The sequence below is a fragment of the Rhizobium sp. TH135 genome (assembly GCF_002855515.1).
GTDB lineage: Bacteria > Pseudomonadota > Alphaproteobacteria > Rhizobiales > Rhizobiaceae > Allorhizobium.
In genome coordinates this window covers 279817-333827 of sequence record NZ_PKRP01000006.1, presented here as the reverse complement: position 1 = coordinate 333827, position 54011 = coordinate 279817, and the positions used below count along the sequence as shown (strand labels likewise).

Below are 54011 nucleotides of genomic sequence, written 5' to 3'. Positions count from 1 at the left end.
GTCGTCGAAGCCGAAACGGGTCTTTGCACCATCGGCATCCGGCACGTCGCGGGCATATTGCCAGCGGAAGGCAGAGCCTGCCTGGTCGCCCTCGGCCACGCCGTCGATCAGGGTTTCGCGCCCCTCGTAACGGTTCTCCTCGCGCTTGAGGATCGTCCAGGTCAGGGTGTCGGAATGGCCGTCATCGAAGAAATAGTCCTCCGTCAGCGACAGGACATTTGCCTCCGGGTCGAAGCGCCCGCGGGCGTCAATGGTAAAGCGGTTCTGGAAGCCGCCGAGCCGACCGATGGTCACACCCCAGCCGCGCAGCGTGCCGGAAAAGAATTCCTCCAGAATGAACCTGGGCTCTCTCTCTGCAAAATCCTCGAGTTTCACGGCATCTCTCCTGGGTTGGGTGTGACGGCATAAACACGGGGGCTGCGGCTGAGGTTCCCTGAAGCCGGAACACACCGCTTTCCCCCTTACCCTTTTCCTCACGCCGCGCTATCTGGTCGTCAGACAACCAATCTTCGAGGAGGATCACCATGGGCAAGCGGATCGTGTTTACCGGCGGCAGCGGCAAGGCGGGGCGCCATGTCGTGCCCTACCTCCTGGACAAGGGCCACAAGGTGCTGAATGTCGACCGCGCCGTGCTTGACGTGCCGGGCGTGCACACGCTCCTGACCGACGTCACCGATCCGGGCGAAGTCTTCAACGCTCTGTCCTGCCATTTTGGCTATGACGGCTATGAAGAGGCGGGTGGCCCGAAGCCGGTCGATGCGGTCGTGCATTTCGCCGCCGTGCCCCGCATCCTGATGCATCCTGACAACAAGACCTTCGCCGAGAACACCGTCTCGACCTACAATGTCATCGAGGCCGCGGCCAAGCTCGGCATCAAAAAGGTCATCATCGCCTCGTCGGAAACCACCTATGGCGTCTGCTTTGCCGAAGGCGACAAGGATTATCACGAATTCCCGCTGACCGAAGATTACGACACCGACCCGATGGACTCTTATGGCCTCTCCAAGGTGGTCAATGAAAAGACCGCGCGTGCCTTCGCCATGCGCTACGGCATCGACGTCTACGCACTCAGGATCGGCAATGTCATCGCGCCGGAAGACTACGCGGCTTTCCCCGGCTATCTCGCCGATCCGCCATGCCGCAAGCGCAATGCCTGGTCCTATATCGACGCCCGCGATCTTGGCCAGATCGTCGATCTCTGCGTGGCGAAGGACGGCCTCGGCTTCCAGGTCTTCAACGCTGTCAACGACACGATCACGGCGACCGTGCCGACCCGCGAGTTCCTGGCCAAGTGGGCGCCCAACACGCCGATCACGGGCGATCTCGACGGCTTTGCTGCCCCGCTCTCCAACGCCAAGATCCGCGATGTCCTGGGCTTCAAGGAAGAGCACGACTGGCGCAAATATGTGAAGGTCTGAGGCCTGCCGGGGATCAAGTCTCGTTCACCCGAATGTCAACCGCCCGGTTCCGATCGGGCGGAACTCATGCTTGAGCCCTCCCGTTATCCCATTGTTATCGTGATGAATACATGAACAAGGGAGACCGATATGGCCCAGGCACGCCGGATGGAATTGCGACTTCTCGACGAGACCGAGAAGGAACTCGTGGAGGCCTCGCGGCATCCGACCCTCGCCGAAGGCACGGATGAGGACCTTTCCAACCTGCGCAAGACCCTGCGCGACCGGCGGGACCGCGCCCGTGATATCGCGAGCCGCCAGCGCCGCGAAATGCGCGGCAAGGCGGCGCCGTCAGGTGCCAAGCCTGCTGCCGAAAATGCCGGCAGTCGCGAGAAGTTCGCGGCCCTTTCCGCCGCCCTCCAGCGCGTTAATGCCGAAGTCGCCCGCCGCAAGCGCTTCTCGTCCCGCGATGAGTTGAAGCGCAATGCCGAAAAGGCGCTGGAGATGCGCCGTGCCGCAAGCAGGCCGAACCGACCAGCGTCCCGCCGCGCGAAGAAGGGCATGCGATCCGTGCCCAACAAGCGTGGCCCGGATCTCGTCAATCCGATGGAGGTCGGCCGCGTCTCGCAATTCGTCAAAGACAGTCAGGCGCGTCGCGACAGCCGCTGATGGCGTGGAAAGACCAAACGAGCCGCACGCCAGGAAGACGCCGGGCGCCCCAACACCGCCCGGCGTTTGGCCTGCAATTTTTGACTGGAAAAATCCAAAAAGACCCAACCGGCGCGGGTGTTTCTGTATATAAGGACATTCGAAACCCCTGCATAAGCGGGGGCCTTAAGGAGTTTGGGGGGAGCTTTGGCGGAGCGCCGTATGCAGATTGCCAATGTCGCGCAAAGTGAAATGCGCGGCCAGAACTTCGTCACCTTCGACGTGGCGATGAACGGGCATCTGATTGCTACGGTCGATGCGCCGCTCCTCTCCGGCCGCATCCTGTGGTCACATGCCGCCATTCATGGCTTCCGTGATTTCGACAGCCGCGAGAAGGTCCTTCTGGAGGCGGAAGTCGACCGGGTGCTCGCGCCGCGCGCACCACCGTCTGCTGACGCCGAACGCCGTCACTGATCCTGCCAATCCTGGTCTTCAGGCATTCCAGCGCGGCAGCTGGGTGGCAACCGCCACCGCGATGGCAAGCGAACAGATCGTTGCCAGGATAAAGGCCAGGAGAAAAAGCGCGCCCGCTTTCAAAAAGCCGATCCCGAGATCCTGCCGAAACCAGCGAAGCTGCGCCTGACCATACCAGAAGATGGCGATGGCGAGCGCAAGCGCGCCAAGCTCCAGACCCCGACCGCCCGGCATGGCGAGCAGGTCGACCGCCAGTCCGACGAGAAAGACAAAGGGAGCAGCCACATAGCACTGGCTGAAGAAAGGCGGCCGGAGCGTCGATCGCGTCACCGGCACCCGCTTTTGCTTGAGCAGGGTCACCGCCATCGCCATAGGAAAGATCCCGAAGATCACGCCGCGCGCGATCAACAGGTTGGAGGTCGAATGCGTCAGCGCCGCCGCCTCGGCAGAGGCCGCACTCGTCGACGGAAAGGCCGTCGACAGGGCCTGGGAGAGAAGCAGCGTGATCAGCAGAAAAAGCGGCGGGCTCACCGTGTCGTCATACTGATCTTCCAGCCGGTCGCTAAGCTCGATATCCGCATAGCGCATCATGCTGAGCGGCCGCGTCAGCGCCCGCCAGAAGGTGAGGGGATAGAAGACCAGCCAGGAGACGAGCTCATAGAGCAACTCCTCCAGCGACTTCAGCAGCCTCATGAAATCCATGCGTTTTCCTCGAGAGTGACCACCCCGCCGACACATCCGGGCACGGCAAGGTTCAGCCTCAGACGATGCCAGCCGTGGCAGCCCGGCGCAAGCCATCCACCTCCCCCTTGAGGGGGGGGGGAGGTCGACGCGAAGCGGCGGGTGGGGGTGACACACGGGCCAATCCCCCTCAAAGACCACCCACCGCGAAGCCTCACCCCACCCTCACCCCGAAGGCGAGGGCGAACCGCGGCCCTTGAGAATCACCCCACCCCCTGCCAGTGTCGCGCACACGCAATGCCTCCGGAGACCCGATGCTCGTACTCTTCCGCAAGACGCCGATCCTCGGCGCGTTCCTGGCCCAGGTCGTGGCCTTGCCGGTCGTGGCGGCCGTAACAGCGCCGCTGTCGACCTCGGTGGAGCGCCTGCCGCTGATCGCCATTGCCCTTGTGCTGCAGGGCCTGATCGCCGCCGGCATCACCCGGGCTCTCGGTCTTGCCCGGTGGTGGCTCCTGATCGCCTTCCTCTTCCCGCTCGCCATGGGCTCCGCCTTCCTCATCGGCAATCTGCCCGCCTGGCCCTTCGGTCTTGCCTTTCTCGCGCTGGCGCTCGTCTTTTCCAACACCACGCGCGGCCGCGTGCCGCTCTACCTCACCAACCGCGAGACCGCCTCGGTACTGACAGACATGATGCGGGATCGGGGCGCGACCCGCGTGCTCGATCTCGGCTGCGGGCTGGGCGGTGTGGTCCGCGCACTCTATGGCGAGGGCAGGCGGGCGCGCGGGGTGGAAAACGCCCCCGCCGTCTATCTCGCCGCCCGCCTTCTCTCGGTCCTCACCGGCAAGGGCGAGATCCGCCGCGGGGACCTCTGGAAGACGGATGTCTCACAGGAAGACATCGTCTACGCCTTCCTTTCTCCCGCCCCCATGGCGGCGCTGTGGCAAAAGCTCTCGACCGAGATGAAACCCGGCAGCCTCTTCGTCTCCAACAGCTTCGCCGTGCCGGATATCGACCCGGACGAGATCTGGGAACTGTCGGACAGCCGCAAGACACGGTTGTTTCTGTATCCGATCGGCGCGAAAGACTGAGGCTTGCTGCAGGGATCGCGAACGACGCGTTTGCCCTGTTAGGAGAAGGCGTCCTGCGGCAATCGTTTCACCAGAAAGTCCGTGAAACGCCTGACCTTCGACGCGATGTTCTTGTTGGCCGGATAGACGGCATGTATGGGCACCGAGCCGATCTCCCATGAGTCGAGCACACGAACAAGACGACCGTCCCGGATCTCTGGCCCGATCTCGAACATCGGCAGCAGCGTGAGGCCGGCGCCGGCAACGGCCACATCTCTCAACGTAATGCCGTCATTGGCGAGATACCGAGGCACGATGGGGATGCGCAGCGTCAGACCGTCCCTCTTGAGCACCCAAACATTGCCCCAGCGCAGGCCGGAAAAGTGCAGGCATGCGTGGTCCGCAAGTTCGATGGGCTCTGTCGGCGCACCATGCTTTTCGAGGTATTCAGGCGCGGCACAAATGATGAGCGGTGAATCGCCGATATGGCGGGTGATGAGATTGGGCTCGAGGACAATGGTCCCGCGAATGGCCAGATCATAGCCCTCATCGATCAAATTGATCGCCCGGTGGGAGAAGGTGACGTCGATGGAGACGGAAGGATTGCGCTTGAGGAACTCGGCGATGATCGGAGCCATGTGCATCTGCGCGAACTCGGGTGGCACGGTCATTTTCAGCCGGCCGACCACCTCTTCCTGATAGCTCTGTGCCGCACGCTCGGCCTCGCGGACCTGCGGAATGATGCCGATCAGTGATTGGAAATAGGCGGCCCCGGCTTCGGTTAGGACCACAGCGCGTGTTGAGCGCTGCAAAAGTCGAACACCGAGCTTGGCCTCGAGCGCCTGAACCTGAGCGCCCACCGTGGCCCGCGACATGCCCAGTTCCTCCGCCGCTTTGGTGAAGCTCAGATGCTTCGCGACAGTGATGAAGGACGCGAGGCCTTCCAACGGGTCGACGGACCGCATGGTCGTTCTTCCATACAATGATGCTCGATGATCGGTCTTATCATTTCAGGGTTCCTTGATAAACCGGGCGCACCAACATCGGGTCTCGGAGAAGAACATGAAAGCCTTCGTCGTCACGGCGATCTCAAGGGTTCGCCACACGCAGACCTGCCGGGTTCGTGTCGGCGCTCACGCCGATCATGCCTTTGGCAGAGCTGACTTTCGACAGGACATCCCGTCTTCGGGCGAGGAGCCGCGTCGCTGGTTTCACGCCCGCCAAATGCGCGCTTTCAAAAGCTCCAGGACCGAATTGGCCTGACCAACATCATGCAAAACCAATGCTGGAGCGCGTGGCTCAACACGCCCCACCAAAGCAACGAAAGGAATAGAAAAATGACCGCAAATGCCGATAGTCTCTGGTTTATGAACGCCCATCTGCTGATCCATCTGAAGCAGTCAGACAACGCGGAACGCATGTCGATCATCGAACATCGCATGGCCAAGGATTTCGGGCCGCCTCTGCATGTGCACCATCAGGAAAGCGAAACCTTTTTCATCCTGGAAGGCCGGTTCCGCTTTCAGTGCGAGGGCCAGGTGACCGAGGCCGTCAAGGGCGACACCATCCATATGCCAAAGGGCAGCGTCCATACCTTCCGGGTCCTGTCGGACCACGGCCGCTTCCTCACGATCACCAATGGTCCCTTCGAGGACATGGTCCGTGCCGCAGCCCAACCGGCCGAAACCGATGAACTGCCCGAGCAACTGCCGCCGACCCCCGAGCAACAGCAGGCGCTGGCCCAGATCTGTGGCGCGCACGCCATCGATCTCGTTGGACCGCCGATTGCATGAGGAATGCTGACTAGTGCCGTCCATGGATAGCTATGCGGCGGCACTGTCCTAGTCTTCCGGCCTGAATATTACTCACGCCACCACGCGCTCTGCCTCATCCGGCACGCTCACACGCCAGCTGTTGCGGCCGTCGCCCTTTGCGGCGTAGAGCGCCCGGTCGGCGGCGTCCAGCAGGCGTTCGAAATCGCCCTCACGCTGGATCGGCCCGCAGGCGGCACCCACGCTGATCGTGACATGCGCATTGCGGTCGCCGGTATAGGCGTGGGCGACGCCAAGCTGGCGCACGGCCCGGCGCAGGCTTTCGGCAAGGGCTGCTGCGGTATCCGGATCGGCATCCGCCATGATCGCCACGAACTCCTCGCCGCCATGGCGGGCGAGGTGGGCTTCGATCGGTAGCGCCCGGCGCATGGCGCGCGCGACGCGCTTCAGGCAGTCGTCGCCGGCGCCATGGCCATAGGCGTCGTTATAGGCCTTGAAGTGGTCGACATCGGCCACCAGCAGCACCACGCGTCTCGCCGCATCCGGCGTCTCGGCCATCAACCGTGTCAGCTCCATCTCGGTGCCGCGGCGGTTTGACAGGCGGGTCAGCGGATCGGTGACGGACAGCCGGGCCAGATCCTTGTTCTGGCGGGAGAGTTCGCGTTTCAGCGCCTCGTTTTCTTCCATCTGCAGATGGCTGGTCAGCGCCTCCACCTCAAGCTGGTAGGAAACGAGCAGCGTCATGATGACGGTCGGCATGTAGACTGCCAGATGCTGGATCACATAGGAGGGCGTGGCGCCCTCGATGAACCAGATCGCCGAATAGTTCAGGCAGAAGGTGAAGATGCTGGCGCGCAGCGCCGGCCGGAAGGGCGAGGCGGCTGCAATGGTGATCGCCATCTGGAAGCTCGTCGCGGCGTAGAAATAGGTGAGCACGCCGGGGCTCGAACTCGACACCAGGATCACGCACCAGCAGACATTGGCAAAGAGCGCCACCAGGATCGCGGCGATCTCCTTCTTCTCCACCGGATGGTCGGCACCGATATAGGCGAGAAGGCCGATGGCGATCGGCAGCATGACGCCGAAGCGCAGCGTCGCCGACAGCATGGTGACATCGCCCAGCAACCAGAGATCGAAAAGAAAACAGCCGAGATAGAAGACGAGGACACAGAACACGGCAGCACGCAACATTCGGCTGCGCAGTGGGGCCCGGGATTCCAGAAAGGCCGCATATTGCTCCACCGTAAGGCGGGGTCGTGCGGGAAGTCCGAGCCATCTCATCATGGATGTCCAATCACCGATTGAAATATGGGTCATTCGAAAACGAGGCCAAGCTAGGGGCGGCCCCCTTAATTTGGGGTGAAGGCCCTGTGCCAATACGAGAAATCATGGATGAACAAAGAGCCTATGGTGAATGAAACGTAAATCTGCGCGCTGATCTGCGCGGTCGCCGCGCAAAGCTGTTTCAATTCAGGATGGTATTGGGTGTCCGGCGGCTTTGGCGGGCGGTAACGGGCGCAAGGACAGCCGAATCAGACCTGTCGACGTCGCAGATCAGGGGCGGGCTCGTTACCCACCCGTAAACCTGCAATTGTCTTAACGTGTGGTTGCGCCGGTCGTTTGCGGCTCGACGGCCGCCTGGGCGGTGCCGGCGGCGGGTGCGGCAAGCGCCTCCGCTGCCTTCAGCCGTGCAGCCATGTCGCGGATCAGCCGTGTCGATTGCGCCGAAAGCGAGCGCGGGCGCACCATCGGCGGCAGCGCATCCGGATTGGCGGCGTCGGCCACTTCAGGCTTTTCTTCCCGTTCCGGCATGGGCTGGTCGATGCCGAAAATCGGCTTCAGGTCGATGCCCTGATGGGCGTAATCCATCAGCTTCTTGAACGTCATCGCCGGCAGCGAGCCACCGGTCATGTTGTTGGTCGAGGTATAGTCGTCATTACCGAACCAGACGGCGGCCGTGTAGTTGCCGGTATAGCCGACGAACCAGGCGTCGCGGTAAGCCTGCGTCGTACCGGTCTTGCCGGCGGTCAAGACCCCGTCGACAGCGGCGCGCCGCGCCGTGCCGATATAGGGGATCTTGGTCATCATCTGGTTCATGTAGAGCGCGGCTTGCTCGGTCAGGATCTGCTCGGCCACCGGTGCGTCGCGCTCGAATTCATAGAGCACCTCGCCGGCATAATTGCTGATCTGGGCAATGCCGTGCCGGCGCGAGGCCTTGCCGCCGGCCGGCAGCACCGCATAGGCGGTTGCCTGGTCCATGACGGTCACTTCGGCGGTGCCGAGCGGAATGGTCACATCCTTCTTGATCGGCGTCTCCACACCCATGGCCTTGGTGGTCTGGATGATGGCGTCGATGCCGAACTTTTCCTTGGCGAGCCGCACCGGGATCGTGTTGATCGATTTCGCCAGCGCCGTTTCCATGGTCACCCGGCCGGAATAGCTGCGGCCGTAATTCTGCGGGCTCCAGTTGCCCCAGGAGACGGGGCCGTCGGTCACGACAGTCTCGGGCGTATAGCCGTTCTCCATGGCAAGCGCGTAGGTGTACATCTTGAAGGACGAGCCCGGCTGGCGCAGCGCCCGTGTGGCGCGGTTGAACTGGCTTTCGCCATAGTCCCGTCCGCCGACCATGGCCCGGACTGCGCCGCCGCCTTCGATCATCACAAGCGCGCCCTGGCGGACATTGTAGCTCTCGCCATATTCGCGCAGCGACGAGGCAACCGCCTCTTCCGCTGCCTGCTGCAGGCCAAGATCGATCGTGGTGCGCACGACGAGCGTGTGATCCTTGAAGCGGGCGGCAATCCGCTGCACTTCCTCAAACGCCCAGTCGAGGAAGAAATCGGGCGCTTCCTTTTCGTCGCGGTCGATGACGGAGGCCGGGTTGCGCCGCGCCGCGACCACCTGGCCCTCGGTCATCAGCCCGCTCTGCACCATGTTGGTCAGAACGTCATTGGCGCGCGCGCGCGCTGCCGGCAGGTTGACATGCGGCGCATATTTTGCCGGCGCCTTGAAGAGGCCGGCGAGCATGGCCGCTTCCGCCAGCGTCACCTCGGTGATGTTCTTGCCGAAATAGAATTGCGAGGCCGCGGCCGCGCCAAACGTGCCGCCGCCCATATAGGCGCGGTCGAGATAGAGCGACAGGATCTCTTTCTTCGAGAGGTTCGCCTCGAGCCAGAGCGCCAAATAAGCTTCCTTGATCTTGCGCTCGATCGACCGCTCATTGGTGAGGAAGAGGTTCTTCGCCAGCTGCTGCGTCAGCGTCGAACCGCCCTGGACCACTTCGCCGGCCTTGGCATTCTCGCTCATGGCGCGCGCAAGGCCGAAGAAATCGATGCCGAAATGCTCGAAGAAACGGCGGTCTTCGGTCGCCAGCACGGCTTTGACCAGATGGTCCGGCAGCTCGTCGACCGGCACGGAATTCTCGTGAATGATGCCGCGATGCCCGATCGTATTGCCGTAGCGATCAAGGAAAGTGACGGCGAAATTGTCGTGGTTGCGCCAGTCTTTCTTCGTCTCCTCGAAGGCCGGCTGGGCAAGCGCCAGCAAAACGACCATACCGGCGGTACCGAGCGTCATGGCTTCGCCGGCAATCTCGAAGCCAAGCTTCTTCAGCCCCCGCACACGGAAGCGGCGGAAGAAGATGCTGATCTCCTCCCAGGTCTCAGCCAGATCATAGCCGGCGTTCCACAGGGTTGAATCGAGCCAGCTGTCGATCTTGAGGAAGACGTGGCGCTTCAGTTTCTGCGGCTTTTGGGCCTTTGCCTCGGGCCGCGCGGAGGTTAGCCGATCGTCTCCGTCGGCAGCGCCCAGGCGCTCAACCGGGTCCAGATCGTCAGGCTTGTCGCTATCGGCCACCGTGGCTTTTCCCGAAAACTTGTTGTCCGCTCCCTTGACGCGCCCGCCGATTGGGATCAGGACCCAGGGGATCAAGGGGCATGTCGTCTTCCATGAGTGATGGGCGATTTGCCGCCAAAGAACAAGCGGTTTCACGGGCCATGGTGAACCCGGTCGAGGTGAGGGCGCGCTTTTGACGACAAGCGTTGCACCCCTGCCACCGGCCCGAAGCGGGCAACCGCCGGGGCTGTGATCATAAAGCGCCAATGCCCCTGGAAACGACAGTCAGTTGAACGAGCCGATGACCGAACAACCCTTCTGGAAAACCAAGACGCTCGCCGAGATGAGCAATGCCGAATGGGAGAGCCTCTGCGACGGCTGCGGCCTCTGTTGTCTCAACAAGCTGGAGGACTGGGACACCGGCGAGGTCGTCTTCACCTCGGTTGCCTGTCGCCTGCTCGACGGCGACAGCTGTCGTTGCTCCGACTACGAAAACCGCCAGGCCACCGTGCCCGACTGCATCCAACTGACACTGCAGGGCCTGCGCGAAATCCAGTGGCTTCCGCCGACCTGCGGCTACCGCCTGATCGACGAAGGCCTCGACCTCTACTGGTGGCACCCGCTGGTCTCGGGCGACCCCGAAACCGTGCATCAGGCCGGCATCTCCGCCCGCGGCCGCACGATTTCCGAAGAGGGCCTCGATGTCGAAGATCTCGAGAATTACGTGGTGGACTGGCCCATGCATGTGGGTGAGGAGCGGCGGTAGGGATGGTCGATCGCTGAGAGGAAACCTTTTCCGGTTATCCCATTCCCAGAAACACGGCGAGATTTCGCGTCACCGTCTGCATTGTCTCGTCTCGGACCCGACCGATAACCCGCCCTATACGCTCACGTTTCACTGACATGGCCTTATCGATCATAACCCAGGACGGCTGAATGAGGCCATTCTCCGCGTCAGGCTGAACCAGCACGCGGAGGAGGGGCGCTTCAACGTCTGTGCTCGTGACGAGAAGCACTGTGACCGTCCCAGTGTCGGCAAACCTGTCGCTCTGGATAATGAGCGCCGGACGCGGCTTGCCGAAGTCGCCGGACATCGCGACAGTGGCCAGATCTCCGCGTCTCACGCATGCGGCTCTTGTGCAGTTTCACCAAGATCCGCCAGGGCCTCATCGAGGAAGGCGTTCAGATCTCCATCCGCCGCGTCCATCTCAGCTGTCAGCTTCGCCTGTCGCGCACATTCCTCCGCAAATCCGGAACTCCGTGTGTCTGGTAGCCAGATCTGGACGGGACGCAACCCCTGCGCCCGCAGGCTCTCACGCCTCTTCTGCACGCGCCTGCTGACAGATGCAGCCATGATGTATCTCCCTGAGCTTCCGTTACATGTAACGAATTTCGAGCCTGGCGGCAAGGCATGAACGCCTTTGTGTTTGACCTGTGCCTCAGGCACCTGCCCCTATCACCCCCACAACTCCGGCCGCATCCACGCATCCGGCAGCACCATTCGACCGACGAGATCATGCTCACCGCCATCAGCCTCATTTCCCGGCTCATTTCACTCCACCTTCTGCATCGACCACAGTGTCTTCACGTCGCTCCCACCAGGGGCAAGGCCCAGGCCGGTGCCAGAGCCGGGGCCGAAACCGGCTGCAGAGGGCGCGTTCGAAAGCGCGTAGGCCGCCTCGCGGGCAAAGTCGAAGGAGAGCTTGTTGAGCCGGGGCGAGGTGCCGTATTCGGGCGCCTTGGGACCGCTGCTGGCGACCGTGATCGAGCCGTCATCGGTCTTGGTGATCGGCGGGATCTCCTGCAGGGGCTCGCCGGTCTGCAGGTCATAGATGCGAAGCCCCGCAACCAGCTGCGGCCCGTTCGGCCGCCGGACCCCGTCGATCGTGACTTCCGCTCCAGTCAGCTGCTGCAGGCTGAGCCGGCTGCGGAGGAAGACGGAATAGACGACGATTTCGGCGCGTGCCGGGCGCGTGCCTTTGAACAGCGGCGTTAGCTGGTCGCGCACATGCGGGGTAATATGCGCATTAATCGCCTGCTGCATGGCTGCCTGCTTGGCCGCCTGGTTGGTCAGCCCGAGCCGCGTTCCGAGCCCATCGACCGCGGAAGACGAAACCGAGCGGTTGATGTCCCCCTCCAGATCCGACACCAGGAGCGGCTGGTTCAGCCTCGAATAGTCGACCGTGATCTCGGCGAGCGAATACTGGTTGAGAACGCTGTGGATCTGCGGTGCGGGTGGCGCCTGGCAGGCCGCAAGCAGCGACAGCATGGCGGCGGCAAGCGCGCGGCGGCACGGAGCCAACACCAAGAGCGGGGACAACGCGGCACGCAACAAGGACATCGGCAATCTCCGTCTCAATGTCTTCCGCCTGGCGCGAAGACCGCAACTGCAGGGTTTTGAGGATGGAAGGCTATGACGAAAACCGCGCCCTGTCTTGGCAGGGCAGAGGTGAAGTGATCGGTTAACCACAATATCCAGGATTGCTGAAGCATGCGACTGCCCGAGCCCCCACCTCCCCCTTGAGGGGAGGTGAAGCCGCCCTTTGAGGGTGCCCTGCAAGAAATCGTCACCCTCCCCCTTGACCCTCCCATGATGGGAAGGTCCATGTAAGGTGGCGGAGGTGACCGCTATGAATATGCAGTCCAGGCCCGATGGGGCCAAGAATACGAACCAGACGATCCTTTTGCCCGTCGAGGGCATGACCTGCGCATCTTGTGTGCGACGGGTTGAGAAGGCTGCGGCATCCGTGCCGGGCGTCGCCGAAAGTACGGTAAATTTTGCGACCGAGACGCTGAGCGTCACGACGGCTGCCGGGTTTTCGGCAAGCGCCTTGCTGGCCGCGATCGACAAGGCCGGTTACGAGGCCAAGGCCGAAACGCTGGTGCTCGAGGTCGAGGACATGACCTGTGCCTCTTGCGTCTCAAGGGTCGAGAAGGCGCTGAAATCCGTGCCGTCGGTCGAGACGGCGAGCGTTAATCTGGCGACAGGCGAGGCGATGGTGAAGGTGCTGGGCGGCGTTCAGGCGCTGCCGGCCCTCGCCGCTGCCGTCACCAAGGTCGGCTATGTCGTCCGTCTGTCGGGCGATGCGGACACCGCTTCTTCCGAGGGCGGTGCCGCTGCCGCTGACCTCAACCCGCTGCAAGGGGCAACGGACGACGGCGGCAAAAAAGGCGTTGCGGCAGCTGCTGTGCCGAACCATCGGGCGGGTTCGGCAAGGGCGGCCGTCGATGGCCGCGAGGCGCGGCGCGAGAAGGAAATATCAGGGCTCAAGCGTGATTTCCTGATTGCCTTCGTGCTCACCCTGCCGCTCTTTGTCGTCGAAATGGGCGCGCATATCTATCCGCCGCTGCATCATGTCCTGATGGATGTTTTCCCCGGCAACTCGCTGTATCTGCTGCAATTTGCACTGGCGACGGCGGTGCTCGTTGGTCCCGGCCGGCGCTTTTATGTGAAGGGCATTCCGGCGCTCTTGCGGCTCGCACCCGACATGAACGCGCTGGTCGCTATCGGCACCGGGGCCGCCTATCTTTATTCGCTGGTGACGACTTTTGCGCCAGGCCTGCTGCCGGTGGATACGCGGCATGTCTATTATGAAGCCGCAACCGTCATCGTCTCGCTGATCCTGCTCGGGCGGCTGCTCGAGGCCCGGGCCAAGGGCCGCACGGGGGCAGCCATCCGCAAGCTGGCGGGGCTGCAGGCGAAGACAGCCCGGGTCGAGCGCGGCGGCGCGACGCGCGACGTGGCGCTCTCCGACGTGAAACTCGGTGATGTCGTAGTGGTCAGGCCCGGCGAGCGCATTCCGGTCGATGGCCGGGTGATCGATGGCGCAAGCGCCGTCGACGAAGCGATGATCTCGGGCGAGCCGATCCCGGTCGAAAAGGGCGTTGGTGCCACCGTCATCGGCGGTACGGTCAACGGCTCCGGCTCCTTCCGCTTCGAGGCAACGGGCGTTGGCGCCGACATGATGCTGTCGCGCATCATCCGGATGGTGCAGGAAGCGCAAGGGGCAAAGCTGCCGATCCAGAAGCTGGTCGATGAAGTGACGGCCTGGTTCGTGCCTGTCGTGATCGGCATTGCCGTCGTGACCTTCCTGATCTGGCTGCTCCTCGGCCCGGACCCGGCCTATACGCATGGTCTGGTGGCGGCTGTCGCCGTACTCATCATCGCCTGCCCCTGTGCCATGGGGCTCGCGACGCCGACGTCGATCATGGTCGGCACGGGGAGAGCCGCCGAACTCGGCGTGCTCTTCCGCAAAGGCGAGGCGCTGCAGGGCCTTTCTGCCATCGACTGGGTGGTCATGGACAAGACCGGAACGATCACGGCGGGCAAGCCTGAGGTGAGCGAGATCGTGACGGCAGAGGGCTTTGACGAGGCCGAGGTGCTCAGGCTAACCGCAAGCCTCGAGGCGCGCTCGGAACATCCGCTGGCAGATGCGATTGTGCGCGCGGCGGAGACGCGGGGGATTGCGTTGGCTTCCGTGGACAATGTCGAGGCCGTGGCAGGGTTTGGCGTCACCGGAATGGTCGAGGGCCGGCGGGTTGCTGCGGGTGCGGATCGCTTCATGGTGAAGCTAGGGGTGCTGCTGGAATCTCTCCCCAACGAGGGGGGAGGTGCTGTCTCTGCCGCCAGCCTCCAGGCCGCCGTAACCCGTCTCGCCGACGAAGGCGCAAGCCCGCTCTATGTCGCCATCGACGGCAAGCTCGCAGCAGCCATTGCGGTTGCCGACCCGATCAAACCGACGAGTACAGAGGCAATTGCGGCGCTGAAGGCCCGTGGCCTGAAGCTGATGATGGTGACGGGCGATAACCGGCGCACGGCGGAAGCCGTGGCGAAAAAGGCCGGGATTGATGCTGTTGTCGCCGAAGTGCTGCCGGAGGGAAAGGTGAGCGCGATCAAGGCGCTGCAGGCGAAAGGTGAGGCGGTTGCCTTTGTCGGCGACGGCATCAATGACGCGCCGGCGCTCGCTACTGCCGATGTCGGGATTGCGATTGGTACCGGCACGGATGTCGCGATCGAAAGCGCCGATGTGGTGCTGGTCAGCGGCGATCTGATGGGCGCGCTGCATGCGATCGAGCTGTCTGACCGGGTGATGGGCAATATCCGCCAAAACCTCTTCTGGGCCTTTGGCTACAATGTGGCGCTCATCCCGGTCGCGGCCGGGCTGCTCTATCCGCTGTCAGGCGTGACCTTCTCGCCGATGCTGGGCGCGGCGGCCATGGGGCTGTCGAGCGTGTTTGTGTTGACCAATGCGTTGAGGTTGAGGACGGCGAAGGTGACGGAAACCATCTCCCCCCTTGCGGGGGGAAAGCAGAATCGAGGGCTTAGCCCAGTCAGGGCTAAACCTCAGATTTTGCAAGAGAGGGGCCCAGTGAGGCTGGTGCCGGCGGAACCTTGCCCCTCTCCAGGGAAATCTGAAGTTTAGGTGGCTTGCGCTCACCTAAGCCTTCGATTTTCCGTCCTCCCCCGCATGGGGGGAGGTAGGGTCAACCACGGAGAAACGACCATGACGATGAACATCGGCGAAGCCTCGCATGCCTCGGGCGTGTCGGCCAAGATGATCCGTTACTATGAGGAGATAGGGCTGATTGCACCGGCGGGGCGGACGGCCTCGAATTACCGGGTCTATGACGCCGACAGTGTCAATCGGCTGCGTTTCGTGCGGCGGTCCCGAAAGCTCGGCTTTTCGCTTGAGGAGACCGAGCGGCTGCTGAAGCTCTGGGATGACAAGGCGCGGGCCAGTGCCGAGGTGAAGGCGCTCGCGCTTCATCATGTCGAGGAGCTGGAGACGAAGATCGCCGAGATGCAGGCGATGCGCGACACGCTCTACCATCTTGCCGAACGCTGCCAGGGCAATGACCGGCCCAACTGCCCGATCCTCGCCGATCTCGAAGGCAGGCCGCTGCGGCAAAAGACCGCCGACGAGAAGACGGGTGGCGACTGTTGCGGGGATTGACCTTGCCCCTGTGGGAAGGCTGACAATGACAATCACAAGGCCGGAGATGCCGGCCAAGACGAGGAAGGATAACACCATGATCGGACAGACGGTTTTCAAGATCGAGGACATGACCTGCGGCCATTGCGAAAAGACCGTGGTCAAGGCGCTGGCGGATGTGCTGCCGGGCAAGGCCGTGACGATCGATCTCGCCGCCCGCAAGGCCTTTGTCGAGGGTGACGCGGTGCTGGCCGAGCAGGCGATCCGCGAGGCGGGTTATACGCCGGTGCGGGAAGGGTGAGTGGGGTAGGCAGTAGCCAGTAGGGAGCTGGAGTTCGTCCGCCGCGAAGGGCGAAGAATTTGCAGGTGTCCCACGCTGCTGGGGAATCAATCCAATCTCGCTACCTACTGCCTCCCTTGCAATCTCCACGAACCTCAATATATATGAACTATCGTATATATATTTGGAGACACCGCCATGAGCAAGGATTACATCGCCATCACCCGGGACATCTCGAGCGGGATCAAGACCCTGCGCAAGGATATTCCCGATGTGATGTCAGGCTTTTCGGCCATGGCTGGCGCGGCGACGAAGGATGGCGCGCTGTCGAAGAAGGTGAAGGAACTCGTAGCGCTCGGCATTGCCATTTCCACCCGCTGCGACGGCTGCATCGGCTTTCACACGGAGGCGCTGATCAAGCTCGGCACCACCAAGGCGGAATTCGAGGAGACGCTGGGGCTGGCGGTCTATATGGGCGGCGGACCCTCGCTGATGTATGCGGGCGATGCCATGATGGCCTGGGAGCAGTTCGGCGGGCCCGACGCCTGACGAGTCCTTAAAAGGGTGCTCCCGTCACGACTTCGCGGGGGCTTCCGGCCGGCGCGGCCGGCCCTCCAATTTCCCCTGAAATTCTGCGGTATCTGCGCATTTGCGCCACCTAAATTAGCGAAATATTCGTAAGCCTGGCTGATGATTGTTCCCCAGAGCTGCTGTGGGGCAGCCGGACAGGGAAAGACAGGAATTGAGTGACGCGGATGTGGGCGCCGCACCTTCGGGTGCAAGGAGCCGGCTGGACTGGCTGTTGCGGATGCCGCCCGAAGTGGAACGCGCCGAGGAGCGCGATTTCGGCGGCGAGCGGATCAAGCACCTGCGCCACGCGATCATCGTCGGCCTGATCGTCTACAACATCTACAACCTGACCAGCCTTTACCTGATGGCGGACATCCAGCCCTTCACGGTGGCGATGCGGCTTTTCGTTCTGGTCCCGGGATCGCTGGCGATCTTCTATCTCGTGCCGCGCCTGCCGCCGGCCTTTCGCGAACTGTTGCTGCTGCAGGGCATGTTCGTCGCAAGCCTTTTGCCGCTTTACCTGCTCTACATCTCGCAATCGGCCTATGCGAGCTACACGCTGGGCGAACTGCCGCTGGTACTGCTCTTCGGCAACATGCTGCTGGTGCTGCGCTATCGCTGGGCTCTGGTCTTCACCAGCGTCACCTGTCTGGCGGCGCTCTGGGTCATCTATAACAAGCCGGGGCTGGACGAGAACCTTATCTTTCCGCTCACCGTGCAGGTGGTGACCGGGCTCTTCTTCACGCTCTACGGCAACTGGCATGTGGAGCGACAGCGCTGTCTGACCTATCTCGCCCGCTATGACGCGCAAAACCGCGCCGACCGGGCCGAGCGCCGCGGCGCGGCCTTGCGCGACCTGACGCTGACCGACATGCTGACCGGCATTCCGAACCGCCGCCATCTCGACGAGACGCTGGAGACCTGGTTTTCCGAGCGCGAGGAGGTGCTGCTGCTGATGGTCGATGTCGACCACTTCAAGGCCTTCAACGACCGCTTCGGCCATGTCGCCGGCGACGACTGCCTGCGCCGGATCGCCTCTGCCCTCTCCACCTTCGCCGCCCGCCACGACGGCTTTGCCGCGCGCTATGGCGGCGAGGAATTCACGCTGCTGTTCGCCGTCGACGCGAAGACCGGCGGGGCCTTTCTCGCCGACCGCCTGGTGCGCAGCGTGCGCGACCTTGCCATTCCCCATCCCGCCCGCGTCGATGGCCTCAGCCATGTCACTGTTTCTGTCGGCTATGCCGGCACGGGGGAGGGTGATCTGCGCAACCCGCGCGATCTGGTCACACGGGCGGATCTCGCGCTGTATGAGGCGAAGAGTGCGGGGCGGAACCGGTCTAAGGCGGGGTGAGCGGGGTTGTGCTTTGGGCTTAATGCACCTAGGACTTTCGTAGTCTATAGGGGTTTTGTATGCAGCGGATCAGTCTTACGTGGATAATCGAAAGCATCGGACCAATCGAGCGCCTCGGAGAACTTCGGGCAGAAAGTTCGGTTGGATCCGCTCGATACCTGCTGTTTAGCGCAAAAACTGCTCTGAGTAACTTAGTTCAGAATTCGGTTTATTCGCCGTTTGTAAAAATATCTCGTCATAGCGCGGCAGCATTAGAAATCGCTATCGATGAACTTTTTGACAAGACTGTCAAAGAGGAGTCCTACCAATTTCAAGATTTTGAGATTTGGTCGGTCACCGAAGCGGCAAACCGGTTCAAGATGATTCTGTTGTCGGAGTTGGCCACATTCCCCACGTTCCTAGTCTCCGCGAAAGATACGTATGACGTTGATAAACTGATCGAGAACGGTGGGAGTTTGTTCCCGTTGGATACTTGGACAAAAGTTCCGGAAGCCTTTGAAGATGCACAAGAGGCGGGTCGTTGTTTAGCATTTGAGCGTTTCACAGCTTGCGGATTTCACACGTTTCGGGTTGTTGAGGCAGTGGTGCGGCGATACTGGGACTCCGTGGCTGGTGAACAAGTACGCCCATTTCCCGAAACGATCGGGAACATCGCTGCGAAAATGGCTGCATCTCAAGTTGGCGATGAAAAGGTATGGGAAACGTTGAAGCAGATCGCGAAGCTTCACCGAAACCCGATTGCACATCCAGAAGTGCTTCTTGATGCCAATGAAGCCATTTCGATGCTCGGGATCTCTAGGAGCGCAGTCACAGCGATGCTCGCGAGTATACCGGTGCAAGCGCTGACCACCACAAACTCAGTCTCGCTGGCTGAAATAGGAAAATAATCCTTGACACCGTGACGGTCATTCGCTAGGGTTTTGACATGATCGGAAAGCTGTGGCCGCAAGGGTTGAGGCGCTTCCGGTGAAGGTTTGGAGAGGGTCCGCTGTGCGGGCCCTTTTTCGTTTCGGAGGGCGCCATGCTGGACGGGGATCGACGGGGGGATCTGGACGAGGCGCTGCCTGAGGTCATCGAGGTGAAGGCGGCGGGGGCGGGCGAGCTGGATGCGCTGCTCAACGAATTCACCGCCGAGATGCGCGCCCAGTTCGACCTCTTTCGCCGCTTGCGGGCGGGTGCTGAGGCGGTGCTCGACGGGGCCGACGAGGCGCTGTCCAAGCAGGCGCGCGCCGATATCAAGGCAGCGACCGATGCGATTGCGCTGATCGTCCGCACGCTGGAAAAGATCGATGCGCTCTTGCGCCAGCTGGAGCGCGACCGTGTGGATGCCGAGGAGCGGGCGCTGGAGGCGCGCGATCCGGAGGCGCTGCGCGGTGAGGTCGAAGCGCTGATTGCAGCCCGGGTCGAGGCTGGGGTGGCTGAGCGGCTGGATGCGGCGGTGGCGGTGCGGATGGCGGAGGTTGGGGGACTCGCCGATGGGCGGGGGCCGCCGTGAGGGAGGCTTTGGGTTGATCGCTTTTCGCTAGGTCATGTTGATGGATTGCCAACTGAACGGATCCCCTCACCAACAAAATCTGAGGTTTAGCCCTGATCGGGCTAAGCCCTCGATTTTGTAACCTCTCCCACAGAGGGGAGAGGTGTCGACGCGGCTGGTCTCGCGCTCCCTCTTCCCCCCTCTGTGGGGGAGAAAGCGAAATCGAAGGCTTGAGGTCAGCGCAAGCCGCCTAAACTTCAGATTTCGCAAGTCAGGGGATCGGTTCTGTTGCCACACGGCCAGCCGATGCTTCCAGGAGACTGCCGATGACGCCGAAATCCCAGGGCAGGCTGGAGCGGGATCGGACGGCGAAAGCGCAGACATCGGCGCTCGGCATTGTTGGAGATCTGAACCACGGGCTGGGCGGGATCGCGGACGGCATCCGCAGGTCGAAAGCGCTGAAGGGCGCGATCACCGAGGCTACGGCGCCTGAAACCCGGGCACGGGCAGGATTGATGGTCCCGGTCGGAGCGCACGGAGGTGTGCAGCTTGGACAGGAGCGGGGGCGGCTCAATCTCTCGCAACTCACGCTCTCCGAACTTGCCTTTCTCGCCCGCGACTGGAGGCTTCTGGCACGGCGCGAGCAACTTCCGCCTGAAGGAGACTGGCTGAGCTGGCTGATCCTCGGCGGTCGTGGATCGGGCAAGACGCGGGCTGGTGCCGAATGGGTGCAGGCACAGGTGCTGGCGGCGGGACGGCGGACGGATTTGCGGATTGCGCTGGTGGCGGAAACGCTGGGCGATGCGCGTGAGGTGATGATCGACGGGGCCTCGGGGCTTTCGCGGATTGCGCGGCGCATGCGGCCGGAGGTGGAGATTTCGAGGCGCCGGCTGGTCTGGCCGAACGGGGCGATCGCGCAGATCTTCTCCTCGGAAGATCCCGAAAGCCTGCGCGGGCCGCAGTTTCATCTCGCCTGGTGCGACGAGCTCGCCAAATGGAAACATGCCGACGAGACCTATGACATGCTGCAGTTTGCGCTGCGGCTGGGCGATGATCCGCGCCAGGTGGTGACGACGACGCCACGGCCGGTGCCGCTGTTGAAGCGGCTGATGGCGGATGAGGGGACGGTGCTGACGCGCATGGCGACTTCGGCCAATGCGGCGCATCTGGCGCCGGGGTTTTTGGGCGCGCTTCAGGCCCGCTATGGGGGGACAAGGCTCGGGCGGCAGGAACTGGACGGCGAGCTGATCGAGGACCGGGCGGATGGCCTGTGGAAGCGCGCACGGCTCGACGAGATCGTGGTGAAACTGGCGGAACCCTTGCGCCGCATCGTGGTGGCTGTCGATCCGCCGGCGGGTGGCGTTTCGGCTTGCTGCGGCATTGTCGTCGCGGGGCTGAAGGAAAATGGCCAGGCGGTGGTGCTCTCGGATTGTTCGGTTGACGGCGCCGGCCCGGCGGGCTGGGCGCGGGCGGTAGTTTCCGCCTACAGGCGTTTCGAGGCAGACCGGGTGGTGGCCGAGGTGAACCAGGGCGGCGACATGGTGCGCGCGGTGCTGGAAGGCATCGAGGCGCGGCTGCCGGTGACGACGGTCAGGGCGACACGCGGCAAGTTTTTGCGCGCCGAGCCGGTCGCGGCCTTGTACGAGCAGGGCCGGGTTCTGCATGCGGGGCGGTTTGTCGAGCTGGAGGACCAGATGTGTGACTTCGGCCCGGAGGGACTGTCGAACGGGCGCTCGCCGGACCGGCTCGATGCGCTGGTCTGGGCGCTGACAGCGCTGATGCTGGAGGGCGGCGGCGAGCCGAGGATCCGGGGGGTGTGAGGTGGGTCTCAGTTGGACGGATCGGCGGAATGGCGATGACCACTGAACTGATCCTGTCGGGAAGGTGCCCACTGAACCAATCCCCTCACTTGCGAAATCTGAAGTTTAGGCGGCTTGCGCTCGCCTAAGCCTTCGATTTCGCTTTCTCCCCCACAGAGGGGGAGAGGGAGTGCGCGGTTGCGGCATCGTCCCCTCTCCCCTCTGTGGGAGAGGTTACAAAATCAAGGGCTTAGCCCGATGAGGGCTAAACCTCAGATTTTGTTGGTGAGGGGATCGGTTCCGTTGGCACAATCACTCCCCACCGTTTCGCAGTTCCGACAGAATATGCCGGCAGAGGTCGTCGATATGCTCCAGCACCTCATCGTTCCAGAAGCGCAGGATGCGGAAGCCTTCGGCGCGGAAGAGGGCGTCGCGGTGGATGTCCCGAGTATTGTCGCCGTGTTGGCCACCGTCGACTTCGATAATCAACTTTGCTTCGAAGCAGACGAAATCGAGGATGTAGCCACGAAGCGGGACCTGGCGGCGGAATTTTGCGCCGGCGAGTTGGCGATCACGCAGCGCGCGCCAGAGGCGGGCTTCCGGGGTGGTCGGGTCGGCGCGCATCTGGCGTGCCCGGGTTCGGGCGAGGGGTTTGGGTTCGTGGCGCATGGGATTGGCCTGTTGGATTGGGGCAGTATGCGCTTGTGGGTTGTGGTGGCAAGATCTCTTCGTTCGTGGCAACTGAACAGGGTTCCGCCGGGAAGGTGCCCACTGAACGGATCCCCTCTCCTGGAAAATCTGAAGTTTAGGCGGCTTACGCTCGCCTAAGCCTTCGATTTTTCGTTCTCCCCCGCAAGGGGGGAGATATGAACGTCGAATGCCATCATCCCCCCAAACAAAAAAACCGGCGCCCTTTCGGACGCCGGTTGATCATGCAATGCGGTGGATCGGTTTACTTGGCCTGACCGGGCTGCTCGGCCGGCTGGCGGACCTGGCGCCATTCGTTTTCGAGGCGCTGCAGGACATGGGCCGGGATCGTTGCCGGGGCGGCGGTCTTGGTCGAAGTGGTCGTCTGCATGTCTTCCCTCCTCATGTTGGAAGTATCGGCTTCCAAAACGTCTTCATGGGCGGAAAGTTCCACACTGTTAAGGCTTTGTAAATGTGAACGGAACGCGGTCTAAACGATTGAAATTTCTTCAATCGTTTTAGTTCTGAAGTTTTTTTGAGCCCGACCCGGCGCTAGGACGGGCGCAAGGCGGCACCCCCTCCCGAAATCGAGGATCTCACCATGCGGATCGACCGGCGAATCGTCTTCGCGGGGCTGCGCAATGCCGTGTTCGGCGGCCGGCTGACCCAGGGGCAGGTGGAGGGTGTGGAGGCGGTGCTGACGCGCTTTTCGGCGCGCGGCTGGGCCGATCCGCGCTGGCTCGCCTATATGCTGGCAACCGCGCACCACGAGACCGGTGGCACCATGCAGGCGGTGCGCGAGACGTTTGCTGCGACCGATGAGGATGCGGTGGCAAGGTTGGAGCGGGCCTGGCGGGCGGGCAAGCTGCCGACGGTGTCGACGCCCTATTGGCGGCGCGACGAGCAGGGGCACAGCTATTATGGCCGGGGGCTGGTGCAGATCACGCATCGCGAGAACTATGCAAAGATGAGCCGGGTGACCGGGCTCGATCTCGTGGGGCAGCCGGACCTTGCTCTCCGGCTCGATGTCGCGGCAACCATTCTCGTCGTCGGCATGACCGAGGGGCTGTTTTCCGGTGCCAAGCTCTCCGATCATTTCTACGGCGCGAAAGCGGACTGGACGGGGGCGCGCAAAATCGTCAACGGGCGGGACCGGGCGGCGAAGATCGCAGTGACGGCCAGAACCTTCGATGCGGCGATCCGGGCCGGGCTTATGGTGTGAGCGAAGCGTCGATGCGGCCGCATGGCCGATTGAGCGGGGGCCTGCGCGATGCTATCGGCTTTTGCGCTGCAACAGGTTTAAAGGGTGCCCCATGATCCGCCACATCGTCTTCTTCACGGTGAGCCCCGAGAATGTCGAGGCAGTCAGGGCAGGGCTGTCCATCCTCACCGAGATCCCAAGCGCGACGCGGCTGGAGATCGGCACGAATATGAAGACGGATGGCTTTCACCGCAGCATCGACCTCGTCGTCTATGGTGAGTTCGAAGACGAGAGGGCGCTTGCCGCCTACAAGGCGCATCCGCTATATGAAGAGAGTATCCGGCGGGTGAAGCCGCTGCGCGAGGAGCGGTTTGCGGCGGATTATGTGGTGGAAGAGGCGGTGCGGGAGAGGCTGTGAGGACGATCACAGCTGCTGCAAGCGTAGCTCCAGTTCCCACGCAAGCTCTGCAGGATCCACGTCGGTGACGATCAGATCCTCGATCTGCAGTTTCAAGCTTTCCTGGTCGGCAGCCGTCAGGTTCAGCTTATAGCCGTTGATGGCGATGAAATATCGGCCCGCGAGCCAGGCTGTTCGCTTGTTGGCCTGTTCGAAGGCGTGGGCTTTGCCGATCGCTTGAATATGGGCGCTGGCGAGCCAGGATAGCGAGGAGATCTGCAGATAGTCAGCTTGGAAGCGCGGCCTGTTGAGGGCGCCTTCCAAAGCGGCGACATCCCGCACGAAATGATGTTCTGGTGTGTCCTGCAGAAGCCGGCGATTGATCGCGATCACATCATGCAATGTGATCCAGGCCGGCTCGCTCACTTGGCAAGATGGTCCAGGATGATCTTGTCAGTGACGAGCAATTCCGCAACGAAGTCGTCGACTTCAGGAGGATTGGACACCGGCTTGGCCGCTTTTCCGAGTTGTGCGCCGGACATGGCAGCAGGCTCCGCCCCGGCGGCGCCGGGTCTGGCATCGATCTTGTTGGTTTTCGAGCGCGGGGTCATGGCAGAAAGATAGCGTAGCTTCGGGTGTATTGCCAGATGTGCTTAGCCGAGGTGGTATTCGAGCGATCCCGCTGCGGCACGAGACACGCGCCGCAGCGGGACCAATCCTCTCAGGTCTGCTTCTGCTCGACTTTGCCGACTTCAGCGGCATGGCCCTGAAGTGCCGCCATCGCCTCAGGCCAGCTGCGCGCATCGATGTCGAGCGCAGTTCTCAGCCAGGCGAGCGTCAGGCGCTGGGTGACGGCGAGGCGGTCGGGATCTTCGTCGTCGGTTTCCTTGGCGTCGTATCCGGCAATGCCGCCGAGGCCGTGTTTGCCGCCGAAGAGCGTGAGCAAGGCTTCAGCGCCGGGGGCGTGGCGATACGGATCGACATGCCAGTCGGCGCCGCGCGGTGTCAGATGCGGATTGTCGTCGGCGTCGCCGGCGACGACCAGCGTGCGGGTGGTGAGCGTCGAGAAATCCGGGTTGAGCGTGGTGTAATTCTTACGGGCGTGATCGCTGAGGCTGTCGCCGCCGAGGCCGGGGGCGGCGAGAAGCACGCCGGCCTTGATGCGCGGCTCTGGATGGCGGACGCGGGTGATGGCGGGGTCGGCGGTGTCGGTGAGGCCGGCGCCGAGCAGCATGCCGACGGTTTGGCCGCCGAGCGAATGGCCGATCGCCGCGATGCGGTCATGGTCGAGCCGTCCCGCGAGCATGGGGGCTGCCTCTTCGATGGCCGCCAAACTGTCGAGGATCAGCGTCATGTCGTCGAGGCGCGATTGCCAGAAGAAGGGATAGCCGGGCGCATCCGGACCGAGGCCCGCGACCTTGGAATTGGCATGGGTCGGCTGGATGACGACGAAGCCATGGGCGGCGTAGAAATCGACAAGCGGGCCGTAACCATCCTTCGAGGGGATGTAGAGTGAGGGGCCGTGGCCATGCGAGAGCAGGATGATCGGCAGATGGTCGCCGGACATCGGCGCGGTGACGCGCAGCTCAAGCGGACGGCCGCGGTCTGGCGCGGGCAGGGTGATCGGGTTGATGGTGATGGTGGTTTGCGGCGCTGGCGTCGGGATGGCGCGGGCTTTGGTGATGAGATCGTTCATGGAAGGAGCCTCCGGGCTCTGGATTTTAACGGGCGATCGGGTTAGGGATTAATCGGAACACTGTTCCGAATGCTGGATGGATATACGGAACAACGTTCCGATTAGCAAGGGCTGCGCGGATTTTGGCGTGCGGCAGGAGAATGCGCATGGGCGATGACGCTGAAAACCACGGGGATCACGAGGCGCAGGCAGGCACGCCGCGGGTGCGCGCCGATGCGCGACGCAACGAGGATGCGCTGCTGGGGGCGGCCAAGGCGATCTTTGCGGAAAGCGGCGTCGATGCGCCGGCGCGCGAGATCGCAAGCCGCGCCGGTGTCGGTGTGGGCACGCTCTATCGGCGTTTTCCCAGCCGTGCGGATCTGGTGATCGCTGTCTTCAAGCGCGAGGTGGACGCCTGCACGGCGGAGGCGGCGGTGCTCGCATCAGGGCATCCGCCGGGCGAGGCGCTGGCGCTCTGGCTGCGCCGTTTCACGAAGTTCATTGCCGCCAAGCGCGGGCTGGCGCAGGCGCTGCATTCCGGCGATCCGGCTTTTCAGGCGCTGCCGGATTATTTCCGTCAGAATTTCGAGCCGGCTTTGACACGACTGCTCGACGCGGCCGTTGAGGCAGGCGTGGTGCGAGCCGGCATCGAGCCCTACGAACTGCTGCGGGCGATCGGCAATCTCTCGGCGATCAAGGGGGCGGAGCCGGAGGGCGAGACGCCTGTCATGGTCGAGCTGCTGATCGATGGCTTGCGCTTCGGCGCGGGCAAGGCCGTTTCTGGCTGAAGCGGCCAGATCAATTTGAGACTGTGCGCAGACGAGACCCGGGCCGACCTTTGAAGGCGGCCCGATCCGCTTTTCATTCCTGTCGAGGAACAGATCCCATGAAATTCCCCTTTCGTCTGCCCTGGGCTGATGCCCGGGATCGAACCCCCTGGCGCGAAGAAAAGGCGCTGCATCCTCGGCCCGGAACGGCGCTGGCGCTGATTGCGGGGGAGGGCGAGGCGCGGTGGACGGGGCGGTCCTATGCGGCGCTGGCGCGGGAGGGGTTCATGAAGAACCCGGTGGCGCATCGCTGCGTGCGGCTGGTCTCCGAAGCCGCCGCCAGCATTGCCTTCCTCGCGTATCAGGCGGCGGTCGAGCGGCCGGAGCATCCGGCGCTGGCGCTGCTATCGCGGCCGAACGGCGCCATGACGGGGGCTGATTTTCTTGAAACGCTGTACGGACAGCTGCTGCTCTCGGGCAATGCCTATGTCGAGGCGGTGGCGCCCGGCGGGCGCAGTTCGGAACGGGCGGCGGAGCTGCATCTTTTGCGGCCGGACCGGGTGAGCGTGGTGACCGGGGCGGACGGCTGGCCGTCTGCCTATGATTATCGCGCCGGGACCAAAGCAAGGCGGATCGCGCTCGATGCGTTGTTGCATCTGAAGCTGTTTCATCCGCTCGACGATCACGAGGGCTTTGCGCCGCTCGCGGCAGCGCAGGTGGCGCTTGATCTGCACAATGCGGCGGGGCGCTGGAACAAGGCGCTGCTCGACAATTCGGCAAGGCCTTCCGGCGCACTGGTCTATCAGCCGAAGGAGGGCGGCAATCTCTCCGCCGACCAGTATCAGCGGCTGAAGGTCGAGCTCGACGAAGGCTATTCCGGCCCGATGCGGGCGGGGCGGCCATTGCTGCTGGAGGGCGGGCTCGACTGGAAGTCGATGGGGCTGTCGCCCAAGGACATGGATTTCGTCGAGGCGAAGAATGGAGCTGCCCGCGACATCGCGCTCGCCTTTGGCGTGCCGCCGATGTTGCTCGGCATTCCCGGCGACAACACCTATGCCAACTACCAGGAAGCCAACCGCGCCTTCTATCGCCTGACCGTGCTGCCGCTGGTGACGCGCACGGGGGCGTCGCTGTCGGTGTTTCTCGGAGAGTTGACCGGCGAGGCGCTGAGGCTGGTGCCGGATCTCGACACGGTGGCAGGACTGGCCGCCGAGCGGGATGTGCTCTGGGCGCGGGTGGGGGCGGCGGCGTTCTTGACGGATGAGGAGAAGCGGGAGGCGGTGGGGTATTGAGGGGCGTGTTGTGCCCACAGCACCGATCCCCTCACCAACAAAATCTGAGGTTTAGCCCTGATCGGGCTAAGCCCTCGATTTTGTAACCTCTCCCACAAAGGGGAGAGGGGACGGCGCCGCTGGCCTTCCGCTCCCTCTCCCCCCACTGTGGGGGAGAAAGCGAAATCGAAGGCTTAGGCGAGCGCAAGCCGCCTAAACTTCAGATTTCGCAAGTGAGGAGATCAGTTCCGTTGGCAATTCCCCCCAGCATCACACGGATGCCAGTTACAGATGTCCGCACTAGGATGCTTGCTAGACAGATACGGACACCCGCCTATGGATACCCAGCCCCACCTCCCACCCGGTGCCGGTCTCATCCGCGACTGGATCACCCCTGGGCAGGAAGTCGCGCTTGCCGCCTTCCTGAATGCCGGTGACTGGAGCAGTGAGCTGAAGCGCCGCGTGCGGCATTTCGGTTATCGTTATGACTACCGGGCGAGGAGCGCGACGCGGGATAGCCGGATCGGGCCGCTGCCGGAGGTGCTGCAGGGATTGGCGGAGCGGCTGGTGGTGGAGAGGCTTTTTGCCGCCGTGCCGGACCAGGTGATCGCCAACGAGTATCTCCCCGGCCAGGGGATCAGTGCGCATGTCGATTGCGAGCCGTGTTTCGGCGACGTGGTGGCTTCGCTCAGTTTGCTGTCTGGCTGCGAGATGCGGTTTGCTTGCCTTGAAAGCGGAGAGACACGGGCGGTGATGTTGCCGCCGCGCTCGCTGCTGGTGCTCGCCGGACCGGCGCGGAGCAACTGGACGCCTGCGATCCCGGCGCGGCGGTCGGATGTGATCGACGGCGTGCGGGTGATGCGCGGACGGCGGGTGTCGCTGACGTTCCGGACTTTGCGGTTTTAATGGCCTGCCCCGGACCTTTCGATCCGGGACAGAGGGATGCCATCAAGCAAGACAATCGCAGACCAATCAGTCCTTGCCGTCCTCGCCCGTCGAGGGCGCTGGCGCGAGCAACATTGGCGCGACAGCCAGCTGGCGGCTGATCGCAGCGATCGCGGATCGACGCCGGGCATGCAGCCTGTGGCCGAGATCGGTCATGGTGGCTTCGAGTTTGATGTCGCAGGCCGCAGCATCTGAGCGGCCGTAGAAGAGGTAGGCGAGCGTGATCGACAGGGTCGCCATCAGGCCGGCGGCGATCAGCACGTCGGACAGGAAATGCGCGCCGAATGCGATGCGGTTGAGGGCGGTCAAGGCCGCAAACAGGCTGAGCAGCACGAAGACGCAGCGGCGCCAGACAACAGGCACGAAGAAGGCGAGAGGGATGAGGCAGACGACGACCGCGGCCTCGCCGGAGACGAAGGATCGATCATCGAAGAAATCGCCGCCGAGACCCCATGCGTGAACGAACAGATCCTGGCCGCCAAATTCGACGGTGCTGCGCGGGCGCGGGCGATCGAAGAAGGGCTTGAAGATGCCGTTCACCAGCAGTGCCGGGCCGAGCAGGAAGAGGCTGGCGAAATAGAGCGTGAAGCGCGGCGGAAAGAGCGACGGGCGCGACGGATAGATCAGTTTCAGCACCAGGCCGAAGACGAGCACGATGGTGAGCGTCAGCGGGAAATACTGTCCGAAGGCGCGGAAGGTGTTGAGCGCGGTGATCTTGCTCGCCGGGAAGCCTTCGCCCTCGACATAGAAGAGCCGGCTGAGCGCGATGTCGATCTGCGGAAACGAGACGAAAACGGCAGACAAAGTCAGCGTCACCAGGAGCGACAGAAGAAGCGGCTTCTCCTCGACGCTGCCGCGCGGCGCGCGAGACAGATCAGATACATAGGTCATGAAAATCCCCCGAAGTTCACCCGGGGTCACTAAAGCCGTCTTCTGTGAAGCCCTGATGACCCTGTCCCTTAACGGCGTGCTTTCGTGCGATCGGAAGCGGCGGCGCTGTGGATGGACGCGACGATGAGCGCGTCAATGGAGGCGCGCAGAAGCTGAATCAGGATCGGAACATCGGCTGCCAACCGATTCAGAGGATTCGACAATCGCCGTCCGCTTCATGTGGGACGTGAAGAGCTGAAGATTGAGGGCAAGCGGCGCCGGCCGCAGCCTTTTGGGCGGGATCGTTCCGGCCGGCGCTCGACCAAAAGCTAATCGCGAAAGATGAACAAATGACTGATTTCGGACACGACGGCGGAGTGACATCCGCGCGCCTGATCGGCGCTGTCGCGGGCTCGGCGATCTCGCTCGTCTACCTGCTTCCCAAACATCGCCGCGAGGCGGCGGTGCGCTTACTGACCGGGCTCGCCTGCGGGCTGATTTTCGGCGGGCCGACGGGTGTCTGGGGGGCGGGGCAGCTGGGTCTCGAGGGCCGGTTGTCGCCGGCGGAGATCATGCTGGCGGGTGCGACGCTCGCCTCGTTCACCGCCTGGTGGGGGCTCGGCGTGCTGGTGCGGCTGACGGGGCGGGCGGGAGACAAGGTGGGTGGGTGACCGCTGCGCAAGCAGGGACCTCAAAGGATCCCCTGCGGATGCAAAGGGTGGCCTGGACCCTTCGAGGCCCTCGCCTTGCGAGGGCACCTCAGGGTGAGGGGCTAAGGGCGGAGCGGTGAGGCGTCTAAATCGCAGCCTGAGCTTCGCTCCCCCTCATCCGGCGCTTTCGCGCCACCTTCTCCCCGCTGGGGGAGAAGAGGGAGAGAGCCGCCGCCGGCCCCTGACCGCTGAGACATTATCAACATCACGAGGAGACGAGCCATGCAGGCTTTGGAAACGGCAGGTGCGCCGCGGTTTTGCTATGCGGGGCTGACGCTGAAGGGGGTGGCCGGCGACGGGCGGTTTTCGGGTTATGCGAGCCTGTTCGGCGAGGTGGATCTAGGCCGCGATGCAATCGAGCCCGGAGCCTTTTCCGCGTCGCTCGGCAAACGCGGGGCAAGCGGTGTGCGCATGCTTTTTCAGCACGATCCGGCCGAGGTGATCGGCCGCTGGACCGTGATCCGCGAGGACGAGCGGGGGCTTTATGTCGAGGGCAAGCTTGCAACCGATGTGGCCCGTGCCCGCGAGGTGCATGCGCTGATGAAGGCGGGGGCACTCGATGGTCTCTCGATCGGATTTCGGGCGGTGAAGACCAGGAGCGACCGCAAGACCGGGGTGCGACGCATCCTGGAGGCCGATCTCTGGGAGATCTCGGTGGTGACCTTTCCCATGCTGCCGACGGCCAGGGTCTCCAACGTCAAGCACAGGCGGTTTTACCGCGACAGGGAAACCGAGCTCGTCCGGCTGATGCGCCGTGCGGCCCGGTCGATGGCGAACAATCACTTCACGAAAGGATGAGCGACATGGAAGACGCGATGATGGCAGGCGAGGGCAGGACGGATGCGGCCGGGCGCGGGGCGTCTGCCCCAGGCGGGCGGATGGATAAGAGGACAGGCGGCGGTGCTGCGGCCAAGCCCGCACCCGAGGTGAAGGCGGCACCCGACACAGTGACCTCGGCCTTCGCCGAATTCATGACCGCCTTCGAGGCTTTCAAGGAGGCCAATGACGAGCGGCTGGGCGAGATCGAGGAGAAGCTGATCAGCGATGTCGTGACCCGCGACAAGGTGGAGCGGATCAACAAGGCGATCGACGAACAGAGCCGGCTTCTGGACGAACTCGTGCTGAAGAAGCGCCGCCCGGCTTTGGAACGGTCCGGTCGCGACGAGGCGGGGCTTGCCGAACACAAGGCGGCCTTCGAGGCCTATGTGCGCCGGGGTGATGATCAGGCGCTGCGCGATCTCGACCAGAAGGCACTGTCGGCGGGTGTCTCCGGCGATGGCGGTTATCTCGTGCCGCCGCAGGTGGACGAGGAGATCGGCCGCAGGCTCAGGGTCATCTCGCCGATCCGATCGCTCGCGACCGTGCGGCAGGTGTCGGGTTCTGTGCTGAAGAAGCCTTTCGCCGCGAGCGGCTTTGCGAGCGGCTGGGTGGCGGAGACGGCGGCGCGGACCCAGACCGGCACGCCGGAACTGGCCGAACTCGCCTTCCCGACGATGGAGCTCTATGCCATGCCGGCGGCGACGCAGGCGCTGCTCGACGATGCCGCCGTCGACATCGAGGCCTGGATTGCAGCCGAAGTCGATATCGCCTTTGCCGAACAGGAGGGCGAAGCCTTCGTGTCGGGTGACGGCGTGCTGAAGCCGAAGGGGTTTCTGTCCTACGACCAGGTGGATGACGGCGCCTGGGAATGGGGCAAAATCGGCACTGTTGCCACCGGGGCGGCCGGGGCCTTTGCGGCAAGCGGGGCGTCCGATGTGCTGATCAACGTGGTCTATGCGCTCAAGGCCGGACATCGGCAGAACGGCACATTCGTGATGAGCCGCCGCAGCCAGGGTGCGGTGCGCAAGCTGAAGGATGCCGACGGCAACTATCTCTGGGCACCGCCGGCACGGGCCGGTGGTCCCGCCTCGCTGATGGGTTTTCCGGTGGCGGAATCCGAGGACATGCCTGACATCGCGGCCAATGCGACGGCGATCGCCTTTGGTGATTTCCGGGCGGGTTATCTGGTGGTCGACCGTGTTGGCGTGCGGGTTCTGCGCGATCCCTATTCGGCCAAGCCGTATGTGCTGTTCTACACGACGAAACGTGTCGGTGGCGGCGTGCAGGACTTCGAGGCGATCAAGCTGGTGAAGTTTGGGGTGTGACCCTGTCCCTCTCCCCTTTGTGGGAGAGGATACAAAATCGAGGGCTTGAGAGCGATCAGGGCTAAACCTCAGATTTTGTTGGTGAGGGGATCAGTTATGGTGGCACTCTGAGCGGATCCTTCGGTGCAGGGCCGCCAGGGCGTCTGTTATCTCTTGCCAACGGAACCGATCCCCTCACCAGGAAAATCTGAAGTTTAGGCGGCTTGCGCTCGCCTAAGCCTTCGATTTTCCGTCCTCCCCCACGCGGGGGGAGGTGGGCACCCGACAGCACTTCGGTTCCCTCATGCTGAGGCGGGTGCGGAGCGCCCTTCGAAGCATCCATTTCAACTCTTCAGGGTGGCCTCGCCCTTGAGGCCAGGCATGGCCCGGCGCCTCAGGGTGAGGGGCTACCTGCAATTCGTTTTCAAGGAACCTCCCATGACCATCATCGAACTCACTCCACCCGCGGTGGAGCCGCTGACGATTGCCGAGATCAGGGCGCATTTGCGGCTGGATGGCGAGGAGGAGGACGGCCTTCTCCTGGCGCTTGCCACCGTGGCGCGCGAGCATCTGGAGCGGGAGACGGGGCTGGTGCTGGCGGCGCGGGATTTTCGGCTGTGCCTCGACGACTGGCCGGAAGACGGGATCCTGACGATTGCGCGCGGGCCGGTCCAGGCGGTGAGGGTGGTGACGGTCTATGACGGCGAGGGCGAGCCGCAGGTGGTGGATCTCGACGGGCATCTGCTGGATGGGCAGGCGCGACCGGCAAGGCTCTGGCTGCGCGAGACGCCGGCGCCGGGGCGAGTGATGAACGGGATCGAGGTGGAGTTTTCGGCCGGCTTCGGCGAGAGCGGCGCGGATGTGCCCGAGACGTTGAAGCGGGCGATGCTGCTGCATGTGGCGGCGATGTATGCCTGCCGCGGGGTCGTGGCGGCGGACGCGCAGCCGGCGGTGGTGCCGCCGGGTTATGACCGGTTGATCGCGCCCTTCTGCAGAAGGGGGCTCTGACCATGGCGCTTCTCGATATCGACGCTGGCAGGCTGACGGCGCGGCTGGTGCTGGAACGGCCTGAGGCTGTTGAAGATGCGCAGGGCGGGGCGGAGACCGGCTTCGTCGAACTCGCTCGCGTCTGGGCGCTGATCGAGCCGTTCGGTTTTGCCGAGGAAGAGAAGGGGCCGGGGCTGGTCTCGACCGTGACGCATCATGTGACGGTCAGGGCGCGCGCAGAGCTGGCGGCCGGGCAGCGGTTTCGAAAAGGGGCGCGGGTGTTCGAGATCCTGGCTTTGCGCGATCCGGATGAGACGGGGCGGTTCCAGGTCGCGCTCTGCCACGAGGTGACGGGATGAGCGGCGGCGCGCGAGACGGGACCGCGCTGGAGGAGACCGGCAGACGACTGGGCGAGATGCTGCGCCAGGCGCTGGCGTATCGGCGGGCGCGGCGGATGGATGGGTTGTCGACGGATGCCGTCGCCGGGGAGTTCGCCGCAAGACAGGGTGCCGGCGCGAATTCTGCCGATGAACAGGGAGAGCCGACATGACCAATGCGGTCAATGCCTTGCTGGCAGCCGTTCAACAGGCGGTGAAGGCGGATGCGGCGCTGATGGCGGTGCTTGGGCCGCAGGGGATCTCCGACCGGACGATCCGGCCGCAGCGCTTCCCGGCATTGGTGATCGGGTCGGTCGAGACGCGGGATTTCTCGACGAGTGAGGCGGACGGCGCGGAGATCCTGTTGACGCTGGAGGCCTGGAGTGCCGTGTCGCGGCGCGAGGCCGAAGGGCTGGTGACGGAGTTCAGGCGCGTGGCAGACGGGTTGCCGGAGATGCTCGATGGGTTTCGCCTGGTGAATTTCCGGCATCGCCGGACGACGAGCCGCCGGGAGGTGAAGGCCGGATTGTTTGTGGCCGAGGCGGGTTTTCGGGCGGTGGTGGAGTAAGCTTCAGGTGATCGCGACCTCATCCTGAGGTGCCCGCGCCACGCGCGGGCCTCGAAGGATCCCTATGCCCTTTCTGTGTGGCCTCGACCCTTCGAGGCCGGGCCTTGCCCGGCACCTCAGGATGAGGGGCTGATGGTGGGCGAGCCGGCGCCTTCCACCCGTCCCCGCCGCGCAATCACCGCCAGGCCCAGGATCGCCGCGAAACCCGTGGCGGCGAGCAGGGTGGCGAGGGTAAGGCCGGTGGAGATGCCGGCGCGGTCGATGACGGCGGTCATCAGCACGGGGGCGGTGGCGTTTGCGAGGTTTTGCGGCAGGGACAGCCGTGCCGACTGGCGGGCGAAGCGGCTGGCCGAGAAGAAAGCGAGCGGCATGGTGGCACGCGCAAGCGCGCTGACGCCGGAGCCGAAGCCGTAAAGCGCGGTGAAGATGACGAGGCTCGACGGTGTGCCGGACCAGAAGATCAGGAGCAGCGTGGAGCCGGTCAGCATGGCGGCGCCGGCCAGTCCCGTGGTGATCGGGGAGGTGTATTTCCCGAGCACCAGATCGACGGCACGGGCGGAAATGCCGAAGACGGCCCGCAGTGAACCGAGCTGCAGCGCGAGCGCCGGCGTGGCGCCCGAGAGTTCCAAGATATGCAGGAGCTGCGGCGAGAGGCCGAAGGTCATCAGGCTGGAGAGCGAGCTCGACAGGGCGATCAGCAGGAAGGCGGCAGTCGCCATGCCGCGGCTCAAGGCTAGCGGTTCTATGGCATCGGCGGCACGGTCCTCTGCCGAGCGGGTGATGGCGATGCGGCCGAGCGCCAGATGCACGGGAAGCGCGATGACAAGCTGGGCGCCGGCGGCCGCAAGCAGGGCACCGCGCCAGCCGAAGGCATCGCCGGCAAGCGTCAGCAGAGGCCAGCAGACGGCCGAGGAGAGGCCGGTGAAGATCATCAGGATGCCGATGGCACGGCGGGCATCGCGGCCCTCGCGTTCGACGACGGCGGCGAAGGCTGGCACGGTCAGTGCAAACGAGCCGCCGGCACCAAGGATCAGCCACGCGAACGCGTAGGTAAGAAGGCCGGTCGAGATCGCCAGCATGGCAAGGCCAGAGGCCATCAGCACGGAGCCCATGGCGAGCACGCGGGACGCGCCGTGCCGGGCGATCTGCCGCCCGGTCCAGGGGCCGAGAAAGGCCATGGTCAGCATCATCACGGTGAGGCCGGCAAAGGCCATTTCATTGGCAAGCCCGAGATCGGCGGCCATGGCGCGGCCGAACACCGCCGGCATTTCATACGTCGTGCCCCAGCCGAGGATCTGCGAAACCGCAAGCGCGGCGACGAGGATGGTGCGGGGCATGTTCATCGGGGACTCGGGAGAGATTCAGAGAGGCGGGGTGTTTCTTCTAGGCCGGTTGTGGAGCGGGGGCTAGGGCGAAATCTTGGGCTGTGCTTGTTGGGCGAGCCAGTACGAGGCCCTCATGCTGAGGCGCCCGAGCGAGGCGAGGGCCTCGAAGCATCCGTTTCATAGGAGGCCTCGGCCCTTCGAGGCCCGGCAGAGCCGGGCACCTCAGGGTGAGGGGATGCATGGGGTGCGCTGCCTCCACCCTCGTCTTCAGGGGGAGGGTCGGACCGCAGGTCCGGTGTGGGGTGATCCGGCGGGCGCTGAGACGGTGTCACCCCCACCCGCCGCTTTGCGGCGACCTCCCCCCTCAAGGGGGAGGTGGGGAGCAGCGCCGCCGGCTTCCGCAACATCACACACATCAACAAGGAGAGACGCCATGGGCGCGCAGAAGGGCAAGGATCTGTTGCTGAAGGTCGAGGATGGGGCGGGGTTTGTGACGGTGGCGGGCTTGAGGGCCAGGCGGCTGGCCTTCAATGCGCAGTCGGTCGATGTGACCGATAGCGAGAGCGCCGGGCGCTGGCGGGAGCTTCTGGAAGGGGCAGGTGTCCGGCGGGCGGGGTTGACCGGCTCCGGGCTGTTCAAGGATGCGGCGTCCGACGCGCTTGTGAGGGCCGCATTTTTTGCCGGGTCGATCCTGAATTATCAGGTGGTGATCCCCGATTTCGGCACGGTGACGGCGCCGTTTCAGGTGACGGCGCTGGATTATGCCGGCAATCACGATGGCGAGGTGACCTTCGAGATCGCGCTGGAATCGGCCGGTTCCGTTTCCTTTGCGGCGCTGTGAGGCGGCCATGCGGAGCACTGAACGGGAGTCGCGCGAGCCGGTGACCGTGAACCGCGCCAACCGCCATCGCGGCGAGGTGGAGGCGGTGATCGATGGTGAGCGGCGCATTCTGTGCCTGACGCTGGGTGCGCTCGCCGAACTGGAAACGGCGTTTGGGGCAGAGAGCCTGGCCGATCTCGCGACGCGGTTTTCGACTGGACGTCTGAAGAGCGCCGATCTCACTCGCATTCTCGCCTGCGGACTGCGCGGCGGGGGAAACCGGCTGTCGGATGCCGATGTCGCCGAAATGGCGGTAGAAGGCGGGGTTGCGGGGGCGGCCAAGGTGGTCGGCGAGCTGCTGGCGGTAACGTTTGGGGCGGGGCCGCGTGATGCGGGAGCGGATACTCAGAGAGTTGTTGAGGGCGGCGCCTCCCCTTAAGGGCCGCAGGCGGGGCGAAGGCAAGGCCGTTTCCTTGGGGTACGGCGATGACGCTTGGGCTTTCCCGTCTGCGGCTTTTACCTGAGGTTTTTTGGCAGCTGAGCCTGCCGGAGTTCGCGTCGATGCTCGGGGCGTTCGGGCAGCCGGCCGGGTTGTCGCGGCGTGAGGTCGAGGCGTTGATGCGAAGGTTTCCGGAGTGAATGGCAAGAGGGCTGCCCCTCATCCTGAGGTGCCCCTGCGACAGCAGGGGCCTCGAAGGATCCGGTTGTGCTCGCACTGGTGGCCTCGCCGCTCGCGGCCTTCGCCAGGCGAGGGGGTATCAGGGTGAGGGGAAACAGTGGGGGCGGATCGTTGCCTCGTGCCTTCCATGAAAGGAATATCCCATGAATGACGAAGATACGCTGGCGCTTTCCGTCGATATCGACGGCGCGCAGGCGCTGGCCGTGCTCGACGATCTCGAAAGCCGGTCGGCGAGTTTCGGCCGGGCGCTGACCTCGGCCTTGCGCGGTGCCACGACCGGAGGCAAGGGGCTGGAGGAGGTGCTGCGCAGCGTCGGCTCGCGACTGACCGACATTGCCTTGTCGGCAGGGCTGAAGCCGCTCGAAGGGCTGCTTGGCGATGCGGCGGAGAGCCTGATCGGCAGCCTGAGCGCCGGATTCGACAAGGTGTCCGGTGCCGGCGTGACCGCCTATGCGAAGGGTGGTGTGCCGGGCCGGGTCGTACCCTTTGCCGATGGCGGGGTGGTGGCGGCGCCGACCTACTTTCCGATGTCAGGCGGGATCGGCCTGATGGGCGAGGCGGGGGCGGAGGCAATCCTGCCCTTGAAGCGGGGCGCCGACGGCGCGCTCGGCGTGGCAGCGGACGGGGCAGGTGCCGCGACCGTCATCCACTTTCAGGTGACGGCGAGTGATGCGGCGAGTTTTGCGAGAAGCGAAGGGCAGATCACGGCGATGCTGGCCCGCTCGGTCGGGCGCGGGCGGCGGGGGCTGTGAGGCGGCGGGCAGTTGGCAGTAGGGTCCTTCGAGGCCCGCGCGGGCGCGGGCTCCTCAGGATGAGGTCATTGCGGGTAAGCCGGCCGGTTTCAGGTGGCTTGCATGGACGCGTTCTTGTTCGCAAACATCCGATGTCGGCTTGGCCCGGACCTCAGGCGACGACGTCCAGATCCGTGGTGCGGAATTCGTCGGCGGTCGCCAGGATCGGGACGCCATGGAACTTGGCGCAGGCGTAATGCAGGCAATCGCCGAGGTTCAGGCGATTGCGGCCTTGGCGATAGCGATGGGCCGCAATCAAGGAGAGCCGGGTTGTTTCCGTTGCGGGCGGCAGATCGCGGATTTCGATGTCACGCGCTTCGAGGAACTCGCGCACCAGGTCTTCGACTGCCGGGACTGGCAGATCGAGTTTATCCGGCCGGGCGAGGCCGAGAACTGTCTCGAGAACCGCGACCGGGGATGTGAATGGCTGCCTGGCGGAAGAAAGCGCATCGGAGACGCGCGACGACTCCGGCTCGTCGGTCAGAAGGGCGATGATGGCGCAGGCATCGACGAACATCAGCTGTCGTCCCACATGGCATCGAATGCCTGACGGGGAAGTGGGGTTTGCGCCTGCTCTGTCAGTCCCACCTGGTGCTTGGCTCTGAGGCGGGTCGCCGTCTCAAGTGGTGTTTCTGCGCGACTGCGGCGTTCGATCGCTTCTTTCATGGCGATGACGATCGCATCGGTTATGCCGACGCCGGTCATCTGCGCGAACTGCCGCGTCAGCGCATCGGCTTCCGGATTGTTGACGTTGATGGCCATATCGGCTCCATGTAGATTTTTCTCTCAGGTAATGTAGATGACCGACGCCCGCTTTCCAAGAGCATGCTTACGGTTGCTGTGCTCTGCCGAGAAGTGGCGCTGGGCAAAGCCAATCATATCAGGTGCCACAGGTTGCACCTGAGCCCTTCGGGCCACCTTCTCCCCTCAGGCGGGGAGAAGGAGAGGTCGGCGCGAGCTGCGCCCTAGATCACGACACATGCCTCATGCCGAGGGGCCGCTCAAGCGGACCTCGACGAAACGCATCTTCACAATTCCATCGAACGGAGGCGGGTATGGCCTTTCATGAACAGCGTTTTCCGCTGCGGCTGTCGCTGACGACGAGCGGTGGGCCGGGGCGGCAGACGGATATCGTGTCGCTCTCCAATGGGCGCGAGGCGCGCAATCGGCGCTGGCGGTTTTCGAGGCGCAGGTATGATGTCGGGATCTCGGTGCGTTCCGTGGCGGACCTCTATGCGGTGCTGGAGTTTTTCGAGGCGCGCGGCGGGCAGCTGCATGGCTTTCGCTTCCGCGACCCGGTGGATTTTTCCTCCGCGCGACCGGGCGAGGCGGTGACGCCGCTCGATCAGTTTCTCGGGACCGGTGACGACGAGACTTCGGTCTTTCAGCTTGTGAAGGGCTATGGAGATGGCGCTGCGGTGGAGCGGCGGCCGGTGGTGAAGCCTGTGGCGGGGTCGGTGCGGGTTGCGATCGATGGCGTGGAGGTGACGGAGGGGTTCTCGGTCGATTTGACGACCGGGATCGTCACTTTCGCCGTCGGGCATGCGCCGGAAGAGGGCGCGGAGATCCGCGCGGGTTTCGATTATGACGTGCCGGTGCGGTTCGACACTGACCGGATCGAGATCGATCTCGAAGCCTTCAGGGCCGGACGCATTCCCTCCATTCCGCTGATCGAGGTGATGCCATGAAACGGCTTCCGCAAGCGCTGGCCGACCATCTGGCAACGGGCGAAACGACGCTGTGTCGTGCCTGGCGAGTGACCTGCCGCGATGGCTTCAGGCTGGGATTTACCGAGCATGACCAGAAGCTGACATTCGACGGCACGGTATTTGAACCGGGCACCGGTTTTGCTGCGACCGAGGCGAGCGTCGCAAGCGGGCGTGCGGCTCCGGGTACCGAGGTACGTGGCGGGTTTTCGAGCGAGGCGATCACGGAGGTGGATCTGGCAGCCGGACGTTATGACGGCGCGCGGGTCGAGCTGTTTCTCGTCAACTGGCAGGCAGCGGACGAGCAGCACGCGCTGATGTCGGTGCAGGAGATCGGCGAAGTGAGCCGGGCAGGGCCCGGGTTTTCGGCGGAGCTTCGGAGTTTTGCCCATCGCCTGCAGCAGCCGGAAGGGCGGATCTACAACCGGCGCTGTGATGCCGATCTGGCCGACAACAGGTGTCGGGTGAATATGGGCGCGGCGAACAGGCGGGTTACGGGTGTCGTGGCCGAGGTGCTGGCTGCCGACCGGCTGACGGTGTCGGGGCTGCCGGATCTGGCCGATGGGCATTTTCGATTGGGGCATCTTCGCTTCGATGACGGCGTGCTCTCGGGCCGGCGGCTGGCGATCGAGGAGAGCGGGGCGGGCACGGGTGGCCTCGTGACGCTCAGGCTCTGGCTGCCGCTGGAGGCGCGGCCGGCAGAGGGCGATGCGGTGACGTTGACCGTCGGTTGCGACAAGAGTTTTGCCACCTGTCGAGAGAAGTTCGGCAATCAGCTGAATTTCCGCGGTTTTCCGCACATGCCCGGCAGTGATTTTGCCTATTCCTATGTCAGCGGCGACAGCACCCATGATGGCGGAGTGCTCTATCGGTGACTGCCTAAGAACCCTCCCTTGAGGGGGAGGGTCGGACCAGAGGTCCGGGGTGGGGTGAGCCTGGCTTGCTCCGCTCCGGGTCACCCCCACCCGCCGCTTTGCGGCGACCTCCCCCCTCCAGGTGGAGGTACGGGCGCTGGCGCCCTGCACATCATTCCCCCCAAGCATGAAAGGACTGCCCCATGAAGATCATCTGCCCCGACGGAGACGGCTATTCCTGCTATGTCCAGGCGGTCGACGAGAGCCGGTATGCAAGGGCGAACGGTGTCGAGACATTTCAGGTCAAGGCCGGCGACTATTGGAACGGGCCAGACGGCAGCGATGCGCTGAACTATCGCGAACGCTGCGAGGCGCGGGTGACGACGGAGGATGCTGTCGGTTCCACCTGGCGCTATGCCTTTCACCTGAAGATCCCGGAGGATTATCCCGAGTTCAGTCCCAAGCAGACCCTCGGCCAATGGCACAACGGCGGTTATGACAGCGTCTTCAACCGCTACGAGGAGGGCGTTTTCACCATCTGCCTGAACAACAAGGAGACCGGTGTATTCGACGAGACGCCTGTGACGGTGACCAAGGGCGTATGGAATACCTTCAGCTATAGCTTCACCTGGCATGCGACGGCGGGCGCGGTTACCGCTTCCGTCAACGGGCGGACGGTGCTGAGACGCAGTGGCTTGGCACTTCTGCCGGCGGCGACGACTTCCGTCTATGGCATCTATCGCAACATGCAGGCGGGTCTGGTCGGGCCGGACCAGCAGGTGAGCTATCGACGGGTGAGCCGGGCTGCGGGGTGAGAGCCGGGGACTTGCGAACACCCGCCCCTCAAGGGGGAGGTGGTGGCTGCAGGCAGTCCGCCCTCATACTGAGGTGCCCCTCCGAGAGCAGGGGCCTCGAACGATGCTGTAATTGGCCTCGACCCTTCGAGGCCCTCGCGGAGCGAGGGCACCTCAGGGTGAGGGGAAATGGTGTCGCAGGCCTTTTTCGCTGTCCTCGGGGCGGTTGATCGCTGCGTCGTCAGTTTCAAACCTGTTGCCTCGCAATCCTCACCTCCCAATCCCCGGAGCCTCCCATGTCCGTCAACGCAGACGTCCTGGTGATTGCCGGGACCTGGATCGGCACGCCCTATCGGCATCAGGGGGCGGTGAAGGGGGTGGGGTGCGATTGTCTGGGCCTCGTGCGCGGGATCTGGCGGGAGCTTTATGGGGCGGAGCCGGAGGTGGTGCCGGCCTATGCGGCTGATTGGGCGGAGCGGGCGGGTGAAGAGCGGCTGATGGCGGCGGCGGGGCGGCATTTCGTGGATGTGCTGTCGTTCGAAGAGAGCCTGCCAGGGGATCTGGTGCTGTTTCGGTTTCGGTCGCATCTGGCGGCGAAGCATGCGGGGATTTTGGCGCGGCTGCCTTGTGAGGATGGTGGCCGGGGGCGCGGCGATGGCGATTGCGGTTGCAACTGCGGTTGTGACTGGGGCGGCGCGTACGGTGGTCACTTGAGCGACGATCACCGGCGCGGGCCGCCGCCCGATGCCTTCATCCATGCCTATGAGCAATCCGCCGTGACGCTGTCGGCACTGGTGCCTGGATGGCGGCGGAGAATTGCGGGCATCTATCGATTTCCGGAAAGGGTCTGACCATGGCGACCATTGTTCTGCAGGCGGCGGGGGCAGCCCTTGGGTCGGTTTTCGGGCCTGTCGGTGCGATCCTGGGCCGCGCGGCGGGAGCACTCGCGGGCAGCATGATCGACCGGAGCCTTCTCGGGGGTACGCGGGAGGTGAACGGGGCGCGGCTGTCCTCGGCAAGGCTTGCGGGCGCGAGCGAAGGCACTGTTATCCCGAGGCTCTATGGCACGGCGAGGCTCGGCGGCACGCTGATCTGGGCGACGCGCTTCGAGGAGGAGACGGTGACCGAGCGGACGGGCGGAAAGTCCTCCGGCGGCACGCGCACGACGACCTATCGCTATTATGCCAATCTGGCGCTCGGGCTTTGCGAGGGGCCGATTGCGGGTGTGCGCCGTGTCTGGGTCGAAGGGCGGGAACTCGATACGACCGAGATCGAGATGCGGGTCTATCGCGGGACGGAGAGCCAGCCGGTCGATCCGCTGATGGCGGCGAAGCAGGGAGGGGACCGGGCGCCGGCCTATCGCGGGCTGGCCTATGTCGTGTTCGAGCGACTGCCGCTCGATGATTTCGGCAATCGCATTCCGCTCATCCAGTTCGAGGTGATCCGGCCGGTGGGCGCGCTGGAAGAGAAGATCCGGGCGGTGACGATCATTCCCGGTGCGACCGAGCATGGTTATGCGGCGACGCGCGTGTCTGACGCACCGCGCGAGGGCGAAAAGCGCTGGCTGAACCGCAATACGTTGATGGCATCGACCGACTGGCAGGCCTCGCTGGACGAGTTGCAGGCGCTTTGCCCCAATCTGGAGAGCGTGGCGCTTGTTGTCGCCTGGTTTGGCACGGATTTGCGGGCCGGCAATTGCCGGGTGCTGCCCGGCGTTGAGGTCCGCTTTCGCCGCGAGGAGAGCCGAGCCTGGAGTGTGGCGGGGATGTCGCGCGCGGAGGCTTACCTCGTGTCGCGCCATGCCGGTGGGCCGGCCTATGGCGGATCGCCTGATGATCAAAGCGTGGTCGAGGCCATCCGGGACTTGAGGGCACGTGGCTTGAAGGTAACGCTCTATCCCTTTGTTCTGATGGACATTCCCGCAGGCAATGACCTACCCGATCCCTATGGCGGGACAGAACAGGCGGCCTATCCCTGGCGGGGGCGGATCACGGCCTATCCGCTCGGTGCCGACAAGACAGCGGCGGCGCGGACGCAGGTTTCGACATTCGTGACACGTAGCGAAGGCTATCGGCGGTTCGTGCTGCATTATGCGGCGCTTGCGGCCTCGGCCGGCGGGGTGGACGGGTTTCTGCTGGGCTCGGAGCTGAAGGGGCTGACGACCCTGCGCGATGAGGCGAACGCCTTTCCCTTTGTCGAGGCGCTGGTGGCGCTGGCCGACGAGGTGCGCGGCATTCTGGGCGGCGCGACAGCGATCTCCTATGGGGCGGACTGGAGCGAATATTTCGGCCATCAGCCGGCGGACGGGTCGGGCGATGTCTTCTTCCATCTCGATCCGCTCTGGGCGAGCCCGCATGTTTCAGCCGTCGGCATCGACAACTACATGCCGCTCGCGGACTGGCGGGACGAGGATCTGGAGGAGGTAAGTCCCGACGGGTTTTCGGGCGCTGACGATGCCGAAAGTTTTGCCCGCATGCTGACGGCGGGCGAGGGCTATGACTGGTTCTATGCCAGCGAAGCGGATCGACAGGCGCGGGTGCGGACGCCGATCACCGATGGCGCCTATAGCAAACCCTGGGTTTTCAGGTTCAAGGATCTCGAAAGCTGGTGGGGCAACTACCACTACAACAGGATCGGCGGCGTCGAAGAGGCGAGCCCGACGGACTGGGCGCCCCAGATGAAGCCCTTCTGGTTTACCGAACTCGGTTGCGGGGCGGTCGATAAGGGAGCAAACCAGCCGAATGTCTTTGTCGACGCCAAATCGGTGGAGAGTGGCAGGCCGTATTTCTCGGCGGGTGCCCGCAGCGACAGCCAGCAGCGGCGGTTTCTGGAGGCGCATCTGGCGCATTGGCAGGGCGATGAGGCACCTGATGGCATGGTCGATCCTGAAGGTATCTATGCTTGGACCTGGGACGCCCGGCCTTATCCGGCATTTCCGCAGAATGCGGGGCTCTGGGCAGACGGGCTGAACTGGCGCACGGGGCACTGGCTGAACGGACGGCTGGGGACTGCGACGCTGGCCGACACCATCGCGGCGATCCTGCGGGATCACGGCTTTGACGATTTTGATGTGTCGGAGGTGGCGGGGGATTTCGGCGGCTATGTGAAGGGGGATCTGACCTCGGCGCGCGACCTGATCGAGCCGCTGATCGAGCTGTTCCAGATCGACGTGATCGAGGATGGCGGGCGGCTGAAGTTCCGCACGCGATTGACGGCGAGCTTGGCCGCGCGCGAGATCACTGTTGTCGCCGACCTCGCAGATCAGCCGCTCTGGAGCGAGACGCGCGGCCATGACAGCGATTTTGCTTCGGAAGCTATGGTGACCTTCTACGATCCGGCAGCCGATTACGTTGAGGCGAGCGTGCGCTCGCGCAAGGTGGAGGCGGCGACCGAGCGCCAGCTTGCCCGCGACCTGCCGGCGGCGATGCCCGAGGAGACGGCTCTGGCCGCTGCCGAGGGCTGGTTGCGCGACAACCGGCTGGCGCGGCGGACCCTGCAACTGGCGCTGGGGCCGGACGAGATCGCGGTCGAGCCGGGAGATGTGCTGCGCTTTCCCGAAGGGCCAGAGGGGCGTTTTCTCGTGCAGGGGATCGAGGACGGCTTCGAGCGGCGGCTGACGCTGCGGGCCTTTGCCGGAAAGGTCTCTGCGCCGATAACTGCGGTGGAGCCGGGGCGTTTGCCGGATGGCGGTGGAGCTCAGGGTTTTGCGCCTGTGGTCAGCTTTCTCGATCTGCCAAGGCTGGAGGGGACGAGCCATCTGGGCGATGCCAGCGTGGCGGCTTTTGGCCGACCGTGGCGCAGGCTTGCGGTGTCGAGTTCGCCCGAGACGGAGGGCTATCGTCTCAGGCTGACGCTGGACCGGCCGGCGACGATGGGGCGGCTGGTAGAGCCGCTTTCGCCGGGACCGGTGGGGCGTTTCGATCCGGCCAATGCTCTGCTTGTCGATCTGCTGGGCGGGGCTTTTTCCTCCGCGAGCTGGACCTCGGTGCTGTCAGGCGCGAACCGGCTGGCGGTGCGGGCGCTGAGCGGTGACTGGGAGGTCATCGGTTTTACCGAGGCCGAGGAAGTGGCATCGGGGCGCTGGCGTCTGACCGGGCTGTTGCGCGGGCTGGGCGGGACCGAGGATGCCACGACAGCAGGGGCGTCGGTCGGTGCCGGAGTCGTGCTGCTGGACGGGGCAGTGCGGTCGCTGGGGCTTGTGAACGCCGAGCGCGGGGCGGCGCAGAACTGGATCCTGGAGCCCATGGGGCTGGTGACCGAACTGTCCGGGCCGTTTGTCTTCGGAGGCGGAATGCGGGCGGAGACGCCGCTTGCGCCCGTGCATGCGCGGGTGGTGCGGCAGGTCTCGGGAGATCTTCTGATTTCGTGGATCAGGCGCAGCCGGATCGAAGCCGATGCCTGGGCGGAGGGTGACGTGCCACTCGACGAGGCGGAAGAGCGCTACCGGCTGGAGATCCTGGACGGGAGCGCGATGGTGCGCATGGTCGAGGTTGGCGAGGCTGGGTTTACCTATCCGGCGGCGGACGAACTGGCAGATTTCGGCGGGGCGCAGTCGGTGCTTGGCATTCGCGTGCGCCAGCTTGGGCGGTTGGCTGCCGGGCTGCCGCTGGAAGCGGTCATTGCCATCAATGGATGAACAACGAAGAGGAGAAAGACATGCTGGATTTGAAACCCTGGTATCAGTCGAAGACCGTCTGGGGGGCGCTGATTGCGATTGCAGCTCCGCTGCTCGGTCGAGCCGGGCTGGAGGTGGGTGGCGCCGAGCAGGCCGAAATCGCGGACGCTTTGACGACACTCGCCGGCACTGTCGGCGGGTTGCTGGCGCTTTATGGGCGGCTGACCGCGACGAAGGGGGTCGGTGGGTGAGGTGAATATGTGCCGAGTGAACGGATCCCCTCGCTTGCGAAATCTGAAGTTTAGGCTGCTTGCGCTCGCCTAAGCCTTCGATTTCGCTTTTTCCCCCACAGTGGGGGAGAAGGAGTGCGAGGCCAGCAGCACAGTCCCCTATCCCCTGGCCAGGGGCCAAAATCTAAAGGGACAGTAAGACGTGAAGGCCGGTGTCGGCGGACTTAAATTCCCAGCTCTCAACAGCCATCCCCATAAGATTACGAGGCATTCATTTGCCATTCAGACGCCTTGCGGTACATAATTTGCCTAGAGTGGACGTCATCCAAGAAGAAGCAGCAATGGCATCTTTCATGAAATACACGGGCCTGGCGCTGGCCTTGACCGTGGCGGCTTTGCCGGTGGGCGGGAGCGATGCCGTGGCGGCGGATTGCCGGGCGGCGGCGGCGCGCGTCGTGGCAGAGGTCGGCGGGCAGTTGCTTTCCGTACACGAATCGGGCGGTGAATGCGTGATCGTCGTACTCGTTCCCGGCAATGGCAGCGAGCGTCCGCGCAAGGTCACCATGCGGGTCGCTGAGTGAGCGGCCGCAGGGACTGAAGAGCTCTCCGCACCGAGGGGTGAACCATATGCGCATTCTCGTCGTCGAAGACGATGTCAATCTGAACCGCCAGCTCGTCGAGGCCCTGCAGGAAGCGGGTTACGTCGTCGACAAGGCCTTTGATGGCGAGGAAGGCCACTTCCTCGGCGATACAGAGCCCTATGACGCCGTGATCCTCGATATCGGCCTGCCGGAAATGGACGGCATTACAGTGCTCGAAAAATGGCGGGCCGCAAGCCGGGTGATGCCGGTGCTGATCCTGACGGCCCGTGATCGCTGGTCGGACAAGGTGGCAGGTATCGATGCCGGCGCCGACGACTATGTGACCAAGCCCTTCCATGTCGAGGAAGTGCTCGCCCGCATCCGCGCGCTCATCCGTCGTGCGGCAGGCCATGCATCCTCAGAGATCGTCTGCGGACCCGTGCGGCTCGATACCAAGAGCTCGAAGGCGACCGTCGAGGGCGTGACGCTGAAGCTCACCTCGCACGAATATCGCCTCCTCTCCTATCTGATGCATCACATGGGCGAGGTGGTCTCGCGCACCGAACTGGTCGAGCATCTCTACGACCAGGATTTTGACCGCGATTCCAACACGATCGAGGTCTTTGTCGGTCGCCTGCGCAAGAAGCTCGGCGTCGACATGATCGAAACGGTCCGCGGCCTCGGCTACCGCATCCAAGCCCCCGCGAAATGAAGATCCGCTCGCTCACCGCGCGCGTCCTGCTGCTTGCGACCCTCTGGTCTGCACTCGGTCTGGTCACGATCGCGGTGGCGATTTCCGCCCTGTATCGCCAGGGCGTTGAGCGCGGCTTCAACAACCTCCTCAGAGCTCAGCTTTATAACGTCGTCAACTCCGTCTCGATCGGCGATGGCGACAGCCTGACCGGCTCGCCAGCCCTTGGCGATCTCCGGTTCTCGCAGCCCGAGACCGGCTGGTACTGGCTGGTCGAGCCGCTCGGCAATTATGCGACGGCACCGCTCGCATCTGCTTCGCTCGGCGTGGCCAATCTCGCCGTGCCCGATGTCGAGGAAACGCCCTTCGACCAGAATTACGAGCGCTACTACGAAATGACAGACGATGTCGGCAATCGGATCCGCATTGCCGAGACCGAAGTGGTACTCGACGACCAGGGACGGGCGGCGCGCTTCCGGGTCTCCGGGAATCTGCAGGTCATCGAGGACGAGATCACCTTCTTCACCAGCCGGCTCTATGGCGCACTTGCCGTGGTCGGCATCGGCGGCTTGATCGTCAACGGTCTGGCCATCCTTTACGGCCTGAAGCCGGTCGACCGCGCGCGCCGAGGGTTGGAGCGCATCCGGCGCGGCGAGGCCGAGCGGATCGAGGGCGATTTTCCGCGGGAGATCATGCCGCTTGCCAGCGAGATCAACGCGCTGATCGACAGCAACCGCCGCATCGTCGAGCGCGCCCGCATGCAGGTCGGCAATCTCGCCCATTCGCTGAAGACGCCGATTGCCGTGCTGCTCAACGAGGCGCGCACGCTCGAAAAGACCCATGCCGAGGTGATTGCGGCTCAGGCCGAGGCCATGCAGGCGCAGGTGACCTCCTATCTGAACCGTGCCCGCATCGCCGCCCAGCGCGACAGCGTGCTCGCCCGCACCGAAGCCCAGCCGGTGCTGGAACGGCTGGTGCGCGTGATGCGCAAGCTGAACGGCGAGGTGGCCTTCGAACTCGACGTTGCACCGGATCTGACCTTTGCCATGGAGCAGCAGGACGTCGAGGAAGTCGTCGGCAATCTCCTGGAAAATGCGTCCCGCTTTGCCCGCACCAAGGTGGTGACCAAGGTGACGATGACGACACGCGAGGACGACGCCACGGATGGACGGCGCGGCTGGATCGAGGTCGTGGTGGAAGACGACGGACCGGGGCTGGCACCCGAGCAGATCGGCGAGGCGCTGAAGCGCGGCCGCAGGCTCGACGAAAGCAAGCCGGGAACGGGCCTTGGTCTCTCCATCGTCAAGGAGATTTCCGGGGAATATCAGGGCGCATTCGGCCTGTCACGGGCAGGGATCGGCGGACTTCGCGCACAGTTGATCCTACCGGCTGTGACGAAGGACACTGCGTGATTGATTTTCCTGTGAAATTACATAGGTGTATAGGACTGATTTCGGCGCGACGGCGATGCGCGTTTCCGAAAGCGGGACAGGCGCCTGACGGCGGCAACAATTGACGGCACTTGGAACGGTCTTATGGGTGTGAAGCGCTTCGGAATACTGGCAGCCACCGCTCTGGTGTCGCTCGCGCTTGCGGGCTGCACCACCTCGGGCGGCGGACGCACCGCGACCGCCAAGGCCAATTCCGCCGTCTATATCGCAGCCCTGCAGGGCGGCATCGTCGCACGCACGGGCGTGAAACTGTCGCGCAGCGAAACCCAGCGGGCGCTCGAGGCCGAATACCGGGCACTGGAAGCAGCCCCCGGCGGCCAGCCCGTGACCTGGGCCGGCGGCGAGGTGCGAGGCGAGGTCGTGGCAGCGGCCCCCTATCAGGTTGGCCAGCAGAATTGTCGCCAGTTCACCCACAAGGTGGTGAGCGGTGGTCGGGAATTGCAGGCCCGCGGTGCGGCCTGCCGCAACCCGAACGGCACCTGGACGCCACTCAGTTGATCCCACACGCTTAAAATTGATGCTCAATTGATAGGCAGGTCGACTGCTTCCCACTTGACTTGGGTCAAGGCTAGGCAGGTTATGACCACATAGAGAATTCTTGCGGCCAAACGCCTCAACTTTCCGTCAGGGGGTGTTTGACTGTTGGAATGCACCCGTCCTTGACGTAATTGAGTTTCATGTTGTTCTGGATCATCTCCGCCCTGCTGACGGTCATTGTTGCCGTCGTCCTGCTCTCTCCCCTGCTGCGGGCTTCGGCCCGGGCGACACGCTATGATGAAGGCGAGGCGGCGGTCTATCGCGACCAGCTGCGGGAGCTGGAACGGGACAAGGCGGGAGGCCTGATCTCAGCCGAAGATGCCGACTATGCCCGCGCCGAGATCGGACGCCGGCTGCTGGCGATTGCCGGTCGCGAAAAAACAGGCGGCGAGGGCGATGAGCTGGCGTTGGAGGCGGCAGCCGGTGGGCGCTCCAAGCGCCGGCGCTATACCTTCTCCCAGGCCTTCATTCTCATCTGTCTTCCCGTCATCGGCCTTGCCGGCTATCTCGAAATCGGTAGCCCCGGAACGCCGGACGCGCCGCTTGCCGCGCGCATCGAAAATCCGGGTGATGATGTCGATCTGCTGGTCGCCAAGGTTGAGCAGCATCTGGCGGGCAATCCCGGCGACGGCAATGGCTGGAACGTGCTGGCGCCCGTCTATTTCCGCATCGGCCGCCTTGATGATGCCGAGCTTGCCTATCGCAATGCCATCCGCATTCTCGGCCCCGATGCCGAGCGCATGAATGGCCTCGGTGAAACGATCGTCGTGCGCAATGACGGGATTGTCACCGACGATGCCCAGATGGCCTTTCAGGCAGCGCTGAAGCTCGAGCCGAACAATCCGCGCGCTGATTTCTATCTGGCGCTGGCGCTCGAGCAGTCCGGCCGCCGCACCGAGGCGCTTGCCGCCTTCCAGGCAATTGCCGCCGCCTCTCCGCCGACCGCGCCCTGGATGGCGCTGGTCAACCAGCATATTGCGGCCAACAGCACCGGCGTGCCGCTCGCCAATGCGCCAGCGATTGCCGCGGCGCCACCACAGGCACCGGCCGCCGCCAATCCGGCAGCACCGGGCAATCCTTCCGCAGACGACATTGCCAATGCGCAAGCGATGTCAGAGGCCGATCGCGGCGAGATGATCCGCGGCATGGTGGCGAGTCTTGATGCGCGCCTGAAGGAAGATCCCAACAATTTCGAAGGCTGGATGCGGCTTGTCCGCTCCTATGCCATGCTCAAGGATCAGGCCCGCGCGGAAGCTGCGCTGAAGGATGGTCTCAAGGCCTTCCCGGCTGATGGCGCCGAGGGCCAGCAGTTGATTGCCATGGCAAAAGAGCTCGGCCTTGATGTCGAGGAGGTGAGCCAATGACCCGCAAACAGAAACGCCTCGCGGTGATTGCCGGTGGCATGGGTTTCATTCTGACGGCCGTTCTTCTGGTGATGTTCGCCTTCGGCCAGTCGATCGCCTATTTCTACGTTCCGGGCGACCTCGCCAAGGCAGACCTGCAGCCGGGCACCCGCATCCGTTTGGGCGGACTGGTGGAGACGGGCTCGGTGGTGCGGGGCGAGGGATCGACGATCACCTTTACGGTCACGGATACGCTGAGCGAGCTGCCGGTCACCTATACCGGCATCCTGCCCGATCTGTTCCGTGAGGGGCAGGGTGTGGTGGCGGAAGGACGCTTCGAAGGCATCGATAAGGTCTTTGTTGCCGATACCGTGCTCGCCAAGCATGATGAGACCTATATGCCGAAGGATGTGGCCGACCGTCTGAAGGCGCAAGGGGTGGAACTCAGCGGCAAGGAAGAGATCCAATGATCATCGAGCTTGGCCACTATGCTCTCGTGCTGGCACTCGCCACCTGTCTTGTCGTCTCCATTCTGCCCGTGATCGGCGCCCGGCGCGGAGACGCGGCGATGATGGCGGTGGCGACAACTGGCACCTATGCGCTGTTCCTGCTCGTCGCCTTTTCGTTCGCGGTTCTCACCTACGGCTACGTGGTTTCCGACTTTTCGGTACAGAACGTCTATCAGAACTCCCATTCGCTCAAACCCATGATCTACAAGGTCTCCGGCGTCTGGGGGAACCATGAAGGCTCGATGCTGCTCTGGGTGCTGATCCTCGCCTTCTTCAGCGCCATGGTCGCTTTCTTCGGCACCAACCTGCCGGATCGGCTGAAGGCCAATGTGCTGGCAGTGCAGGCCTGGATCACGACGGCGTTCACGCTCTTCATCCTGTTGACCTCCAACCCCTTCATCCGCCTATCGCCGATCCCGGCGGAGGGCCAGGACCTCAACCCGGTCCTGCAGGACATCGGCCTCGCGATCCATCCGCCGCTGCTCTATCTCGGCTATGTCGGCTTCTCCGTCTGTTTCTCCTTCGCGATTGCCGCCCTGATGGACGGGCGCATCGATGCCGCCTGGGCACGCTGGGTGCGGCCTTGGACGCTGGCGGCCTGGGTCTTCCTGACGGCAGGGATCTCCATGGGTTCTTATTGGGCCTATTACGAGCTCGGCTGGGGTGGCTGGTGGTTCTGGGATCCGGTCGAAAACGCCTCCTTCATGCCCTGGCTCGCTGGCACGGCGCTTCTGCATTCGGCGCTGGTCATGGAAAAGCGCGATGCCTTGAAAATCTGGACGGTGCTGCTCGCCATTATCGCCTTCTCGCTGTCGCTGCTCGGCACCTTCCTGGTGCGCTCGGGCGTGCTGACCTCGGTGCATGCCTTTGCCACCGACCCGACGCGCGGTGTCTTCATTCTTGGCATTCTCGTGATCTTCATCGGCGGGGCTTTCACGCTCTTTGCGCTGCGCGCGCCGATGTTGAAGGCCGGCGGCCTGTTCCAGCCGATCTCGCGCGAGGGCGCGCTGGTTCTCAACAACCTGATCCTGACCGTCTCCACGGCTTCGGTACTGATCGGCACGCTATATCCGCTGCTCCTGGAAACGTTGACGGGTGAGAAGATCTCGGTCGGTCCGCCCTTCTTCAACATCACCTTCGGGCTTCTGATGATCCCGCTTCTGCTGGCGGTGCCCTTCGGGCCGTTCCTCGCCTGGAAGCGCGGCGATCTGCTCGGGGCCCTGCAGCGCCTCTACGTGGCGGCAGCACTCTCGCTCGTTCTCGGACTTGGCCTCTGGTACGCCCAGAATGGCGGTCCTGTCATGGCGGTGGCCGGCCTTGCGCTCGCCTTCTTCGTCATGGGCGGGGCGATTGCCGATCTCTGGTACCGCGCCGGCTTCGGCAAGCACCCGCTGTCGACCGCCTGGAGCCGTTTGAAGGGCCTGCCGCGCTCGGCCTTCGGCACGGCGCTGGCGCATTTCGGCATGGGTGTGACCGTGCTCGGCGTCGTCGCCGTCACCACCTTCGAAACGGAAACGGTGGTCGAAATGAAGCCGGGCATGACGGCGGAAGCTGGCGGTTATGTCGTGACCTTTGACGGCATTCGCGCCGCGACCGGACCGAACTACACCGAGGACCAGGGGCATTTCACCGTCCGCCAGGGCGGTGTCGAAGTGGCCGATGTCTGGTCGTCGAAGCGGCTCTACACGGCCCGCCAGATGCCGACCACGGAAGCCGGCATCGTCACCTTCGGCTTCAGCCAGCTCTATGTGTCGTTAGGCGATCCGATGGCGGATGGCGGCATCGTGGTGCGCATCTGGTGGAAGCCCTGGATCCTCTGCATCTGGTACGGCACGATCGTGATGATGGCGGGCGGTATCGTCTCGCTGTCGGACCGCAGGCTTCGCGTCGGCGCGCCGAAGCGTGCCAAGGTGGCGGCGAAGCCGACGCTGGAGGCCGCGGAGTGAATGCGATGAAGAATCCCTCCCCAACCCCTCCCCGCAAGGGGGAGGGGCTTTTGCGCCACGTCCTGCCTTTGACGACGAAGCGAGCGGCGTCCGCACCTATTCTCCCCCCTTGTGGGGGAGATGACCGGCAGGCCAGAGGGGGGCTTCGGGCCGCATTCCTGATGCTGGTCCTTCTGTTCACCCCCATCTACGCCTTTGCCGTCAATCCCGACGAAGTGCTCGCCGATCCTGCGCTCGAACAGCGGGCCCGGGCCCTGTCGGCCGAGCTACGCTGCATGGTCTGCCAGAACCAGTCGATCGACGATTCCAACGCCGAGCTGGCGCGCGACTTGCGCGTAGTAGTGCGTGAGCGGCTGGTGGGGGGCGACAGCGATGAGCAGGTGCTCGATTATGTCGTGTCACGCTATGGAGAGTTCGTGCTTTTGAAGCCAAGGCTCAGCATGCGCACGATCGCGCTCTGGGGGGCTCCTGCGGCGCTCGCGATCATTGGTCTGATTGTAGCTGTGGTCTACACGCGCAGGCGGGCTGTGCAGCCGGTGGCGAAGCTTTCGCCGGAAGAGGAAGCGCGACTGGGGAAGTTGCTGGATCGGGAATAGTCAGGGGGCCTCAAAGTCGGCGTCGTCATCAAGCGGCATCTCCGGAGGTCGCTCGCGACCATGGCGGATCGTCAGGATCACGATGGCTGCTTCGCCGATTTCGTAGTGTATCAGATAGTCTCCGACCACGAACCGCCTCGCGCCTGGAAACGGCAGGTCCGCCGCCTCCGGTCCCATCGCCGGGAATTGAGCAAGCGCCTTGACGAACTGGTTGATGTCATGCCGAAAACGTTCGGCGGCGGCCCGGTTCCGATCCGTCAAATAGGTGGCTTCTTGCCGCAAATAGTCTCTCGCGCGGGGCGAAAAGAGAACTTTCACGCAGCCGCGCCCTTCGTGATCGCGTCCACTTCAGCCAGCACATCCTGCGCATCGATGCCCGCGCCGTCCTCAACCGCTTTGCGGGCTTGCGCCATTTCCTGAATTTCTCGGCCTTCCTGGGCCATATAGGCCTTCAGTGCCCGCACCATGACCCAGCTGCGGCTGCGTTCGCAGGCATCCGCAACCGCTTCGATTTCGGCCAGAAGGTCGAGCGGTAATCTAAGCGTGATCGGATCGGATAGCTGCTGTTTCGACATCGCTTTTCACTCCGTTTGTAATACGGATGATAGCCTTGGCCCGAGGCCGGGTCAAATGCAGCCGAACCGGCACCAAAGATTACGAAGAATTCATCTGCCGTACAGTTCGCCGT

General features: G+C 64.0%; 62 protein-coding genes and 1 pseudogene (1 of these 63 running past the window's edge). 45 read left to right on the top strand and 18 right to left on the bottom strand.

Translation table 11 applies throughout. The features are described from left to right. Positions 1-375, bottom strand: the 5' portion of a protein-coding gene (locus C0V73_RS19110; RefSeq protein ID WP_172450232.1) for a DUF3833 family protein. Its footprint begins 105 nt before the window's first position; only the first 375 of its 480 coding nucleotides appear in the window; the start codon lies at positions 373-375; its stop codon lies beyond the left edge, outside the window. Between the two features lie 149 nt (positions 376-524). On the opposite strand from C0V73_RS19110, the gene C0V73_RS19105 reads away from it, so the two are divergent. The 3 genes from C0V73_RS19105 (at position 525) to C0V73_RS19095 (ending at position 2519) form a co-directional block, all read left to right on the top strand. Beyond that, the gene (locus C0V73_RS19105; protein ID WP_102021582.1) at positions 525-1418 is read left to right on the top strand and encodes an NAD(P)-dependent oxidoreductase; all 894 of its coding nucleotides are present in this window, start codon (positions 525-527) and stop codon (positions 1416-1418) included. A 129-nt stretch (positions 1419-1547) separates the two neighbouring features. Beyond that, positions 1548-2066 carry a hypothetical protein gene (locus C0V73_RS19100; RefSeq protein ID WP_102021581.1) on the top strand — a complete coding sequence of 173 codons (519 nt, stop codon included), beginning with the start codon at positions 1548-1550 and terminating at the stop codon, positions 2064-2066. A gap of 201 nt (positions 2067-2267) precedes the next feature. After that, positions 2268-2519: a hypothetical protein gene (locus C0V73_RS19095; protein WP_102021580.1), complete on the top strand. Its 252-nt coding sequence runs from the start codon at positions 2268-2270 to the stop codon at positions 2517-2519. 18 nt (positions 2520-2537) lie between these two features. Here C0V73_RS19095 and C0V73_RS19090 read toward each other — a convergent pair whose 3' ends face one another. Further along, on the bottom strand, positions 2538-3221 hold the full coding sequence (locus C0V73_RS19090) for a permease (RefSeq protein ID WP_102021579.1): 684 nt from the start codon (positions 3219-3221) through the stop codon (positions 2538-2540). Positions 3222-3514: 293 nt separating this feature from the next. On the opposite strand from C0V73_RS19090, the gene C0V73_RS19085 reads away from it, so the two are divergent. Continuing rightward, positions 3515-4288, top strand: coding sequence for a class I SAM-dependent methyltransferase (locus C0V73_RS19085; RefSeq protein WP_102021578.1), 774 nt, complete (start codon positions 3515-3517; stop codon positions 4286-4288). 38 nt (positions 4289-4326) lie between these two features. On the opposite strand, the gene C0V73_RS19080 is transcribed toward C0V73_RS19085, so the two are convergent. Continuing rightward, positions 4327-5232 (bottom strand): LysR family transcriptional regulator, encoded by a 906-nt coding sequence (locus C0V73_RS19080; RefSeq protein ID WP_102021577.1) that lies wholly within the window; start codon positions 5230-5232, stop codon positions 4327-4329. A gap of 97 nt (positions 5233-5329) precedes the next feature. On the opposite strand from C0V73_RS19080, the gene C0V73_RS19075 reads away from it, so the two are divergent. Both C0V73_RS19075 and C0V73_RS19070 read left to right on the top strand, forming a co-directional pair. Then, positions 5330-5530, top strand: a complete 201-nt coding sequence (locus C0V73_RS19075; RefSeq protein WP_102021576.1) for a hypothetical protein — start codon at positions 5330-5332, stop codon at positions 5528-5530. A gap of 74 nt (positions 5531-5604) precedes the next feature. Continuing rightward, positions 5605-6060: a cupin domain-containing protein gene (locus tag C0V73_RS19070; protein WP_172450231.1), complete on the top strand. Its 456-nt coding sequence runs from the start codon at positions 5605-5607 to the stop codon at positions 6058-6060. A gap of 72 nt (positions 6061-6132) precedes the next feature. Here C0V73_RS19070 and C0V73_RS19065 read toward each other — a convergent pair whose 3' ends face one another. Further along, positions 6133-7323: a GGDEF domain-containing protein gene (locus C0V73_RS19065; RefSeq protein WP_245408028.1), complete on the bottom strand. Its 1191-nt coding sequence runs from the start codon at positions 7321-7323 to the stop codon at positions 6133-6135. 312 nt (positions 7324-7635) lie between these two features. Beyond that, a complete protein-coding gene (locus C0V73_RS19060; protein WP_102021730.1) occupies positions 7636-9846 on the bottom strand; it encodes a PBP1A family penicillin-binding protein in 2211 nt (736 codons plus the stop codon). Positions 9847-10171: 325 nt separating this feature from the next. Here C0V73_RS19060 and C0V73_RS19055 point away from each other — a divergent pair, with 325 nt between their 5' ends. After that, a complete protein-coding gene (locus tag C0V73_RS19055) occupies positions 10172-10636 on the top strand; it encodes a YcgN family cysteine cluster protein (RefSeq protein WP_102021729.1) in 465 nt (154 codons plus the stop codon). Between the two features lie 34 nt (positions 10637-10670). Here the strand turns inward: C0V73_RS19055 and C0V73_RS19050 are convergent, their stop codons facing one another. The 3 genes from C0V73_RS19050 to C0V73_RS19040 all read right to left on the bottom strand — a co-directional run bounded on the left by C0V73_RS19050 (position 10671) and on the right by C0V73_RS19040 (position 12211). After that, positions 10671-10994, bottom strand: coding sequence for a type II toxin-antitoxin system PemK/MazF family toxin (locus C0V73_RS19050; protein ID WP_102021573.1), 324 nt, complete (start codon positions 10992-10994; stop codon positions 10671-10673). Beyond that, positions 10991-11224, bottom strand: coding sequence for an antitoxin MazE family protein (locus C0V73_RS19045; RefSeq protein ID WP_102021572.1), 234 nt, complete (start codon positions 11222-11224; stop codon positions 10991-10993). The genes C0V73_RS19050 and C0V73_RS19045 overlap by 4 nt, the downstream gene beginning before the upstream one ends. 198 nt (positions 11225-11422) lie before the next feature. Beyond that, entirely contained in the window at positions 11423-12211 is a 789-nt protein-coding gene (locus C0V73_RS19040) for a hypothetical protein (protein ID WP_102021571.1), read from the bottom strand. A gap of 289 nt (positions 12212-12500) precedes the next feature. Between C0V73_RS19040 and C0V73_RS19035 the strand changes: the two genes are divergently transcribed. The 8 genes from C0V73_RS19035 to C0V73_RS19000 all read left to right on the top strand — a co-directional run bounded on the left by C0V73_RS19035 (position 12501) and on the right by C0V73_RS19000 (position 21298). After that, the gene (locus C0V73_RS19035; RefSeq protein WP_102021570.1) at positions 12501-15293 is read left to right on the top strand and encodes a heavy metal translocating P-type ATPase; all 2793 of its coding nucleotides are present in this window, start codon (positions 12501-12503) and stop codon (positions 15291-15293) included. An 87-nt stretch (positions 15294-15380) separates the two neighbouring features. Further along, the gene (gene cueR / locus C0V73_RS19030; RefSeq protein WP_102021728.1) at positions 15381-15824 is read left to right on the top strand and encodes a Cu(I)-responsive transcriptional regulator; all 444 of its coding nucleotides are present in this window, start codon (positions 15381-15383) and stop codon (positions 15822-15824) included. A gap of 79 nt (positions 15825-15903) precedes the next feature. Then, positions 15904-16104 (top strand): heavy-metal-associated domain-containing protein, encoded by a 201-nt coding sequence (locus C0V73_RS19025; RefSeq protein WP_102021727.1) that lies wholly within the window; start codon positions 15904-15906, stop codon positions 16102-16104. A gap of 177 nt (positions 16105-16281) precedes the next feature. Then, positions 16282-16632, top strand: coding sequence for a carboxymuconolactone decarboxylase family protein (locus tag C0V73_RS19020; protein WP_102021569.1), 351 nt, complete (start codon positions 16282-16284; stop codon positions 16630-16632). A 193-nt stretch (positions 16633-16825) separates the two neighbouring features. After that, positions 16826-18004, top strand: coding sequence for a GGDEF domain-containing protein (locus C0V73_RS19015; RefSeq protein WP_245408027.1), 1179 nt, complete (start codon positions 16826-16828; stop codon positions 18002-18004). Between the two features lie 59 nt (positions 18005-18063). After that, positions 18064-18891: a hypothetical protein gene (locus C0V73_RS19010; RefSeq protein ID WP_102021567.1), complete on the top strand. Its 828-nt coding sequence runs from the start codon at positions 18064-18066 to the stop codon at positions 18889-18891. 134 nt (positions 18892-19025) lie between these two features. Further along, positions 19026-19499, top strand: coding sequence for a hypothetical protein (locus C0V73_RS19005; RefSeq protein ID WP_102021566.1), 474 nt, complete (start codon positions 19026-19028; stop codon positions 19497-19499). A 494-nt stretch (positions 19500-19993) separates the two neighbouring features. Beyond that, positions 19994-21298, top strand: coding sequence for a terminase family protein (locus tag C0V73_RS19000; RefSeq protein WP_172450241.1), 1305 nt, complete (start codon positions 19994-19996; stop codon positions 21296-21298). Positions 21299-21589: 291 nt separating this feature from the next. Here C0V73_RS19000 and C0V73_RS18995 read toward each other — a convergent pair whose 3' ends face one another. Then, the gene (locus tag C0V73_RS18995) at positions 21590-21946 is read right to left on the bottom strand and encodes an endonuclease domain-containing protein (protein WP_102021565.1); all 357 of its coding nucleotides are present in this window, start codon (positions 21944-21946) and stop codon (positions 21590-21592) included. Between the two features lie 283 nt (positions 21947-22229). After that, entirely contained in the window at positions 22230-22355 is a 126-nt protein-coding gene (locus C0V73_RS23410) for a hypothetical protein (RefSeq protein WP_280951015.1), read from the bottom strand. Positions 22356-22565: 210 nt separating this feature from the next. On the opposite strand from C0V73_RS23410, the gene C0V73_RS18990 reads away from it, so the two are divergent. Both C0V73_RS18990 and C0V73_RS18985 read left to right on the top strand, forming a co-directional pair. After that, on the top strand, positions 22566-23186 hold the full coding sequence (locus C0V73_RS18990; RefSeq protein ID WP_172450230.1) for a glycoside hydrolase family 19 protein: 621 nt from the start codon (positions 22566-22568) through the stop codon (positions 23184-23186). A gap of 91 nt (positions 23187-23277) precedes the next feature. Continuing rightward, on the top strand, positions 23278-23583 hold the full coding sequence (locus C0V73_RS18985) for a Dabb family protein (RefSeq protein ID WP_102021564.1): 306 nt from the start codon (positions 23278-23280) through the stop codon (positions 23581-23583). 6 nt (positions 23584-23589) lie between these two features. On the opposite strand, the gene C0V73_RS18980 is transcribed toward C0V73_RS18985, so the two are convergent. Both C0V73_RS18980 and C0V73_RS18970 read right to left on the bottom strand, forming a co-directional pair. Continuing rightward, positions 23590-23988 (bottom strand): Fic family protein, encoded by a 399-nt coding sequence (locus C0V73_RS18980; protein WP_102021563.1) that lies wholly within the window; start codon positions 23986-23988, stop codon positions 23590-23592. A 295-nt stretch (positions 23989-24283) separates the two neighbouring features. Further along, positions 24284-25258: a chlorophyllase gene (locus C0V73_RS18970; protein ID WP_102021561.1), complete on the bottom strand. Its 975-nt coding sequence runs from the start codon at positions 25256-25258 to the stop codon at positions 24284-24286. A gap of 146 nt (positions 25259-25404) precedes the next feature. Between C0V73_RS18970 and C0V73_RS18965 the strand changes: the two genes are divergently transcribed. From C0V73_RS18965 to C0V73_RS18955, 3 genes are all read left to right on the top strand, one after another. Beyond that, the gene (locus tag C0V73_RS18965; RefSeq protein WP_102021560.1) at positions 25405-26025 is read left to right on the top strand and encodes a TetR/AcrR family transcriptional regulator; all 621 of its coding nucleotides are present in this window, start codon (positions 25405-25407) and stop codon (positions 26023-26025) included. Between the two features lie 98 nt (positions 26026-26123). Next, positions 26124-27296: a phage portal protein gene (locus C0V73_RS18960; RefSeq protein WP_172450229.1), complete on the top strand. Its 1173-nt coding sequence runs from the start codon at positions 26124-26126 to the stop codon at positions 27294-27296. A gap of 315 nt (positions 27297-27611) precedes the next feature. After that, positions 27612-28181 (top strand): alpha-ketoglutarate-dependent dioxygenase AlkB, encoded by a 570-nt coding sequence (locus C0V73_RS18955; protein WP_102021559.1) that lies wholly within the window; start codon positions 27612-27614, stop codon positions 28179-28181. 66 nt (positions 28182-28247) lie between these two features. Here C0V73_RS18955 and C0V73_RS18950 read toward each other — a convergent pair whose 3' ends face one another. Continuing rightward, the gene (locus C0V73_RS18950; RefSeq protein WP_102021558.1) at positions 28248-29111 is read right to left on the bottom strand and encodes a phosphatase PAP2 family protein; all 864 of its coding nucleotides are present in this window, start codon (positions 29109-29111) and stop codon (positions 28248-28250) included. Between the two features lie 329 nt (positions 29112-29440). On the opposite strand from C0V73_RS18950, the gene C0V73_RS18945 reads away from it, so the two are divergent. The 7 genes from C0V73_RS18945 to C0V73_RS18915 all read left to right on the top strand — a co-directional run bounded on the left by C0V73_RS18945 (position 29441) and on the right by C0V73_RS18915 (position 33855). Next, the gene (locus C0V73_RS18945; RefSeq protein ID WP_102021557.1) at positions 29441-29761 is read left to right on the top strand and encodes a DUF6107 family protein; all 321 of its coding nucleotides are present in this window, start codon (positions 29441-29443) and stop codon (positions 29759-29761) included. Positions 29762-30022: 261 nt separating this feature from the next. Then, positions 30023-30598 carry an HK97 family phage prohead protease gene (locus C0V73_RS18940; protein WP_102021556.1) on the top strand — a complete coding sequence of 192 codons (576 nt, stop codon included), beginning with the start codon at positions 30023-30025 and terminating at the stop codon, positions 30596-30598. Between the two features lie 80 nt (positions 30599-30678). After that, positions 30679-31944 (top strand): phage major capsid protein, encoded by a 1266-nt coding sequence (locus tag C0V73_RS18935; protein WP_172450240.1) that lies wholly within the window; start codon positions 30679-30681, stop codon positions 31942-31944. Positions 31945-32361: 417 nt separating this feature from the next. Further along, positions 32362-32931, top strand: coding sequence for a phage head-tail connector protein (locus C0V73_RS18930; RefSeq protein WP_102021723.1), 570 nt, complete (start codon positions 32362-32364; stop codon positions 32929-32931). A gap of 2 nt (positions 32932-32933) precedes the next feature. Then, positions 32934-33269: a phage head closure protein gene (locus C0V73_RS18925; protein WP_102021555.1), complete on the top strand. Its 336-nt coding sequence runs from the start codon at positions 32934-32936 to the stop codon at positions 33267-33269. After that, positions 33266-33460 carry a hypothetical protein gene (locus C0V73_RS18920; RefSeq protein WP_102021554.1) on the top strand — a complete coding sequence of 65 codons (195 nt, stop codon included), beginning with the start codon at positions 33266-33268 and terminating at the stop codon, positions 33458-33460. The genes C0V73_RS18925 and C0V73_RS18920 overlap by 4 nt, the downstream gene beginning before the upstream one ends. Continuing rightward, positions 33457-33855: a DUF3168 domain-containing protein gene (locus tag C0V73_RS18915; RefSeq protein ID WP_102021553.1), complete on the top strand. Its 399-nt coding sequence runs from the start codon at positions 33457-33459 to the stop codon at positions 33853-33855. Before C0V73_RS18920 ends, C0V73_RS18915 begins: the two co-directional genes overlap by 4 nt. A gap of 116 nt (positions 33856-33971) precedes the next feature. Here C0V73_RS18915 and C0V73_RS18910 read toward each other — a convergent pair whose 3' ends face one another. Continuing rightward, entirely contained in the window at positions 33972-35198 is a 1227-nt protein-coding gene (locus C0V73_RS18910) for an MFS transporter (protein ID WP_102021552.1), read from the bottom strand. A 415-nt stretch (positions 35199-35613) separates the two neighbouring features. On the opposite strand from C0V73_RS18910, the gene C0V73_RS18905 reads away from it, so the two are divergent. The 4 genes and pseudogenes from C0V73_RS18905 to C0V73_RS18890 all read left to right on the top strand — a co-directional run bounded on the left by C0V73_RS18905 (position 35614) and on the right by C0V73_RS18890 (position 37431). After that, positions 35614-36021, top strand: coding sequence for a phage major tail protein, TP901-1 family (locus tag C0V73_RS18905; protein ID WP_102021551.1), 408 nt, complete (start codon positions 35614-35616; stop codon positions 36019-36021). A 7-nt stretch (positions 36022-36028) separates the two neighbouring features. Next, a complete protein-coding gene (locus C0V73_RS18900) occupies positions 36029-36439 on the top strand; it encodes a gene transfer agent family protein (protein WP_102021550.1) in 411 nt (136 codons plus the stop codon). 41 nt (positions 36440-36480) lie between these two features. Further along, positions 36481-36639: pseudogene (locus C0V73_RS18895) on the top strand (phage tail assembly chaperone); the annotation flags it as partial. A gap of 183 nt (positions 36640-36822) precedes the next feature. Next, on the top strand, positions 36823-37431 hold the full coding sequence (locus tag C0V73_RS18890; RefSeq protein WP_102021548.1) for a phage tail tape measure protein: 609 nt from the start codon (positions 36823-36825) through the stop codon (positions 37429-37431). A 151-nt stretch (positions 37432-37582) separates the two neighbouring features. On the opposite strand, the gene C0V73_RS18885 is transcribed toward C0V73_RS18890, so the two are convergent. Both C0V73_RS18885 and C0V73_RS18880 read right to left on the bottom strand, forming a co-directional pair. Then, on the bottom strand, positions 37583-37987 hold the full coding sequence (locus C0V73_RS18885) for a type II toxin-antitoxin system VapC family toxin (RefSeq protein ID WP_102021547.1): 405 nt from the start codon (positions 37985-37987) through the stop codon (positions 37583-37585). Next, complete coding sequence (locus tag C0V73_RS18880) at positions 37987-38232, bottom strand: type II toxin-antitoxin system VapB family antitoxin (protein WP_102021546.1); 246 nt, start codon at positions 38230-38232, stop codon at positions 37987-37989. Before C0V73_RS18880 ends, C0V73_RS18885 begins: the two co-directional genes overlap by 1 nt. A gap of 293 nt (positions 38233-38525) precedes the next feature. Here C0V73_RS18880 and C0V73_RS18875 point away from each other — a divergent pair, with 293 nt between their 5' ends. The 14 genes from C0V73_RS18875 to C0V73_RS18810 all read left to right on the top strand — a co-directional run bounded on the left by C0V73_RS18875 (position 38526) and on the right by C0V73_RS18810 (position 53323). Next, positions 38526-39158, top strand: a complete 633-nt coding sequence (locus tag C0V73_RS18875; protein ID WP_102021545.1) for a DUF2460 domain-containing protein — start codon at positions 38526-38528, stop codon at positions 39156-39158. Continuing rightward, a complete protein-coding gene (locus C0V73_RS18870; RefSeq protein WP_102021544.1) occupies positions 39155-40051 on the top strand; it encodes a DUF2163 domain-containing protein in 897 nt (298 codons plus the stop codon). Before C0V73_RS18875 ends, C0V73_RS18870 begins: the two co-directional genes overlap by 4 nt. A gap of 182 nt (positions 40052-40233) precedes the next feature. Beyond that, complete coding sequence (locus tag C0V73_RS18865) at positions 40234-40845, top strand: heparin lyase I family protein (RefSeq protein WP_102021543.1); 612 nt, start codon at positions 40234-40236, stop codon at positions 40843-40845. A gap of 275 nt (positions 40846-41120) precedes the next feature. Beyond that, positions 41121-41675: an NlpC/P60 family protein gene (locus tag C0V73_RS18860; RefSeq protein ID WP_102021542.1), complete on the top strand. Its 555-nt coding sequence runs from the start codon at positions 41121-41123 to the stop codon at positions 41673-41675. A gap of 2 nt (positions 41676-41677) precedes the next feature. Then, positions 41678-45460, top strand: a complete 3783-nt coding sequence (locus tag C0V73_RS18855) for a glycoside hydrolase/phage tail family protein (protein ID WP_102021541.1) — start codon at positions 41678-41680, stop codon at positions 45458-45460. 20 nt (positions 45461-45480) lie between these two features. After that, positions 45481-45690 (top strand): hypothetical protein, encoded by a 210-nt coding sequence (locus C0V73_RS18850; protein ID WP_102021722.1) that lies wholly within the window; start codon positions 45481-45483, stop codon positions 45688-45690. Positions 45691-46010: 320 nt separating this feature from the next. Next, complete coding sequence (locus C0V73_RS18845) at positions 46011-46250, top strand: hypothetical protein (RefSeq protein WP_102021721.1); 240 nt, start codon at positions 46011-46013, stop codon at positions 46248-46250. A 46-nt stretch (positions 46251-46296) separates the two neighbouring features. Further along, on the top strand, positions 46297-46962 hold the full coding sequence (locus tag C0V73_RS18840) for a response regulator transcription factor (protein WP_102021540.1): 666 nt from the start codon (positions 46297-46299) through the stop codon (positions 46960-46962). Continuing rightward, on the top strand, positions 46959-48353 hold the full coding sequence (locus tag C0V73_RS18835; RefSeq protein ID WP_102021539.1) for an ATP-binding protein: 1395 nt from the start codon (positions 46959-46961) through the stop codon (positions 48351-48353). Before C0V73_RS18840 ends, C0V73_RS18835 begins: the two co-directional genes overlap by 4 nt. 123 nt (positions 48354-48476) lie before the next feature. After that, positions 48477-48890 (top strand): hypothetical protein, encoded by a 414-nt coding sequence (locus C0V73_RS18830; RefSeq protein WP_102021538.1) that lies wholly within the window; start codon positions 48477-48479, stop codon positions 48888-48890. A gap of 179 nt (positions 48891-49069) precedes the next feature. Then, entirely contained in the window at positions 49070-50293 is a 1224-nt protein-coding gene (ccmI, locus tag C0V73_RS18825; protein WP_102021537.1) for a c-type cytochrome biogenesis protein CcmI, read from the top strand. Further along, complete coding sequence (gene ccmE, locus C0V73_RS18820; RefSeq protein ID WP_102021536.1) at positions 50290-50742, top strand: cytochrome c maturation protein CcmE; 453 nt, start codon at positions 50290-50292, stop codon at positions 50740-50742. The genes ccmI and ccmE overlap by 4 nt, the downstream gene beginning before the upstream one ends. Further along, positions 50739-52727 carry a heme lyase CcmF/NrfE family subunit gene (locus C0V73_RS18815; protein ID WP_102021535.1) on the top strand — a complete coding sequence of 663 codons (1989 nt, stop codon included), beginning with the start codon at positions 50739-50741 and terminating at the stop codon, positions 52725-52727. Before ccmE ends, C0V73_RS18815 begins: the two co-directional genes overlap by 4 nt. A gap of 161 nt (positions 52728-52888) precedes the next feature. Continuing rightward, on the top strand, positions 52889-53323 hold the full coding sequence (locus tag C0V73_RS18810) for a cytochrome c-type biogenesis protein (protein WP_102021534.1): 435 nt from the start codon (positions 52889-52891) through the stop codon (positions 53321-53323). Here the strand turns inward: C0V73_RS18810 and C0V73_RS18805 are convergent, their stop codons facing one another. Both C0V73_RS18805 and C0V73_RS18800 read right to left on the bottom strand, forming a co-directional pair. Continuing rightward, positions 53324-53641 (bottom strand): type II toxin-antitoxin system RelE/ParE family toxin, encoded by a 318-nt coding sequence (locus C0V73_RS18805; protein WP_102021533.1) that lies wholly within the window; start codon positions 53639-53641, stop codon positions 53324-53326. Then, positions 53638-53898, bottom strand: a complete 261-nt coding sequence (locus C0V73_RS18800; RefSeq protein WP_102021532.1) for a ribbon-helix-helix protein, CopG family — start codon at positions 53896-53898, stop codon at positions 53638-53640. Before C0V73_RS18800 ends, C0V73_RS18805 begins: the two co-directional genes overlap by 4 nt. Positions 53899-54011: the final 113 nt, after the last annotated feature.

Coding starts and splice junctions, on each gene's coding strand:
- C0V73_RS18950 (WP_102021558.1), bottom strand. CDS start 29,111: ATGACCTATGTATCTGATCTGTCTCGCGCGCCGCGCGGCAGCGTCGAG.
- C0V73_RS18965 (WP_102021560.1), top strand. CDS start 25,405: ATGGGCGATGACGCTGAAAACCACGGGGATCACGAGGCGCAGGCAGGC.
- C0V73_RS18810 (WP_102021534.1), top strand. CDS start 52,889: ATGCTGGTCCTTCTGTTCACCCCCATCTACGCCTTTGCCGTCAATCCC.
- C0V73_RS19040 (WP_102021571.1), bottom strand. CDS start 12,211: ATGTCCTTGTTGCGTGCCGCGTTGTCCCCGCTCTTGGTGTTGGCTCCG.
- C0V73_RS19005 (WP_102021566.1), top strand. CDS start 19,026: ATGCTGGACGGGGATCGACGGGGGGATCTGGACGAGGCGCTGCCTGAG.
- ccmE (WP_102021536.1), top strand. CDS start 50,290: ATGACCCGCAAACAGAAACGCCTCGCGGTGATTGCCGGTGGCATGGGT.
- C0V73_RS18815 (WP_102021535.1), top strand. CDS start 50,739: ATGATCATCGAGCTTGGCCACTATGCTCTCGTGCTGGCACTCGCCACC.
- C0V73_RS19020 (WP_102021569.1), top strand. CDS start 16,282: ATGAGCAAGGATTACATCGCCATCACCCGGGACATCTCGAGCGGGATC.
- C0V73_RS18955 (WP_102021559.1), top strand. CDS start 27,612: ATGGATACCCAGCCCCACCTCCCACCCGGTGCCGGTCTCATCCGCGAC.
- C0V73_RS18940 (WP_102021556.1), top strand. CDS start 30,023: ATGCAGGCTTTGGAAACGGCAGGTGCGCCGCGGTTTTGCTATGCGGGG.
- C0V73_RS18995 (WP_102021565.1), bottom strand. CDS start 21,946: ATGCGCCACGAACCCAAACCCCTCGCCCGAACCCGGGCACGCCAGATG.
- C0V73_RS18845 (WP_102021721.1), top strand. CDS start 46,011: ATGGCATCTTTCATGAAATACACGGGCCTGGCGCTGGCCTTGACCGTG.
- C0V73_RS18905 (WP_102021551.1), top strand. CDS start 35,614: ATGGGCGCGCAGAAGGGCAAGGATCTGTTGCTGAAGGTCGAGGATGGG.
- C0V73_RS18835 (WP_102021539.1), top strand. CDS start 46,959: ATGAAGATCCGCTCGCTCACCGCGCGCGTCCTGCTGCTTGCGACCCTC.
- C0V73_RS18860 (WP_102021542.1), top strand. CDS start 41,121: ATGTCCGTCAACGCAGACGTCCTGGTGATTGCCGGGACCTGGATCGGC.
- C0V73_RS18865 (WP_102021543.1), top strand. CDS start 40,234: ATGAAGATCATCTGCCCCGACGGAGACGGCTATTCCTGCTATGTCCAG.
- C0V73_RS19045 (WP_102021572.1), bottom strand. CDS start 11,224: ATGGCTGCATCTGTCAGCAGGCGCGTGCAGAAGAGGCGTGAGAGCCTG.
- C0V73_RS19105 (WP_102021582.1), top strand. CDS start 525: ATGGGCAAGCGGATCGTGTTTACCGGCGGCAGCGGCAAGGCGGGGCGC.
- C0V73_RS19080 (WP_102021577.1), bottom strand. CDS start 5,232: ATGCGGTCCGTCGACCCGTTGGAAGGCCTCGCGTCCTTCATCACTGTC.
- C0V73_RS18990 (WP_172450230.1), top strand. CDS start 22,566: ATGCGGATCGACCGGCGAATCGTCTTCGCGGGGCTGCGCAATGCCGTG.
- C0V73_RS18900 (WP_102021550.1), top strand. CDS start 36,029: ATGCGGAGCACTGAACGGGAGTCGCGCGAGCCGGTGACCGTGAACCGC.
- C0V73_RS18985 (WP_102021564.1), top strand. CDS start 23,278: ATGATCCGCCACATCGTCTTCTTCACGGTGAGCCCCGAGAATGTCGAG.
- C0V73_RS18875 (WP_102021545.1), top strand. CDS start 38,526: ATGGCCTTTCATGAACAGCGTTTTCCGCTGCGGCTGTCGCTGACGACG.
- cueR (WP_102021728.1), top strand. CDS start 15,381: ATGAACATCGGCGAAGCCTCGCATGCCTCGGGCGTGTCGGCCAAGATG.
- C0V73_RS19010 (WP_102021567.1), top strand. CDS start 18,064: ATGCAGCGGATCAGTCTTACGTGGATAATCGAAAGCATCGGACCAATC.
- C0V73_RS18850 (WP_102021722.1), top strand. CDS start 45,481: ATGCTGGATTTGAAACCCTGGTATCAGTCGAAGACCGTCTGGGGGGCG.
- C0V73_RS18970 (WP_102021561.1), bottom strand. CDS start 25,258: ATGAACGATCTCATCACCAAAGCCCGCGCCATCCCGACGCCAGCGCCG.
- C0V73_RS18885 (WP_102021547.1), bottom strand. CDS start 37,987: ATGTTCGTCGATGCCTGCGCCATCATCGCCCTTCTGACCGACGAGCCG.
- C0V73_RS19085 (WP_102021578.1), top strand. CDS start 3,515: ATGCTCGTACTCTTCCGCAAGACGCCGATCCTCGGCGCGTTCCTGGCC.
- C0V73_RS18870 (WP_102021544.1), top strand. CDS start 39,155: ATGAAACGGCTTCCGCAAGCGCTGGCCGACCATCTGGCAACGGGCGAA.
- C0V73_RS18960 (WP_172450229.1), top strand. CDS start 26,124: ATGAAATTCCCCTTTCGTCTGCCCTGGGCTGATGCCCGGGATCGAACC.
- C0V73_RS18890 (WP_102021548.1), top strand. CDS start 36,823: ATGAATGACGAAGATACGCTGGCGCTTTCCGTCGATATCGACGGCGCG.
- C0V73_RS19065 (WP_245408028.1), bottom strand. CDS start 7,323: ATGATGAGATGGCTCGGACTTCCCGCACGACCCCGCCTTACGGTGGAG.
- C0V73_RS18830 (WP_102021538.1), top strand. CDS start 48,477: ATGGGTGTGAAGCGCTTCGGAATACTGGCAGCCACCGCTCTGGTGTCG.
- C0V73_RS18880 (WP_102021546.1), bottom strand. CDS start 38,232: ATGGCCATCAACGTCAACAATCCGGAAGCCGATGCGCTGACGCGGCAG.
- ccmI (WP_102021537.1), top strand. CDS start 49,070: ATGTTGTTCTGGATCATCTCCGCCCTGCTGACGGTCATTGTTGCCGTC.
- C0V73_RS18915 (WP_102021553.1), top strand. CDS start 33,457: ATGACCAATGCGGTCAATGCCTTGCTGGCAGCCGTTCAACAGGCGGTG.
- C0V73_RS18910 (WP_102021552.1), bottom strand. CDS start 35,198: ATGAACATGCCCCGCACCATCCTCGTCGCCGCGCTTGCGGTTTCGCAG.
- C0V73_RS18945 (WP_102021557.1), top strand. CDS start 29,441: ATGACTGATTTCGGACACGACGGCGGAGTGACATCCGCGCGCCTGATC.
- C0V73_RS19100 (WP_102021581.1), top strand. CDS start 1,548: ATGGCCCAGGCACGCCGGATGGAATTGCGACTTCTCGACGAGACCGAG.
- C0V73_RS19090 (WP_102021579.1), bottom strand. CDS start 3,221: ATGGATTTCATGAGGCTGCTGAAGTCGCTGGAGGAGTTGCTCTATGAG.
- C0V73_RS18840 (WP_102021540.1), top strand. CDS start 46,297: ATGCGCATTCTCGTCGTCGAAGACGATGTCAATCTGAACCGCCAGCTC.
- C0V73_RS19095 (WP_102021580.1), top strand. CDS start 2,268: ATGCAGATTGCCAATGTCGCGCAAAGTGAAATGCGCGGCCAGAACTTC.
- C0V73_RS18855 (WP_102021541.1), top strand. CDS start 41,678: ATGGCGACCATTGTTCTGCAGGCGGCGGGGGCAGCCCTTGGGTCGGTT.
- C0V73_RS19000 (WP_172450241.1), top strand. CDS start 19,994: ATGGTCCCGGTCGGAGCGCACGGAGGTGTGCAGCTTGGACAGGAGCGG.
- C0V73_RS19070 (WP_172450231.1), top strand. CDS start 5,605: ATGACCGCAAATGCCGATAGTCTCTGGTTTATGAACGCCCATCTGCTG.
- C0V73_RS18935 (WP_172450240.1), top strand. CDS start 30,679: ATGGATAAGAGGACAGGCGGCGGTGCTGCGGCCAAGCCCGCACCCGAG.
- C0V73_RS18925 (WP_102021555.1), top strand. CDS start 32,934: ATGGCGCTTCTCGATATCGACGCTGGCAGGCTGACGGCGCGGCTGGTG.
- C0V73_RS18920 (WP_102021554.1), top strand. CDS start 33,266: ATGAGCGGCGGCGCGCGAGACGGGACCGCGCTGGAGGAGACCGGCAGA.
- C0V73_RS18800 (WP_102021532.1), bottom strand. CDS start 53,898: ATGTCGAAACAGCAGCTATCCGATCCGATCACGCTTAGATTACCGCTC.
- C0V73_RS23410 (WP_280951015.1), bottom strand. CDS start 22,355: ATGCAGACGACCACTTCGACCAAGACCGCCGCCCCGGCAACGATCCCG.
- C0V73_RS19055 (WP_102021729.1), top strand. CDS start 10,172: ATGACCGAACAACCCTTCTGGAAAACCAAGACGCTCGCCGAGATGAGC.
- C0V73_RS19035 (WP_102021570.1), top strand. CDS start 12,501: ATGAATATGCAGTCCAGGCCCGATGGGGCCAAGAATACGAACCAGACG.
- C0V73_RS19075 (WP_102021576.1), top strand. CDS start 5,330: ATGAAAGCCTTCGTCGTCACGGCGATCTCAAGGGTTCGCCACACGCAG.
- C0V73_RS18930 (WP_102021723.1), top strand. CDS start 32,362: ATGACCATCATCGAACTCACTCCACCCGCGGTGGAGCCGCTGACGATT.